Source organism: Rothia similimucilaginosa, assembly GCF_029850875.1.
GTDB lineage: Bacteria > Actinomycetota > Actinomycetes > Actinomycetales > Micrococcaceae > Rothia.
Genome location: NZ_JAOVAM010000006.1, coordinates 115344 through 173014 on the forward strand (window position 1 = coordinate 115344; position 57671 = coordinate 173014).

Annotated in this window: 51 protein-coding genes and 1 tRNA gene (2 of these 52 cut by a window edge); 33 read left to right on the forward strand and 19 right to left on the reverse strand. The window is 56.7% G+C overall.

The genetic code is table 11. From position 1 onward, the window contains the following. Together purE and QFX05_RS06025 are read right to left on the reverse strand one after the other, a co-directional pair. Nucleotides 1–600, reverse strand: the 5' portion of a protein-coding gene (gene purE / locus QFX05_RS06020; protein WP_279741784.1) for a 5-(carboxyamino)imidazole ribonucleotide mutase. It extends 39 nt beyond the left edge of the window; 600 of the gene's 639 nt are visible here — the first part of the coding sequence; its start codon is at nt 598–600; its stop codon lies beyond the left edge, outside the window. 99 nt (nt 601–699) lie between these two features. Next, complete coding sequence (locus QFX05_RS06025; protein ID WP_279741785.1) at nt 700–1890, reverse strand: 5-(carboxyamino)imidazole ribonucleotide synthase; 1191 nt, start codon at nt 1888–1890, stop codon at nt 700–702. 362 nt (nt 1891–2252) lie between these two features. On the opposite strand from QFX05_RS06025, the gene QFX05_RS06030 reads away from it, so the two are divergent. Continuing rightward, nucleotides 2253–2870, forward strand: coding sequence for a GtrA family protein (locus QFX05_RS06030; RefSeq protein WP_279741787.1), 618 nt, complete (start codon nt 2253–2255; stop codon nt 2868–2870). Between the two features lie 164 nt (nt 2871–3034). Here QFX05_RS06030 and QFX05_RS06035 read toward each other — a convergent pair whose 3' ends face one another. Further along, the gene (locus QFX05_RS06035; RefSeq protein ID WP_279741788.1) at nt 3035–3835 is read right to left on the reverse strand and encodes a TIGR03089 family protein; all 801 of its coding nucleotides are present in this window, start codon (nt 3833–3835) and stop codon (nt 3035–3037) included. Between the two features lie 680 nt (nt 3836–4515). Between QFX05_RS06035 and QFX05_RS06040 the strand changes: the two genes are divergently transcribed. From QFX05_RS06040 to QFX05_RS06050, 3 genes are all read left to right on the forward strand, one after another. Then, the gene (locus QFX05_RS06040; RefSeq protein WP_279741790.1) at nt 4516–4944 is read left to right on the forward strand and encodes a WhiB family transcriptional regulator; all 429 of its coding nucleotides are present in this window, start codon (nt 4516–4518) and stop codon (nt 4942–4944) included. 20 nt (nt 4945–4964) lie between these two features. Further along, the gene (locus tag QFX05_RS06045; RefSeq protein ID WP_049362309.1) at nt 4965–5186 is read left to right on the forward strand and encodes a DUF3499 family protein; all 222 of its coding nucleotides are present in this window, start codon (nt 4965–4967) and stop codon (nt 5184–5186) included. A gap of 146 nt (nt 5187–5332) precedes the next feature. Continuing rightward, nucleotides 5333–6649, forward strand: coding sequence for a DUF1461 domain-containing protein (locus tag QFX05_RS06050; protein ID WP_279741794.1), 1317 nt, complete (start codon nt 5333–5335; stop codon nt 6647–6649). 201 nt (nt 6650–6850) lie between these two features. Here the strand turns inward: QFX05_RS06050 and QFX05_RS06055 are convergent, their stop codons facing one another. Continuing rightward, complete coding sequence (locus QFX05_RS06055) at nt 6851–8488, reverse strand: dolichyl-phosphate-mannose--protein mannosyltransferase (RefSeq protein ID WP_279741795.1); 1638 nt, start codon at nt 8486–8488, stop codon at nt 6851–6853. Nucleotides 8489–8688: 200 nt separating this feature from the next. On the opposite strand from QFX05_RS06055, the gene rsmI reads away from it, so the two are divergent. From rsmI to QFX05_RS06090, 7 genes are all read left to right on the forward strand, one after another. Further along, entirely contained in the window at nt 8689–9636 is a 948-nt protein-coding gene (gene rsmI, locus QFX05_RS06060; RefSeq protein WP_279741797.1) for a 16S rRNA (cytidine(1402)-2'-O)-methyltransferase, read from the forward strand. A gap of 68 nt (nt 9637–9704) precedes the next feature. Continuing rightward, the gene (locus QFX05_RS06065; protein ID WP_279741799.1) at nt 9705–10778 is read left to right on the forward strand and encodes a TatD family hydrolase; all 1074 of its coding nucleotides are present in this window, start codon (nt 9705–9707) and stop codon (nt 10776–10778) included. 216 nt (nt 10779–10994) lie between these two features. Beyond that, nucleotides 10995–11822, forward strand: a complete 828-nt coding sequence (locus QFX05_RS06070; protein WP_279741801.1) for a glycosyltransferase family 25 protein — start codon at nt 10995–10997, stop codon at nt 11820–11822. Between the two features lie 357 nt (nt 11823–12179). Continuing rightward, nucleotides 12180–12971, forward strand: coding sequence for a glycosyltransferase family 25 protein (locus tag QFX05_RS06075; RefSeq protein WP_279741802.1), 792 nt, complete (start codon nt 12180–12182; stop codon nt 12969–12971). Between the two features lie 38 nt (nt 12972–13009). Beyond that, nucleotides 13010–13882 (forward strand): 16S rRNA (adenine(1518)-N(6)/adenine(1519)-N(6))-dimethyltransferase RsmA, encoded by an 873-nt coding sequence (rsmA, locus tag QFX05_RS06080; protein WP_070686282.1) that lies wholly within the window; start codon nt 13010–13012, stop codon nt 13880–13882. 68 nt (nt 13883–13950) lie between these two features. Beyond that, complete coding sequence (locus QFX05_RS06085) at nt 13951–14952, forward strand: 4-(cytidine 5'-diphospho)-2-C-methyl-D-erythritol kinase (RefSeq protein ID WP_279741806.1); 1002 nt, start codon at nt 13951–13953, stop codon at nt 14950–14952. A gap of 77 nt (nt 14953–15029) precedes the next feature. Continuing rightward, complete coding sequence (locus tag QFX05_RS06090; protein WP_105360760.1) at nt 15030–16223, forward strand: glycosyltransferase; 1194 nt, start codon at nt 15030–15032, stop codon at nt 16221–16223. Nucleotides 16224–16301: 78 nt separating this feature from the next. On the opposite strand, the gene QFX05_RS06095 is transcribed toward QFX05_RS06090, so the two are convergent. From QFX05_RS06095 to QFX05_RS06105, 3 genes are all read right to left on the reverse strand, one after another. Then, a complete protein-coding gene (locus QFX05_RS06095) occupies nt 16302–17243 on the reverse strand; it encodes a glycosyltransferase family 2 protein (protein WP_105360761.1) in 942 nt (313 codons plus the stop codon). A gap of 1 nt (nt 17244) precedes the next feature. Next, nucleotides 17245–17727 carry an acyltransferase gene (locus QFX05_RS06100; protein WP_158676576.1) on the reverse strand — a complete coding sequence of 161 codons (483 nt, stop codon included), beginning with the start codon at nt 17725–17727 and terminating at the stop codon, nt 17245–17247. A gap of 151 nt (nt 17728–17878) precedes the next feature. Then, complete coding sequence (locus QFX05_RS06105; RefSeq protein ID WP_279741812.1) at nt 17879–19708, reverse strand: ABC-F family ATP-binding cassette domain-containing protein; 1830 nt, start codon at nt 19706–19708, stop codon at nt 17879–17881. A gap of 234 nt (nt 19709–19942) precedes the next feature. On the opposite strand from QFX05_RS06105, the gene QFX05_RS06110 reads away from it, so the two are divergent. The 3 genes from QFX05_RS06110 to QFX05_RS06120 all read left to right on the forward strand — a co-directional run bounded on the left by QFX05_RS06110 (nt 19943) and on the right by QFX05_RS06120 (nt 22556). Further along, a tRNA-Gln gene (locus tag QFX05_RS06110) sits at nt 19943–20013 on the forward strand. Nucleotides 20014–20100: 87 nt separating this feature from the next. Beyond that, nucleotides 20101–21555 (forward strand): bifunctional UDP-N-acetylglucosamine diphosphorylase/glucosamine-1-phosphate N-acetyltransferase GlmU, encoded by a 1455-nt coding sequence (gene glmU / locus QFX05_RS06115; RefSeq protein WP_279741813.1) that lies wholly within the window; start codon nt 20101–20103, stop codon nt 21553–21555. 20 nt (nt 21556–21575) lie between these two features. Beyond that, on the forward strand, nt 21576–22556 hold the full coding sequence (locus QFX05_RS06120; RefSeq protein ID WP_279741815.1) for a ribose-phosphate diphosphokinase: 981 nt from the start codon (nt 21576–21578) through the stop codon (nt 22554–22556). 135 nt (nt 22557–22691) lie between these two features. Here QFX05_RS06120 and QFX05_RS06125 read toward each other — a convergent pair whose 3' ends face one another. Further along, nucleotides 22692–23822: an arsenate reductase/protein-tyrosine-phosphatase family protein gene (locus tag QFX05_RS06125; protein WP_279741816.1), complete on the reverse strand. Its 1131-nt coding sequence runs from the start codon at nt 23820–23822 to the stop codon at nt 22692–22694. Nucleotides 23823–24131: 309 nt separating this feature from the next. On the opposite strand from QFX05_RS06125, the gene QFX05_RS06130 reads away from it, so the two are divergent. The 12 genes from QFX05_RS06130 to QFX05_RS06185 all read left to right on the forward strand — a co-directional run bounded on the left by QFX05_RS06130 (nt 24132) and on the right by QFX05_RS06185 (nt 39078). Further along, a complete protein-coding gene (locus QFX05_RS06130) occupies nt 24132–25949 on the forward strand; it encodes an ABC transporter ATP-binding protein (RefSeq protein WP_279741818.1) in 1818 nt (605 codons plus the stop codon). A 107-nt stretch (nt 25950–26056) separates the two neighbouring features. After that, nucleotides 26057–26977, forward strand: a complete 921-nt coding sequence (locus QFX05_RS06135) for a glycosyltransferase family 2 protein (RefSeq protein WP_279741819.1) — start codon at nt 26057–26059, stop codon at nt 26975–26977. Nucleotides 26978–27235: 258 nt separating this feature from the next. Then, entirely contained in the window at nt 27236–28234 is a 999-nt protein-coding gene (locus tag QFX05_RS06140) for a CgeB family protein (protein WP_070686303.1), read from the forward strand. Continuing rightward, nucleotides 28225–29325, forward strand: a complete 1101-nt coding sequence (locus tag QFX05_RS06145) for an RNA-binding protein (RefSeq protein WP_279741820.1) — start codon at nt 28225–28227, stop codon at nt 29323–29325. Before QFX05_RS06140 ends, QFX05_RS06145 begins: the two co-directional genes overlap by 10 nt. Then, nucleotides 29325–30053, forward strand: coding sequence for an acylneuraminate cytidylyltransferase family protein (locus QFX05_RS06150; RefSeq protein WP_279741821.1), 729 nt, complete (start codon nt 29325–29327; stop codon nt 30051–30053). The genes QFX05_RS06145 and QFX05_RS06150 overlap by 1 nt, the downstream gene beginning before the upstream one ends. Nucleotides 30054–30143: 90 nt before the next feature. After that, nucleotides 30144–32387: an N-acetylneuraminate synthase family protein gene (locus QFX05_RS06155; protein ID WP_279741822.1), complete on the forward strand. Its 2244-nt coding sequence runs from the start codon at nt 30144–30146 to the stop codon at nt 32385–32387. Between the two features lie 17 nt (nt 32388–32404). Next, nucleotides 32405–33532 carry a glycosyltransferase family 4 protein gene (locus QFX05_RS06160; protein ID WP_279741823.1) on the forward strand — a complete coding sequence of 376 codons (1128 nt, stop codon included), beginning with the start codon at nt 32405–32407 and terminating at the stop codon, nt 33530–33532. Continuing rightward, the gene (locus QFX05_RS06165) at nt 33529–34857 is read left to right on the forward strand and encodes an O-antigen ligase family protein (RefSeq protein WP_279741824.1); all 1329 of its coding nucleotides are present in this window, start codon (nt 33529–33531) and stop codon (nt 34855–34857) included. The genes QFX05_RS06160 and QFX05_RS06165 overlap by 4 nt, the downstream gene beginning before the upstream one ends. After that, nucleotides 34850–35758 carry a glycosyltransferase family 2 protein gene (locus QFX05_RS06170; RefSeq protein WP_279741825.1) on the forward strand — a complete coding sequence of 303 codons (909 nt, stop codon included), beginning with the start codon at nt 34850–34852 and terminating at the stop codon, nt 35756–35758. Before QFX05_RS06165 ends, QFX05_RS06170 begins: the two co-directional genes overlap by 8 nt. Nucleotides 35759–35762: 4 nt before the next feature. Beyond that, nucleotides 35763–36806, forward strand: coding sequence for a glycosyltransferase family 4 protein (locus tag QFX05_RS06175; protein ID WP_279741826.1), 1044 nt, complete (start codon nt 35763–35765; stop codon nt 36804–36806). 64 nt (nt 36807–36870) lie between these two features. Beyond that, nucleotides 36871–37818, forward strand: coding sequence for a glycosyltransferase family 2 protein (locus QFX05_RS06180; protein WP_279741827.1), 948 nt, complete (start codon nt 36871–36873; stop codon nt 37816–37818). Nucleotides 37819–37830: 12 nt separating this feature from the next. Continuing rightward, on the forward strand, nt 37831–39078 hold the full coding sequence (locus QFX05_RS06185; protein ID WP_279741828.1) for a glycosyltransferase: 1248 nt from the start codon (nt 37831–37833) through the stop codon (nt 39076–39078). An 89-nt stretch (nt 39079–39167) separates the two neighbouring features. Here the strand turns inward: QFX05_RS06185 and QFX05_RS06190 are convergent, their stop codons facing one another. The 4 genes from QFX05_RS06190 to rfbA form a co-directional block, all read right to left on the reverse strand. Continuing rightward, nucleotides 39168–39476, reverse strand: coding sequence for a PqqD family protein (locus QFX05_RS06190; RefSeq protein WP_279741830.1), 309 nt, complete (start codon nt 39474–39476; stop codon nt 39168–39170). Then, on the reverse strand, nt 39473–40330 hold the full coding sequence (locus QFX05_RS06195) for a nucleotidyltransferase family protein (protein WP_279741832.1): 858 nt from the start codon (nt 40328–40330) through the stop codon (nt 39473–39475). The genes QFX05_RS06190 and QFX05_RS06195 overlap by 4 nt, the downstream gene beginning before the upstream one ends. 111 nt (nt 40331–40441) lie before the next feature. Further along, nucleotides 40442–41914: a tyrosine-protein kinase domain-containing protein gene (locus tag QFX05_RS06200; RefSeq protein ID WP_279741834.1), complete on the reverse strand. Its 1473-nt coding sequence runs from the start codon at nt 41912–41914 to the stop codon at nt 40442–40444. 96 nt (nt 41915–42010) lie between these two features. Beyond that, entirely contained in the window at nt 42011–42871 is an 861-nt protein-coding gene (gene rfbA, locus QFX05_RS06205) for a glucose-1-phosphate thymidylyltransferase RfbA (protein ID WP_279741836.1), read from the reverse strand. Nucleotides 42872–42945: 74 nt separating this feature from the next. Here rfbA and rfbB point away from each other — a divergent pair, with 74 nt between their 5' ends. The 7 genes from rfbB to QFX05_RS06240 all read left to right on the forward strand — a co-directional run bounded on the left by rfbB (nt 42946) and on the right by QFX05_RS06240 (nt 50129). Next, nucleotides 42946–43944: a dTDP-glucose 4,6-dehydratase gene (rfbB, locus tag QFX05_RS06210; RefSeq protein WP_279741838.1), complete on the forward strand. Its 999-nt coding sequence runs from the start codon at nt 42946–42948 to the stop codon at nt 43942–43944. Further along, on the forward strand, nt 43944–45368 hold the full coding sequence (rfbD, locus tag QFX05_RS06215) for a dTDP-4-dehydrorhamnose reductase (RefSeq protein WP_279741839.1): 1425 nt from the start codon (nt 43944–43946) through the stop codon (nt 45366–45368). Before rfbB ends, rfbD begins: the two co-directional genes overlap by 1 nt. Nucleotides 45369–45612: 244 nt before the next feature. Then, nucleotides 45613–46272, forward strand: a complete 660-nt coding sequence (locus tag QFX05_RS06220) for a 50S ribosomal protein L25/general stress protein Ctc (RefSeq protein ID WP_279741840.1) — start codon at nt 45613–45615, stop codon at nt 46270–46272. 147 nt (nt 46273–46419) lie between these two features. Beyond that, on the forward strand, nt 46420–47007 hold the full coding sequence (gene pth, locus QFX05_RS06225; RefSeq protein ID WP_279741842.1) for an aminoacyl-tRNA hydrolase: 588 nt from the start codon (nt 46420–46422) through the stop codon (nt 47005–47007). 188 nt (nt 47008–47195) lie between these two features. Then, the gene (locus tag QFX05_RS06230) at nt 47196–48494 is read left to right on the forward strand and encodes a cysteine desulfurase (RefSeq protein ID WP_279741844.1); all 1299 of its coding nucleotides are present in this window, start codon (nt 47196–47198) and stop codon (nt 48492–48494) included. A 65-nt stretch (nt 48495–48559) separates the two neighbouring features. Then, nucleotides 48560–49030 (forward strand): Fe-S cluster assembly sulfur transfer protein SufU, encoded by a 471-nt coding sequence (gene sufU, locus QFX05_RS06235; RefSeq protein WP_279741846.1) that lies wholly within the window; start codon nt 48560–48562, stop codon nt 49028–49030. Between the two features lie 526 nt (nt 49031–49556). Next, nucleotides 49557–50129: an adenylyltransferase/cytidyltransferase family protein gene (locus QFX05_RS06240; RefSeq protein WP_279741847.1), complete on the forward strand. Its 573-nt coding sequence runs from the start codon at nt 49557–49559 to the stop codon at nt 50127–50129. Nucleotides 50130–50202: 73 nt separating this feature from the next. Here QFX05_RS06240 and QFX05_RS06245 read toward each other — a convergent pair whose 3' ends face one another. The 7 genes from QFX05_RS06245 to QFX05_RS06275 all read right to left on the reverse strand — a co-directional run. Continuing rightward, on the reverse strand, nt 50203–50700 hold the full coding sequence (locus tag QFX05_RS06245; protein WP_279741848.1) for a DUF2505 domain-containing protein: 498 nt from the start codon (nt 50698–50700) through the stop codon (nt 50203–50205). A gap of 258 nt (nt 50701–50958) precedes the next feature. Then, complete coding sequence (locus tag QFX05_RS06250) at nt 50959–51669, reverse strand: glycosyltransferase (RefSeq protein WP_279741849.1); 711 nt, start codon at nt 51667–51669, stop codon at nt 50959–50961. 282 nt (nt 51670–51951) lie between these two features. Further along, entirely contained in the window at nt 51952–52434 is a 483-nt protein-coding gene (pssD, locus tag QFX05_RS06255; protein ID WP_279741851.1) for a PssD/Cps14F family polysaccharide biosynthesis glycosyltransferase, read from the reverse strand. Between the two features lie 219 nt (nt 52435–52653). Then, complete coding sequence (locus QFX05_RS06260; RefSeq protein ID WP_279741852.1) at nt 52654–53886, reverse strand: Wzz/FepE/Etk N-terminal domain-containing protein; 1233 nt, start codon at nt 53884–53886, stop codon at nt 52654–52656. 43 nt (nt 53887–53929) lie between these two features. Continuing rightward, complete coding sequence (locus QFX05_RS06265; RefSeq protein WP_279741854.1) at nt 53930–55924, reverse strand: lipopolysaccharide biosynthesis protein; 1995 nt, start codon at nt 55922–55924, stop codon at nt 53930–53932. Further along, complete coding sequence (locus QFX05_RS06270; RefSeq protein WP_279741855.1) at nt 55921–57291, reverse strand: O-antigen ligase family protein; 1371 nt, start codon at nt 57289–57291, stop codon at nt 55921–55923. The genes QFX05_RS06265 and QFX05_RS06270 overlap by 4 nt, the downstream gene beginning before the upstream one ends. A 17-nt stretch (nt 57292–57308) precedes the next feature. Beyond that, nucleotides 57309–57671 carry the 3' end of a glycosyltransferase family 2 protein gene (locus QFX05_RS06275; RefSeq protein WP_279741857.1) on the reverse strand. It continues 588 nt past the right edge of the window, so 363 of the gene's 951 nt are visible here — the last part of the coding sequence; the start codon falls outside the window, past its right edge; the stop codon is at nt 57309–57311.

Sequence of the window (57671 nt, forward strand, 5' to 3'; positions counted from 1 at the left end):
AGCGGGAGTGGGCCGGGGTGCAGAGGAGCTATCCTCCGCCTCGCGCTCAGCTACTGCCTTAGTCTTAGCCTCAGCAAGACGGGTGCGCAGAGCAGCGCCCTTATCCATAGCGGTCTGGCGCAGATCCTGAGAGAATTCACGCAGGTCAGTATGAACCTGCTGAGCGAATGCATCAGTACCCGAACCCAGAATACGCAGAGCCAGCAGACCTGCATTGCGAGCACCGTTAATGGAGACGGTAGCTACAGGAACACCGGCGGGCATCTGAACGATTGACAGCAGCGAGTCCATGCCCTCGAGGTTCTTCAGACGCACCGGAACACCAATCACGGGTAGTGCGGTGACGGAAGCGAGCATACCGGGCAGGTGAGCAGCACCTCCAGCACCAGCAATAATCACGCGGATACCGCGGCTGTGAGCCTTCTTGCCGTACTCAATCATGTCTTCGGGCATGCGGTGAGCAGAAACAACATCGGCCTCGTAAGGGATGCCGAACTCGTCAAGAACCGTGGCGGCAGCCTCCATAACTGACCAGTCCGAATCCGAACCCATCACAATGCCAACAATCGGCTGGGAAGAATCATAGGGAGACTGAGACATAATCCTCATATCCTTTCAGAATGCGGTGGCGAACCACCATTAATAGGGTGCGTCGGATACGCAGGATGTGCTCACCCCACGCACCGGCTAAAACAGGGACTACAGGGGGCGGCCGTCACGCAAAATGGAAGCGGCATTCGCGGCGCTATGGCGCAGCGCCTCAAGCTCAGCCACCGTACCGGAAATATTCACATGACCAATCTTGCGGCCTGGACGAGTTTCCTTGCCGTAGAAGTGGATCTTTGCGCGCGGTTCAGCCGAAAGCGCCAGCGGGTAGACACCGAAAATGTCTTCGTTCTCGCCGCCCAGATAGTTCTTCATCACGGCAACACCCTCCAACACGGAGGTATCACCCAGCGGCAGATCCAGCACAGCACGTAGATGCTGCTCAAACTGGCTGGTCACCGAGCCGTCCTGAGTCCAGTGGCCAGTATTGTGCGGGCGCATCGCCAGCTCATTGATGTAGAAGCCGGCGGGGGAGCCGGGCACCTCAAACATCTCAACAGCCATGACACCGGTCACGCCCAGCTCGGAGGCAATAGTGACTGCGGTGGCGGCAGCGGCTTCAGCAACCTCGGGGTCTAGATCCTGAGCGGGGGCAATGACCTCGTCACAGATGGAGTTCACCTGAATGGTCTCAACAACCGGCCAGGGGCGTACCTCGCCGCTTTCACGGCGAGCCACCAATGCGGAGAGTTCACGGGTGAAGGGTACCTTCTCCTCGGCAAGCAGAGCCGAGAAATCGGTGCGGGAAGGTAACTGCTCAAACCATGCAGCACTGCGCTCGCGAGCCTCCTCTGGGGAATCCAGAACGAGTACGCCCTTGCCGTCGTAGCCGCCGCGCGGGGTCTTCAGAACCACGGGCCAGCCAATCTCATCACCGAAAGCAAGCAGCTCATCCAAAGTGCTCACTTGAGCCCAGCGAGGGTTCGGCAAACCCAGACGCTCGACAGCCTGGCGCATGAGGAGTTTATCCTGTGCGTACTGCAGAGCCTCCGGGTGGGGTTGTACATTTACGCCCTCTGCCATGAGGGTATGCAGAAAATCGGTGGGCACATGCTCATGGTCGAAAGTGATGACATCCTTGCCGCGAGCAAATTCGCGGAGGGTGTCCAAATCCTTGTAGTCCCCGACGGGGGCGGTACGTACCGCTGCCACGGCGCCGACGGTGGGCGCCTCCGCGAGAATCTGCAGGTTAAGGCCAAGGTTAGTTGCTGCGGGAGCCATCATGCGGGCCAGCTGGCCACCGCCGATGACACCAATTACGGGTCCAGTCACAGGGTAAGTCACATCACCTAAGTGTACCTGGTTCGGAGTGCTTATGGGAGTAAGACCACATTAAGTCGCAGATTGGGGTCAACGGGGCTTCAGAGCCCAATATTTGGGCGTGAATACCGGAAGAAATCGTAAAAACCTGCCTTCTGCACGGTCAGGCAGAGACGAAACTATCAGCGCATGATGAAAAGAGTCATTCGGTGGCTGAGAGATCTATGGAAAAACTCCCCGAGGGACAAACAACGCACCGGAACTGTATTAACATGGAAGAGCTTGTAAAAGAGACCGAAGCACCATGCAGTGACAACGTAACCAACGCTCACCGTTGCAGCATCGGCACCTTTTTCTTTGATAAAATCCCGCTAGATAGGCCACGCATGAGTGCACAGACGAAACTGACCATTACCGAACGCTTGAAATCCCTCTGGGACAGCTACGGTATTGAGGTACTCAAATTCGGTACCGTGGGCGGTGCCGCCTTCATCGTCAACTCTGTGACGGTGTGGGTGCTGATGATGACCATCATGTCGGAGTCCCACACCAAGGCGAAAATTGTAGCGAGTGTTGTCGCAACCATCTTCTCCTGGCTCATGAACCGCCTGTGGACCTTCCGCGACTCCCGCTCCGAAAACTGGAAGCGCGAAGCACTCGAATTTGGTCTGGTGAACCTGCTCGGTATTCTCGTCGAAGCCGGCTGTGTGGCATTCAGTACCTACGTGCTGAACCTTCGTACCCCCGAGGCGTCCTTCATCTCCGGTACGATTATCGGTACCATACTGGGTACCATTCTTCGCTACTTCCTCTACCGATTCTGGGTGTACGGATCGCACCGCAAGCAGGTTGAAAAGGGCGAAGGCACCGATCACGAAGAGCTCGGCCGCATGTTTGATGAGGCTGCTGCCATTCTCGAAGGCGAAGAACCCACCAAGCAGAAGGCACGCCTTGAGACGTCTGCATCCGAGGCGCAGCCGAAGCCCGGCTTGCAGAACTACTAAGCTCCTCGGAATGTAGAAACAGCATAGTTAGAACGTTACATAACAATCCATCCCCCGATACGAACGGTATCGGGGGATGGATCATTTAAAGTCCTATGTGCATGTTGGTGATCCGGGCGGTCGTTAGCCATCCGTGCGATTTTTCGGGTAACAGTGGAGGAGTACTACGCGCGGGGAAGCTCGACCGCACGCTCGGCAACCATCAGAGACGCCAGCTGCCCATCCTGCCAGTTGACGCTCGGATCAGCCACAAACACCGCATGCCCCGAAACCAAAATAGCTAGCATCTCCAGCAGAGCGCTCAGAGCCGCCTCCGAAGCATCAAAACCGTAGTCGGGGCTCAACTCCAGTGCGAGCGCCCGCTGCCCCGAAGGTAGCATGTATCCCGCCGTGCGATAGGTCTGTGCCTGCGTAAGAACCTGCTCGTAGGCTTCCGCGTAGCTGAAACCCTCAATGATTTCTGCCGAATCATTGGGAAGCAGACCCGAGTACTGGTCGCCAAAGCTGCGCACCAGGGCGCAGTAATCGAGCACCTCCTCGGCGTGCGGAGCCAGTGCCTGCAGATTGTCGGTGTAGGAAAGAGCCAGCGGTGCACGGTCGACCGCCAGAAGGTACGCGGGGTCATTCGTGTAGCCCGCCTCCTGCTCGGTGCAGACCGCGGCAACCAGAGGCTCATCCTGATCAAGGATCGCGCCCACGCGTAGCGCCGCCAGACCCAGAACAATAGTGCGCCAGTGCAGGGGAGCCTGCAGGTCAAAACCTTCATCGGGCGCCAGTTCACATTCTTCAACCAGCAGGTTTGCGCTCTTGTCTACCCAGTTCATGAGGACCCTGCCGGAGAGCTCAATGCGCTCGCCTGCCGCCGAATACCAGATCAGGGCGGGGGTCTGCTGAGCACTGAGTTTCTCGAAGAAACGGTTCAGAGTCGTGGGTGCGGAAGCGCTGGTGGGGGAGAGAATAACCATGGGTTTCACTCTACCTCACGGTTCAGAGGGAGCGGAGGTAGAGGGGTGGTTCTGCGGGGAGGGGAGTACCCGTTACCGGGCTAGAAAAGTACAGAAGTAAAGTAAAAACTTCTAAGGGGTGCTTGAAAAACCTAATGATGAAAAACCTTTGCACCACCTAAGGTCCTATTTTGAAATATGGCATGCAGATAAATTGGAAATATAAATGTTTCGCAATAAGCCTGGAAAAAATATGCAGAGCATGGGTATCGAAAAGATAAACTTTTCTTTTTGAATGTCCTGAAAATTTCTGGGAGTGGGGTTTGGGGGATTCCTGCAGGGGTAACTTTCCTTATATTTGGAGTCAAGATACTGAATTTGCATGCAGTGGTAACTGGTCCTAAAAAGGGGAAACTTGAGGCTGACTCAAGATGTGACTGGGGGCAAGTGAAGGGGTGAAAAATATATAAAGGTCAAATTCACATTAAATATGAAGATTGTAACAAGTACATCTAAACATTGATTAAGTCTAGTTTGACGAAGCGGCGTGTCGCACGTCTAATAGATATATAAGCGTGTTTTGCTCCGGAAGGGACCGTAGAGGCCAGAGCAAACCATGCCACACCATACACATGAAGATTCCGTCTACGACGGATCCGCAGACTCATTATGCTCACAATGAGAACACGGAAGGAAAACCCATGGGCTCCTACATTGCATCCGACCGCTCCGTCGCGGCCGCGCGCGCATCAGGCGCTCAGCACCGTAGCATGAATCCCACTCCACCCCTCGAAAAAATCGCCGATGTCTTTCTCTCAGAAGCAGAACGAGCCAAGCAGCTCAACCCCCCTCCCTGCGCCGACGTGTGGACCGCCGCGGCAGGGCTCTACGGAACCGAAGGCGAAGACGGAGAACTCGCCTGGCAAGCTGAAGCGCTCTGCGCCCAAACTGACCCCGAGGCCTTCTTCCCTGAGAAAGGAGGCTCCACCCGAGACGCCAAAAGGGTATGCGGCGTATGCCCCGTGCGCGAAGAATGTCTACAATATGCAATGGACAATGACGAGCGCTTCGGAATCTGGGGCGGGCTGTCAGAACGTGAACGCCGCCGACTGCGCAAGCAGACGAGCTAAGCCAGGAAGGTACCACCTACATGCAGACTGCACGACTATGCTCCCGCCAGACCTGCCAACGAGAGGCGACTGTTACTCTCCACTACTCCTATGCAGACTCCACGGCACTTATCGATGCACTCTCTGAATTCCGCGAACCCCACGCCTATGACCTCTGCGACCATCACGCTGCACGGCTGACTGCACCCCAGGGTTGGCGAGTGGTCTACAAGGTACCCGTTCAAGACACCACCGAATCCTAGAATTCAAAACCAAGAATTAAACACCCGAATGTAAAGAACCTTCCGCGAATTCATGCGGAAGGTTCTTTGCATATGAGAAACTGGCAGATAGCATAGACACCCGCAACTCACCCAAACACCGACCACTCGAAAAGAACGCGAGATCCATGACCAAAGAAACACACCGAGGGATGTGGGGCGCACTGCGCCCGGCCATCCGTCGCACCAGTGCCGAAGAACTACTCCACGCCCGACGCGCTGAAATTAAAGCCAGTGAACCGACTCCGTACACCGGCGCCTTCGGACGCATTGCAGCAGACGTACCCACCGTCGCCGAAGAACCCGACCTGCCCACCGGGAGCGTACCCGTCGTCCCTGCACGCAGCAAACTACGCGAACAGGGCGTCGGCACCCGCGTGCGCACCCGCACGAACGTCTCCACCGGTTTCGTGCCCCTCGTACGAGACTCGAAGACCACCCCCAAAAACCCGACGCTCAGCGACCTCAATCGCGAAACCATGCAGAAGGCCGCTGAAGCAGAAGCCAAAAATGCGGTCGAAGCACAAACCATCGATACCGCGGAGGCGGCAAGCGCCTCCACCGCCGGACGTAAGTACCGCACCGAAACCACCCGTACAGGTCACACTCACACGGTCGCAGACCCCAACGCGCCGCTGTCCTCCCTGGCGGCCTCACCCGAAGCAGCAGAACGTGCCGCAGCCCGCGAAGATGCCGTGGAAGACACCCCGCGCTTCCTCAAGCTCCGCGCAACCCTCATCGCGCTCACAGTACCGCTGACCGTACTCATGATTGCGATCCGCACCGTAGCCTCCGCCCCCTTCCTCTGGTTTGAATACCACCGCCCCGGATTCCCCGAAGACAGCTACGGCTACTACCTCATCGAGAGGATGCGCCTGGGCTCCTACGGCGTGGACTACATCAACAACTTCGCGCCGCGAGAATACCTCGCCCGCGTCACCACCGGTGCCGACAATACCCTCGCCTTCACCGAAGCAGAAGTGAACCACATGCACGACGTGAAGTGGGTACTGCTTGTCGCCATCATAGCTGTTGCCGCGCTCTTCCTACTGACGCTCTTTAGTAGCATCTCCCTGCGCGAGCGCTCCCCCGGAACCATCCGCCGTAGCCTCTTCTCTGGTGCTTGGATTACCCTGGGACTCATCGCGGTGCTCGGCGTTATGGGCTCCTTCAATTGGGAATGGCTGTTCACCACCTTCCATCAGGTGTTCTTCCCGCAGGGCAACTGGGAGTTTTCCGTACGAAGCTCGCTCATCCGCCTCTACCCGCCGCAATTCTGGATCGATGCAGCAATCGCTGTAGCGGTCCTCATGGCAGCGCAGATTACCCTCCTGCTCGTGGCCACCTGGCCCACCAAATACCGCAAGCTCAAGGCAGAACGCCGCCGCCAGGAACGCCAGGAGCTGCGCGTCAAGCTTGCTTCCGCACGAGTCGGTGACAACTAGAAATCATCAGCCACTTCACCGTGCAAGCCAGCGCGGAAAGGGCATGACAGGGGGGGGCTGGGCTCTACCACACGGTAGAACCCAGCCTCCTTCGTTATACCTAAGCTCGCATCGCTCGCGCTGCGACCCAGGTCTAAAACCAGGACTAAAACCTCAGCCTAGATCCCCAGCCTAAAACCCAAGCCCAAAAGCCGAGCTATCCTAAATCCAGGACTTAAACCACATATGCGAATACCACTGCTCATACGGAATCACCTGAGCAGTCCACAACGGCATAAAGTACGCGCTCAACACCAGCACACCCACCAGGTAGATCGCCACCAGCGTCACGCCCAAACGAGCACGCAACACCGAACCGCGAGAACCCGACAGAGCCAGACCCAAAACACCCGCCAACAGTAGAATCAGGAACGGCTCAAAGGACAGCGCATAGAAATAGAACATCGTGCGAGTCGGGTACATAAACCACGGGAAATAGCCCGCACCGAATACAACCAGCAGCGCACCAAAACGCCAATCCCGCTTCAGCAGCAGAATCAGAAGCGCCACAATAATCGCCGGAATAAAAGCCCACCAAATCGCCGGGTTACCGATATTCAAAATAGCCTCGGAACACGACTTCACGGTACAACCCGAAGAACCCAACTGCGGCGACTCATAGTAGTACGAGGTTGGGCGACCCAAAACCAGCCACTGCCACGCCTGCGAAGAATATGTATGCGGGCTGCTCAAACCAGAATGGAACTTAAACGCCGAGACATGGTACTCCCACAGGGAACGCAAATCCTCAGGAAGCCACATGACACCCTTACCCGGGTTCTCAACCGCCCAGCGACGGAAATACGCATTCGACGACTGGAACCAGCCCGCCCAGGTACTCAGATACACCAGCAGACCCATACCAATCATCTGGAAGAACGCGGGGATGCCATCACGCACCAGCGCCGTCAAACCCCACTTGTTCAGACCCACAATACGGCGAGCATTAATATCCCAGAACACCGTCAGCAGACCCATCGCCGCAATAAAGAACAACGAATTCCACTTCACGCCCACCGCAGCGCCGGCACATACACCGGCAGCGAAACGCCACAGACGCAGACCCATACTCGGGCCCCATGGCGTTGGTGGAAGCACACCGCTATTTTGGCGTGCTGCTTCCGCAATATGGTGCGCCAACACACGCCGTGCCTGAATACGGTCAAGCACCAGACACACAAAAGTCGCCAAAATCCAGAACATCTGGAAAATATCCAGCAGAGCCAGACGAGACTCCACCAGCATCAGACCATCAACAGCAGCCAGTAGCGCCGCAATAGTCGCCACAGTCATCGAACGGAACAGCAACCAGCCAGAATAGGCAATCAACGCCACCGACAGGGTGCCAACCACCGCAGCAGAAACACGCCAACCAAAGGGATTATTATCACCAAAAATCGCCATGCCCGCAGCAATCATCCACTTACCCAACGGCGGATGCACCACATACTCCGGCGAATCCGTCAACAGACCCGACGGGTGACCGGCAGCGAAGGAAGCGTTAGCCTCCTTTGACCAGCTCAGCTCATAGCCGTAATGCACATACGAATAGGCATCCTTGGCGTAGTAGGTCTCATCAAAAACAATGGCATTCGGATGCGCCAAATTATAAAAACGCAGAATGCCGGCAACCAGCACAATCAATGCAGGCGCCAACCAACCCCAACGCGGGGCACGAATATAGGCAACAGCGAGCGCATCCAGCAGAGAATCGAGGCTGTAACGACCATGTTCAGACGAAGAACGGGTCGAATCAGCCGGAGCGGCAGATGCGGGAGAAAGTAGCTTAGGTATCTTCACCCCATCAATCCTAAAGGGTCAGAAGGTACGATGCACCATTTCAGCACGTGAACGGCATATATGACGCACTCGGACCCCCCCCACTCGCACTAGCTACTTCTATCCTCTACCTCGCCTAGTAAGCCCACCCGGCATCCGACAGAGCGCGGGCGTTACACTTAGTGGGTACACGAAGACCAGACACAGACACGAGGCCTGCCATGACTGCATCCGCAGAATACACTGAAGCAACCACCGACCCCTTAGAAACGGTCCAGGGACCCCAGCCTGACATCGCTGATACCGCTGACACCGCCGTCACTTCCGAAGAAGGCGGCGTGCTCATCCTCGGCGGTACCCCCATCGGCAACCTTGCCGATGCCTCCGACCGACTGCGCTCAGCCCTCGCCACCGCAGACCTCATCGCCGTTGAAGACACCCGTAAGCTACGAACCCTCGCCTCCGGGCTTGGCGTGCGCACGCGCGGCCGCATCATCGTCAACCACGACCACAACGAAGCCGAACGCAGCGAAACCATCGTGCAAGCGGTACAGGACGGCCAGCGCGTGCTACTGCTCTCGGATGCGGGCATGCCCACCATCTCCGACCCCGGTTACGTTGCCGCCGCAGCCGTCGCGGAAGCCGACCTGCCCGTCACCGTGGTGCCCGGTCCCTCCGCGGCGTTGACCGCGCTCGCGCTCTCCGGTCTGCCCACCGGACGATTCACCTTTGAAGGCTTCCTCGCCCGCAAGGGCTCCGAGCGCACCCGCCGTCTTGCATCGTTGGTGGGGGAGGAGCGTACCATGGTCTTCTACGAATCCCCGCACCGCACCGCCGCAACCCTGGCAGACTTCGTGCAGACCTTCGGCGCCGACCGCCGCGGAACGGTCAGCCGTGAGCTAACCAAGCTCCACGAAGAAGTCCGACGCGGTACCCTGGCTGAGCTTGCCGAATGGGCCGAACGAGAACGTGTCCGTGGCGAAATCGTTATTATTGTCGAGGGTGCACAAGCCCCCGAAACCCCCGAAGCGCAGGACGTAGTGCAACTGGTCCTCGACCGTGTGGCGGGCGGCGAGCGGCTCAAGAGCGCCTGCGCCGCGGTCGCCGCTGAGACCGGCACCTCCAAGCGTGACTTGTACGAGGCGGCACTGGCTGCTCGCTCTGAATAACATAGAATCACCGCGCAGCTTTACCCCCCCCCAGTTTTACCCTGCAGTTTTATCCCGAGGATTTATCAATGTGTCAGAGCCATCCCGGTCCTGAAATCACCCAGGAGTACCTGAACTCCCTCGCTGCCCTGGCGAACTACACCCTGCCTACCCCCGCGGCACTCCAGGCAACCGCCCTGCCTAACGGCTGGGCGCCTGTCCCCGGTGAAGTACCCGCACCCTATAAGGCGGAACTCTACACCGGCATCAGCGACGCCGAAGGAGGAGAAGGAACCCGCCGCCGCTCCACCACCGGCGAGAACGGCCGTAGCCGCAATCTGGTCTTCCCGCCTGCCCCCGAGCCGCTGCCGTACCCCATCGTGGATAACCACACCCACATGGACCTGCTCGACGGCGAAGTAGAAATCAGCGCCCGCGACGCACTCGACGCCGGTGAAAAGCTCGGCATTGCCGCCATCGTGCAGGTCGGATGCGATATCCCCTCCTCCCTATACGCGGTCGCCGCCGCGCAGTCTGATGAGCGTGTCCTCGCCGCTATTGCGATTCACCCCAACACCGCCCCCGAGCTGGCTGCAGCCGGTCAGCTGGATGCGGCGCTCGCCACCCTCGACGAGCTCGCCACCGCTGACCGTGTGCGCGCTATTGGTGAGACCGGCCTGGACTATTTCCGCACAGGTGAGGAAGGCATGGATGCGCAGCACTACAGCTTCCGTGAGCATATTCGCATTGCGAAGAAGCACAACCTGGCGCTGCAGATTCATGACCGTGACGCGCACGAGGACGTTGTAGGCATCCTGGATGAAGAGGGTGCGCCGGAACGTACCGTGTTCCACTGCTATTCGGGTGGCCCGGAGCTTGCGGCGATCTGCAATGAGCGCGGCTGGTATATGAGCTTTGCCGGCACGGTGACTTTCAAGAATTCGAAGGGTATTCAGGAGTCGTTGGCGATGGCTCGTCCGGAGCTGATGCTGGCTGAGACTGATGCCCCGTTCTTGACCCCGCATCCGTTCCGTGGTCGCCCGAATGCGTCCTACATGACGAACTATACGGTGCGTTTTATGGCGGCTCATCGCGGTGAGGATTTGGAGGCGCTCTGCCGCCGTATTCGTGAGAATTCGGAGCGGGTTTACGGTCAGTGGTAGGCGCGTACAGTCTGTAGCGGATAGATATTCTGGGTAGCCTCGCGGTGCGTGCCTGCGTGCTAGACTGTAGCGACTACAAACAACTCACTCAGATAGCTATACCATGATTTGGTTTGCAGTATTTAGGTGCGTATAGTGCCTCAATAATTGGTGCTGCGAACATCCCGACAAGAGTTTATGTGTAGCACCCCATGGCTGGTGTTTTAGGAGGATACTATGGCAAAGATTCTGAAGTATGTTCTGGGCCTGGATGGCGCGAATCGTTTTGAATCGTTCTATTCGGTTGGCGTACCCGCGAAGGATTTCGTGCCTTATTCTGCGGTGGATAACCGTGATAATCATGTGACCGATGAAGAATTTGATGTTGAACTTTTTCGCAGCCGCTGGCATCGTGACCCCACCCCGGCTGAGCGTGGCTGCATGCTTAGCCACGTGAAGATGTGGGAGGACTTCGTCGCATCAGATGCGGACTGGGCTCTGATTGCTGAGGACGACGTCCTTATTTCTCCGGATGCTGAGGTGGTGGTGAATGCAATCATCACCAAGTATCCGCAGGTTCAGCTGGTGAACCTGTGCGATGCGTGCTCGTTCAAGGCGGGCACCATGAACCCGCGTGTGGAGTATATTCGCTTGTCTCTGCTGTCTCCTTTTGTGCATGGTAAGTGCCGTATGGGCAAGCTGTACGGTTCGACTCGCCTGGGTTGCACCGGTCTGTACTTGATTTCCCGTTCGGGCGCTGAGCTGCTGCTCAAGCAGTTTGAGAATAAGGCCCCGGGTACCGTAGCTGATGATTACAAACTGTACCAGCAGTGGGGTGTGGATGTGCGTTTCGTGCAGCCCGGTCTGTGCGATTGGGAGGGTAGCAGCGTCATTCTGGATTCCGGTAAGAGCCACCTGGAGATGCTGGCTGAGAATCAGAAGGGTTCGAGCGCCCTGGATCGAGTGCGTATTGCGTTGGCTCCGAAGATGCGTTTGGTGAATGCAAAGAACGCCCTGGATGCTACTCTTGATGAGGTGAAGCAGCGCCTGGGTAAACCGAAGTAAGCAAGCTCTATATGAAGTCCCTCTTCGTCACATGTGTGGTGGAGAGAGATTTTTGACGGGTATTTTCAGATTTTGCGTGTGAGATTGTGCACAAAGTGTGAGACATAACAGGAAACTGTGTACCAGTTGCTGGGACTATCTTAGGCTGGGTGATAGACTATTTTATACATATCATTCACTCATTGACTAGGCATTATGCCATAATACGCGTGCGCTTTCGGCGTGCCCCGTATATGTTGTTGTCGAGTCAAGACTTTGGTAACTCATGCAGGGCTCATGTGGTTTCACGCTAAGGCTGTATGGGCGTGCCACAGAAAAGGGAACATCATGGCAAAAGTCCTAAAATACGTCCTTGGCATGGACAATAAGAATCGCTTTGAATCTTTCTATTCGGCGGGTGCGCCTGCCCAAGATTTTGTGCGCTACTCTGCCGTAGATAACCTTGACGGCCACGTCACTGATGAAGAATTTGATGTCGAATTTTTTCGATCCCGTTGGCATCGTGACCCGAAGAACGCCGAACGAGGATGTATGCTCAGCCACCTGAATATGTGGCGTGATTTTCTGGCAAGCGATGCTGACTGGGCCCTCATTGCTGAGGACGACATTATTATCTCCGCAGATGCTGAGCCCGTAGTGCAGAATATTATTGCTAAGTATCCGCATGTCCAGATGGTTGTCCTCTGTGATGCACTCGCGCTCGAAGCGGGTAAGATGAACCCGCGGGTGAAATATCCTCGTATCTCTTTGCTCTCCCCGTTCGTATACGGTAAATACCGTATGGGAGGGAAATACAGCCTGACCCGCTTGACCGGTACTGGTCTATACCTAATTTCGCGTTCCGGTGCTGAACTTCTTCTGAAGAATTTTGATAAGGGAATGCCGGGTACTGTGGCTGATGATTACCCCCTGTACGAGGAATGGGGCATGGACGTGCGCTACGTACAGCCCGGCCTATGCGATTGGGAAGGCTCTAGCCTCATCGAAGACCTTGGCATTCGCCACGTTGAAACGCTGTATAGGGGTCTGCAAGCTAATAACATTATTGGTCGCTTGCGTGTTTTGCTAGCGCCGAAGGCACGTTTGGCCAACGCTAAGAACGCCTTGCTGTCTACCGTTGAAGATGTGAAGCGTCGCCTGGCACGGTAACCTGGAGTGTAGAAACCTACACCTACCGAAGGAACACCGTGAACGATCTGCCCCTGCTCGGCCCCGCTGAGATTCGTGAGCTTGCCGAGATGCTGGGTATTCGCCCGACGAAGACTCTTGGGCAGAACTTTGTGATTGATCCGAATACGATTCGTCGTATTGTCAGCGCGGCAGAGATTTCACCGGAGGAGACGGTGCTGGAGGTTGGCCCGGGCCTGGGTTCGTTGACCCTCGGCATCCTGGATGCTGCGAAGGATATGGTTGCGGTTGAGATTGACCCGCCGCTGGCTCAGCAGCTTCCGCACACGATTGAGAAGTTCTGCCCCGAGAAAGCGGGCGATATTGATGTGGTGCTCATGGATGCTCTGAAGGTCACCGAGCTGCCCCGCACCCCGGACGCCCTGGTGGCGAACCTGCCCTATAACGTGGCGGTTCCGGTGCTTCTGCACCTATTTGCGCAGTTCTCGAGCATTCGTCACGCCATGGTGATGGTTCAGGACGAGGTCGCCGACCGTCTTTCGGCGACCCCGGGTTCGAAGATCTACGGTGTGCCCTCGGTGAAGGCTAATTGGTATGCCGAGGTGTATAAGGCGGGCGTGATTGGCAAGAACGTGTTCTGGCCTGCACCAAAGATTAACTCGGGCCTGGTGGGTTTCCGTATGCGCGAGGAGCCTCTCTCCACCGTTGACCGCGACCTGGTGTTCACGATTGTGGACGCCGCTTTCGCTCAGCGCCGTAAGACTCTGCGCGCTGCGTTGAGCTCCTGGGCGGGCTCGGGTGCGCGTGCGGAGCAGATTTTAATGGCTGCCGGTATCGCTCCGACGGAGCGCGGTGAGAAGCTGGATATTCACGGTTTTATCCGCATTGCGGAGGCTTCGCTGACTGTCCCGGCTGAGCCTGTAACGGAGTAGCTTCTTCCCGCTCTGAATTTTTCACTAACGTTCTCACGCGAGTTCCCGCGCGAAAGGTGTATACGCTGATGAGTACCGCCTCCCAGGTCGCTATTTCGGTTGATGCTCCAGGTAAGGTCAACCTGTATCTTGCCGTGGGGGATGTTCGTCCGGACGGCTACCACCCGTTGACTACGCTTTTTGCGGCGGTCTCTTTGATGGAGACCATCACGGTCTCTGAGAGGCAGATACCGGGGCTGAGCTTGAGCATGGATATTGTGCCCGGCTCCCTGGTGGATCAGCAGATGCAGGCGGGGCAGTTCGACTCTGCCGCTGTGCCGATGGATGAGCGGAATCTCGTGTATCGTGCCGCTGCGCTGATTCTTGCGGAGCACGGTATCGAATCTGCCCCGGCGCTGCACCTGCATATTGCGAAGGCTGTACCCGTGGCAGGCGGTATGGCAGGCGGCTCAGCGGATGCAGCTGCCGCCCTCATTGCTACAGACCGCTACCTGCACGCAACCGGCCGCACCGGGGCGCTCCTGACCCAGACAGATTATGAACGTCTTGCCGCGCAACTGGGCGCCGATATTCCCTTTAGCGTGCGTGCCGCGCTCGGGCAGACCCTCGCACTGGGGCAGGGGACCGGTACCGAGCTGCAGAACGTTGCGGCTCCTCGGAAACCCCTGCATCTGGTGATTGTTGCCGCGCAGTTTGGCCTCTCAACCCCCAGTGTCTTCAAACAGTTGGACGCCGGCCGCGCCTCGGCGCTGTACCCCGCCTCCGGTGAGCTGCTAGAACCCGCAGAGCTTCTCGAAGCACTGAACTCTTACGACGGTTCAGAGGCGGCGCTCGCCTCCTTGACACCGCTGCTACATAACGATCTGCAGGCTCCCGCACTTTCGTGCGCCCCGCAGCTGGAACAGACCCTGAACCTGTGTGATAGCGAGGGCGTGTACGCGTCCCTGGTGTCCGGTTCCGGTCCGACGGTGCTTCTGCTGGTTTCTTCGCAGGCTCGGGCGGAGGCTCTGGCTGCCTCTCTCCGCGCTGCGGGCAACCATGCTGTAGCTACCGAAGTAACTAGTGCATAGCTTTTTTATCTGTCACACTAGATAACGATTTATCACTCACTGACTTCTACCGTTCTCTGATTGAAAGGGAGGATACGATGAAGGTTAAAAATATTGTTGTCGCCCAGGACCGTTTTAGCCTTCTTGGCGGTATTACGACAGTTAACAGGATTTTGGGTAGGGCTTTCGAAGAAGCAGGGTACAACGTTAGCTACCTGGCTCTCTACGACAATATGGGAGATAACCCTGACGCAGTCACTCCTGATTTTATTGTTCGATCTGGTTCGCTTGTTTCGAAGACCACTCATAACAATCTGGTGTACAACAACCCCGGCCCCCTGGGCGCTGTGCTGACTGCCAAAAAGGGATTTACCGCGCTGTGGGACCGTTACAACGCGGTGCGTACCCGTCGTTACCTGCAGTCTTTGGGCGAGGAGACTGTCATTTTGACGACGATGACCAGTATCGCCACGTACCTGGTGGATTATGCGCGCTCTGCTCAGAAACAGGGGATTGGCTACCTATACGAGTTCCATAGTAGCTATGACAGCTCATACCGTCTGGACGCAGAGAAAGAGTTGCGTCAGATTTCCGATACCTTTGATTCTTTCGTTGCGCTTTCTGAAGGTGACGCGCAGCTTTTCGCCCAGTGGCTGAACCGCCCGGTGGATGCCGTATCGAACCTGAACGCATCGTTGGACCCTGCCGTTGAGCGGAAGGTTCTGGCGTTGGCTGAGCAGAAGAAACCGGTGGTGCAGTATATCGGCCGCTACTCTGAGGAGAAGGGCCTGATGCGTATCCTAGAGAGCTTTATCGCGTGTGCGACGGAGTTTCCCGAGTGGATTTTGAAGCTTAACGGTAGCGGTGGTGAAGCGATTGAGCGTCAGCTGAAGGAGCGTATTGCTTCTCTGGATTCTGTGCTGGCTGAGCGTATCGTGGTGGATGGGCCGTTGAACTCTGAGCAGGTACTTGAGGCGTATGCCGAAGCGTCGTTGACCATTGGTGCTTCAGACTTTGAGGGTGCACCGATGGCACTGCAGGAGGCGATGCGTGTGGGTACTCCTATGGTGTCGTACCCCTCATGCTGGGTTTTGCGTGATGTGCTTCCCCAGGTGGGTTACTTGGCTCAGGAGCGTAGCATAGAAGCGCTGACCGAACAGTTGCGTGTTGCGATGGGCGATGATGCGCAACGTAAGGAGAAGTCCGAGCGTTGCCTCCAGAAGGCTCAGGAATACACCCCGGAGCATATTGTTCGCCGTTGGGAAGAAGTTTTCGCCTCGATTCAGCGCTAGTCTAGGGCGCGAATATAAACCTGAATATAAGAGAATGCCGGTTCTAGATATCTAGAACCGGCATTCTTCTATGCGCGCTTAGGGGTTGTTCATGAGCTGACGTTCGTGAACCGCACGGAAACGGTACTGGAACATTCCTTCAAGAGCACCCAGGTTCGCACCGGCTTCTCGCGCACCCACCAGGCGAGTGGCGGGGGAGAGTAGAAGTGGCAGGGACTTCGCCAGGGCTATGACCGAGTACTTGATGCTGGGGCCGTTCATACCCTGATCTTTGAAACGCATCCACAGGAGTATGCGGTAGTGCTGGTAGTTGCGCTGCTGACGGAAGATTTTCTTCGGGGTGGAGCGGAGACGGTAGCGCACCAGCGAGGCGTAGGTCTTGTAGAAGGGGATACCAGTTTGGCTGACTCGCCAGGAGAAGTCGGTCTCTTCGGAACCCGCGATGTAGCTGCAGTCCATGCCGCCGATACGTAGGTATACATCGCGGGGAACGGAGAAGTTGCAGCCGGTAATTGAGGGCAGGAAACCCGCGAAGGGAGGGATCTCCGCTTCGGTCTCTACCAGGGAGGGATTCGCTAGGACCTTCTCGTCCGAGTCGAGCGGAACACCGTAGGCCTTGAGCACCTCGACGGGGTTGTCGTTGTGCAGGTTGGCGCCCGAAACAAGTGCCGGACCGTGCTCATCCTGGACCGCCAAGTGACCGTCCAGCCATCCGGTTTCTACATAGTCGTCGGAGTCGCAGAAGACGAGAATCTTGCCGCGTGCCTCACATGCGCCGACATTACGGGCGTTGGCGGGGCCCTTAATATTGCTGGAATCCACCCATCGGAGGGGATAGGGGGCGTCGAAGGCTTCGATCAGGGCGATGGTGTTATCGGTACTGCCGTTATCGCTGACGACCACCTCAAAAGAGCGGGTGGTGGTTTGCTTAGCTAGAGCCTCCAGCTGCGTTGTGATGAAGCGGGCTGCGTTGTATGCGGGGATGACGACGGATGCCTCGTACTCGTACTTTTCGCTCATATTATTCACCGAGTTTCTTGATACGGCGGGCAGGGACACCAGCATAAAGGCCATTCGGCTCGCAGTCGGAGACTACTACGGCACCCGCTGCAATCATGCATCCGGCGCCAATGGTCACGCCGGCAATGACAGATACATTCTGTCCAAGCCAGGAACCGTCACCAATCACGATGGGAGCCTCAATATTTTTGCCTGCACGCTGGCGTGAGGGGCCCATCTCGTGGCTTGCGGTGCACAGGGTAACGCGCGGTCCCAGGTAGACGCGGTCGCCGATCTGCGCGGCACGGTCGATAAAGATATCGCGGTTGACCCAGCAACCGGCGCCAATCTGGGCACCGGGAAGAATTTCGGAGCTGGGATGCACGTAGGTGCCGTCACCAATGGAGACGCCAGCAGCGCGGAGTTTTTCAATGCGTGCCGCGCGACGCTTGGTTTTCTGCTTCAGAAAATGCTGATGCTTGAGCTGTTTGAGAGTGTTGAGCAATAGATACCTTCATAAGGGCGAGCGGGAAAATTACTCCCTAAAAGTGTTAAAAGCTAATACCTATAGTAACGGGATATCGTCCCGAAACGAGGCGGTATCCTGCAGAAGCAGATGAGAAATCCGCTGTTACATATGGCATATGAAGTTGGCGTTAGCCCAGCAGTTCGGAGAGTTCGAGCCAGCGCATTTCTAGCTCGTCAATCTCATCCTGAAGTGCCTGTTGCTGCTCGCCGAGCGCCGCCAAACCGGCGTAGTCAGCGGCATTGTGCGCGCTCATCTGCTCGGATAGCTTCTCCTGCTCAGCAGTGAGCTTGGCGAGGCGACGCTCAATCGCACCGGACTCCTTCTGTGCCGCACGCAGCTCGGCACCGGAGACCTTCGGGGTATCCGGCTCAGCAGAAGCCTGCGCCGAGGAGACGGCACGTGCCTGCGCGCTACCGGCAGCAGAACCGCCAGTACCGGCTGCCGAGAGCGCCAAATACTCGTCCACACCACCGGGCAGGTGACGGAACGAACCGTCAATCACGGCGTACTGCTGATCGGTCACGCGTTCCATGAGGTAGCGGTCGTGGCTGACCACCAGCAGGGTACCCGGCCAGGTATCCAGCAGATCCTCCATGGCCGCGAGCATATCGGTGTCCAGGTCGTTGGACGGCTCGTCGAGAATCAGCACGTTCGGCTCATCCAGCAGAATCAGCATGAGCTGCAGGCGACGCTTCTGACCACCCGAAAGGTCCTTGACCGGAGTGGACAGCTGCGCACTCGTAAAGCCCAAACGCTCCAGCATCTGTGAGGTGGATAGCTCCTTACCATCGGCAATGTAGCTACGCTTCTTGCGCCCAATCACATCCGAGACACGGTCGTTAGCGACCTCGTTGAGCTCATCGAGCTGCTGGGTCAGGGTCGCAATCTTCACAGTCTTACCGTGCTTGACGCGACCCTCGGTCGGCTTCAGATCACCGGTTACCAGGGAGAGCATCGTGGACTTACCCGCGCCGTTCACGCCCAGGATTCCGGTGCGCTCGCCGGGGGCAATACGCCAGGTGACCTTCTTCAGCACGGGACGCTTGCCGCCGGGCATCGAGGGGTCGTCATAGACGACGGAAACATTCTCGAGGTCGACCACGTCCTTGCCGAGGCGGGAGACTGCCATCTTCTTCAGTTCCAGGGTGTCACGCACCGGCGGAACGTCCGCAATGAGGGCGTTGGCGGCATCAATGCGGAACTTCGGCTTGGAGGTACGCGCGGGCGCACCGCGGCGCAGCCAAGCGAGCTCCTTGCGCATCAGGTTCTGACGCTTCGCCTCCGCTGCGGCTGCCTGACGGTCACGTTCTACACGCTGCAGAATATACGCCGCGTAGCCGCCCTCGAAGGGTTCGACGATGCGGTCGTGCACCTCCCAGGTATCGGTACAGATTTCGTCAAGGAACCAGCGGTCATGGGTAACGACCATGAGGCCGCCCGCATTCTTTGCCCAGCGGGACTTCAGATGGTTGGCGAGCCAGGTGATGGCTTCAACATCCAGGTGGTTGGTGGGCTCGTCGAGCATGAGCACGTCCCACTCCTGCGCGAGCAGTGAGGCGATTGCTACACGTCGGCGCTGACCGCCGGAGAGTGAAGAGATGGGTGCATCCCAGGGAAGGTCAGAGACCAGACCGGAGATGACATCGCGGATGCGTGCCTGCGAGGCCCATTCGTATTCGGGGGTTTCACCCACAATTGCGTAGCCGACGGTGTGGTTGTCGTCGAGGATGTCTGACTGGTCGAGGTAACCGATGCGCGTGTCGCCGCGCACGGTAACCCGGCCGGAGTCCGGTTCGAGCCGGCCGGCAAGAATCTTCATGAGGGTGGACTTGCCGTCGCCGTTGCGACCGACAATGCCGATGCGGTCGCCTTCGTTCAGGCCGACTGTGATGCCTTCAAAGATGGTTCGGGTAGGGAATTCGAGGTGCAGCGATTCGCCGCCAAGTAGATGTGCCACGCCTTCTAGGGTACAGGGTGAGTCTTTACTTCAAGTAGCGCTCCAAATTTTGATGAGGGGGTACTTGATGGCGGTGAGACAAGCTGTGGGGATTGCGGGGTGTGCGGCTAAGTTGAGCACAGATATTTGATAAACTGAGGAAAGCATTTCCTGCATTGCGTTGTTCTGTGCCCAAAATTGCGGCCATGACGATGAGGACCCGTTAGCGGGGGCTTGTCGTGAATGTAAGGATAATCCGCCATGGTGTAATGGCAGCACAGCGGCCTTTGGAGCCGTTTGTCTAGGTTCGAGTCCTAGTGGCGGAGCGTAAGCACTCAACGGCACCGTTGATAGAGAGTTATCGGTCCGCGCTCACTCCTCACTCTTGCAACCTCGTCTAAGGAGTCTTCCCAGTGAACACTGAACTGGCACCCTCTGCAGTGATCGTTCTCGCTGCAGGCGCTGGTACGCGCATGAAGTCCGCTACCCCCAAGGTCATGCACGGCATTGGTGGTCGATCCATGGTTGAGCATGCTGTCGCTGCTGCACGAGATTTGAACCCCGAGCGCCTCGCTGTTGTGGTACGCCACCAGCGCGATAAGGTCGCTGAGCATGTGCTTACATTTGACCCTGAGGTAACCATCGTTGATCAGGACGAGACTCCGGGTACTGGTCGCGCGGTTGAGGTCGGTCTGAATGCCCTGGATGCGCAGGCACCCGTCTCCGGCACCGTCCTGGTGACCTACGGCGATGTTCCTCTGCTGCGCCCCGAAACCCTGCGCGAACTGATTGCCTTCCACGAAGAAGACAAGAACTCCGTAACCGTCCTGACCACCCATATTGATGAGCCCGGCGCCTACGGTCGTATTGTCCGTAACCAGGCTGGCGAAGTGACCGCCATTGTTGAGGCGAAGGACGCTTCCCCAGAAGAACTCGAAATTACCGAAATTAACTCCGGTATTTACGCTTTTGATGCCGCTGTTCTGCGCGAGGCACTGCTCGAGGTGACCACCAACAACGCACAGGGCGAGAAGTACATTACCGACGTTCTGTCCATCGCTCGTTCTAAGGGCTACCGCACCTCCGCTCTGGCTATTGAGGACCGTTGGGAGGTCGAGGGCGCTAACGACCGCGTGCAGCTGGCTCAGCTGGGTCGTATGCTCAACAACCGCATCCTTGAGGCTCACATGCGTAACGGCGTGACCATCGTTGATCCTGAGAACACTTGGGTTGACGTCACCGTCAGCATTGAGAACGACGTAACCCTGTTGCCCGGTGTGCAGCTGCACGGTTCTACCACCGTCGCTACCGGTGCCACTATTGGTCCGGACACCACCCTGACCGATATGACCGTTGAGGCTGACGCTACCGTCATCCGCGCGCACGGTCACGGCGCTGTCATTGGTGAAGGCGCAAATGTTGGTCCCTTCGCATACCTGCGCCCCGGTACCACCCTGGGCAAGGACGCTAAGCTTGGCACCTTCTGCGAGGCTAAGAATTCGCAGATCGGCGATGGCGCAAAGATTCCGCATCTGTCCTACGTTGGCGACGCCACCATCGGTGAGGGTGCCAACATTGGCGCTGGCTCGATTTTCGCGAACTACAACGGCCTGGTGAAGAGCCGCTCCGTTATTGGCGCGCACGCCCGTATGGGTGCTGCAGGCATTTACGTTGCACCTGTTACCGTCGGTGATGGTGCCTACTCCGGCGCGGGCGCGCTGATCCGTAAGGATGTTCCTGCGGGCGCCCTCGCCTACTCTGAGACCTCCCAGCGTACTATCGATGGCTGGGTTCTGAAGAACCGTGCTGGTACCGAACCCGCCGAGGCTGCTAAGGCTGCTGGCGCTCAGGATCCGGCAGAATTCTAATTCGAGGAAAGAACAACACCATGAGTAGCGAGATTACCAATCCCGGTGAGCGTAAGCTTGTAGTGGTCTCCGGTCGAGCACACCCTAAGCTTGCCGAGGAGATTGCACAGGCGCTTGATCACGACCTGCTGCCCACCTCCGCATACACCTTCGCCAACGGCGAGACCTACGTTCGCTTTGAGGAGTCGGTGCGCGGTGCAGACGCTTTCGTGATTCAGTCTCACCCGGCACCCATCAACGAATGGCTCATGGAGCAGATCATTATGATTGATGCGCTCAAGCGTGCATCCGCTCGTTCCATTACCGTGGTGTCTCCCTTCTACCCCTACGCTCGTCAGGACAAGAAGCACAAGGGTCGCGAGCCCATCTCGGCACGTCTAATTTCGGACCTGTATAAGACCGCGGGTGCTGACCGCCTGATGTGCGTGGATCTGCACACTTCGCAGATTCAGGGCTTCTTCGATGGCCCGGTTGACCACCTCTTCGCGATTCCGGTGCTGGCTAAGCACATCCGTGAGCGCGTTGCAGATCTGTCGAACGTGACCGTCGTATCCCCGGACACTGGTCGTGTGCGTGTAGCGGAGCACTGGGCTGATCTGCTGGACGGCGCACCACTGGCATTCGTGCACAAGACCCGCGATATCAACGTCCCTAACCAGGCTGTTTCTAAGACTGTTGTGGGTGACATTGAAGGCCGTACCTGCGTGCTGATTGACGACATGATTGACACTGGCGGCACCATTGCTGGCGCTGTGAAGGTCCTCATGGACAAGGGCGCAAAGGAAGTTATCATCGCAGCAACCCACCCGGTTCTGTCCGATCCGGCTGCTGAGCGCCTGTCTCAGTGCGGTGCTGTGGAGGTCGTCGTGACCAATACCCTGCCCGTGCCGGAAGAGAAGCAGTTCGATAACCTGACTATTCTCTCCATTGCTCCATTGATTGCTCGTGCTATTCGCGAGGTCTTCGATGAGGGTTCTGTAACCGAGATTTTCGATCACTAAGCTTTCTCAGAGCATGTAGAAAGTCCCCCGCTGACCGTGGTCGGTGGGGGACTTTCTTGTGCGGAGACTAAAGCTAACCCGGCTGGAACAGAGATCTGTTTCAGTCGGGTTAGTGCTGTATTTAGAGTCGTACGCTTAGCGGTGTGCCTGTGCGAGCCAGGGCAGAATCACACGCAAGGACTGCTCCACTTCGTCCACTGCGACCTTCGCTGCTGCGGGGCCGCGGCGGTAGGGGTCTTCCAGCTTGTCGCTATCAAGTGGGCGGGCGCCGTAGGCGTAGAGGTAAGAGAGCGGCTCGGCGCGGCGTGCATCCTCGCGAATACGAGCAGCCTGCTTGAGTAGCTTGATCTTGGCGTGGTGCTGGGGCCACTCGCGAACGATCCAGTCGGCGTGTACCTTCTCAGCGACCAGGATGACGGTGGCGTTCTCGATAATCTGACCGTTGAGCTGTCGGGAGGCGAAACTTTCGGGGTTGTAGCCGCGCTCAATAAGTTCGTTGGCTACATGCTCGTAGACGCCGTGACCGACGAGTGCGCCGGTGCCCGCGCTGGTGAAAATCCATTTGTCTTCCAGGCCGTATTCTGCGGCGAGGTGCTTGGAAATCACTTCACCGGATGCGCTACGGGCAATGTTGCCGGTGCACACGAAGAGTGCTTCGAAGAGACCGTCTTTGCCGGTGCTGTCTGTACGGTTGAGAGTCTTGGGGGAGAACTTGAAGAGCGGGGTGCGTTCGCCGCGGGAGTTAGTAGCGGGGGAGGACTGTGCGTTTCCTGCGCTCTGGCTGTTGGCTTCTTCAGGGTTGGCGAGTTCTTCGGCATCAACGGTGGGCGCGTTGTGCTGGGCCACGCGGATGATACCGGAGCTTGCGGGCTTGCAGTCTACGTCGAGAATGTCATCGGGGGTAGCCTTGATATCGGTGTGTGTGAGGGGCTGTGCGGAGACGGTTGCAGTGCCGTCGGCACTGAGCTCTTCTTCGGGAGTGACTCCCTGAGCGGCTACCTCGGAGGGGGAATAGACTTCGTAATCTCCGATAGCTTCGCGGAGTGAGTCGTCGGGGGTGATGGTGCGACTGGCTATCCCGTGGCGGTTCTTGCCTGCCAGCTCGGGGCTACTCTTAATGAGAGATCGGACTCCATCAGCAATATTTTCGGTGAGAGAGGCGGCGGTTGCCTGCTGCTCCTCAGCAGTTTCTGCGGAGCTGGTTTTGTCCTCGGAGGAGCCCCACGTGTACTTGTCCTTGAGGGACTTAATGTTGAAGATGCCCATCAAAAAGCCTTTTCTAATTGACGTACCCAACAGTGAACAGGGAAGCCGGAAGTGTCGGGTTGGTTGAATGAATAGTATCTATCATACCGAGTTACTTGCACCTTCAAGGGTTCCTTTTCCTGTGGGTGGCGAATACCCATAAATGTCTTGTGTTTTAGCTACGAATTAGAGGTACTTCTTTCCGCTAAAGATGACCAAAAGTACAAGCTTGATGCTGAAAATGTTTAGAGGGTGCGTGCTAGAATTGGCGTGAAATGCTGGTCTTCTTCTCGCTCAGGGGCCAGCGAGTACACTCACCAACGAGGACCAATGAAGAGCATTTATACTAAGCTTCGCCTGTTTTTTCCCGGACGGAGCTTTACGCTACTTGTCTTTAACCTGATCGGCCTGTTCGTTCTGTCTTTGATGGAGATGGTCGGTGTTGCTGCTGTTCTTCCCATCGTGAATATTGCGATGGGCGCGGAAATTACCGGCTATCTGGCTGTTCTCTCGGATGCTTTTGGTAATCCTCAGCGATCTGAGCTGGCGCTCTATCTGGGCAGTGTTCTGGTGCTCGTCTTTGTCATTAAAGGCATTGCATCGCTCATCTTTAAGCGCTGGAGCCTGAAATTCACCGGTTACCAGCAGTTGGCAACTTCTTCGACTATCCTTAACCACTACATGAAGGATAGCTACTTCAATCATAGGAAGTCCCAACCTGAAGATACTGTGTATCTGATTGGTACTTATGTGGTTTTTGCCTACCGCGGTTACGTCGGCTCAATTATTAACTTCATCGGTGACCTACTGTCGGTTCTTGTGTTGCTGGTGATGATTCTCTGCGTTATGCCGATTCCGGCTTTGATTGCCTTTGCTTATTTCGGTATCACTATCTCTGTGATGCAGTTCTTCCTGCGTCAAGGAAACGCTAAGTACGGTGAGATTTCTGCTCGTGCCGGTCGTGACGCTCTCCTCTCGCTTTTCGACAACATCAAGGGTTTTCGCGAGATTCGTATTTCTAATTCGCGTGAATTGACCGTTGAAGAGTACCGCCAGTACGCGCTGCGTAGCGTGAATAGCGATGTGAATATTTCCTTCTTCGCTGATTTCCCCAAGTACGCTCTAGAAATTATCTTCATTGTCGGTATTGCAGGTCTTTTGGGTCTGATGACATCGACCCAGGGAGCCGATAGTCTGCCAGCTCTGATGCTTTTCGCAACCGCATGCATCCGTATTCTGCCGAATGCCACCCGTATGGTTGCTTCTCTGGGCAGCATTCGTGCGAACGAGTTCGCTAGTGAAGAGGTTGCTAAGGTTATCCGCTCAATGAGCCCCGAAGAGCAGCGTCTGCAGATGGTTAAAGCCAAGAGTGAAGTTGACCCGGCAACCATTATCAACTCGGGTATTGAACTCGTGGATGTTCAGATCGATAACTTGGTCTACCGTTACCCGGATGGTGATAAGGATGTTCTCAAGGACATTCAGCTGGATGTTCCGGCTGGTACCTCGGTTGCTTTCGTGGGTGGTTCCGGCTCGGGTAAGACTACTCTGGTTGACTTGATTCTTGGTCTGCTGATCCCGGCGAGCGGTACGATTTCTAGCCAGGGTAAGGATATCCATACTGATTTGCCTTCCTGGTACCAGAAGATTGGTTATGTCCCTCAGGATCCCTACCTGGGTAATGGCACCCTGCGTGAGGCAGTTGCCTTCGGTATCCCCGACAAACACATTGACGATGACCGTGTGCTCTACTGCCTTGAGCTGGCGGAGCTGATGCCCGTTGTCGGGACTCTGGAAGAAGGCATTAACACTCCGATTGGCGAAAACGGTAACCGTCTTTCCGGTGGTCAGCGTCAGCGTGTGGGTATTGCGCGTGCGATGTACCGTAACCCGAGTGTGTTGATTCTGGATGAAGCAACCAGCGCATTGGACAACGAGACCGAGCACAAGATCACGAAGACAATCGAGCGTATTTCTAAGGACATTACGGTCATTATCGTGGCTCACCGTCTTTCCACGGTGCGTAACGTTAACCAGCTGGTGTACCTCTCCCAGGGCCGCATCGCAAATAAGGGAACTTTCAAGGAAGTTCAGGCTGCCAACGAAGAATTTGCGAACCTCGTTCGCCTGGGCCAGCTGCCCGACTAATTGAAACTATGGGGGGTGATCGTATGCAGAAGTAAGTACGGTCGCCCCCCATAATTTAGCCTTCTATCGATTGTGATTTTTAGGCACCTCACTCAAAGGACATTATTGTGATTCATACCCTCCGTGTTTCTGCGGTTATTCCTTTCTACGGCGAGCCGGAGCCGGTTCTTGCCATTATTGACACTCTGCGTGCTCAGCAGGGTATTGACCCCGCCGATATTGAAATCGTTGTCTCGGATGACGTTTCGCCCACTCCCTTCCCCGACGTTGAGGGCGTGACCGTGGTTCGCCGCCCTGTGAATGGTGGTTTCGGTAAGGCTGTGAACTCTGGTGTTGCTGCCGCTACCGGTGAGTGGGTTTTCATCCTCAACAGCGACCTGGAGCTGGATAAAACCTTCGTCTCGCGCATGCTCGCAGCCGTGGAACGCCACGGCGAGGTGCTGGCTAGCCCGCAGATTATTGGCCACGATGGTAAGCAGCAGTGGGTGGCACGTAAGTTCCCCACCGCAGCGCATGTGGCGTGGGAATGGTTCACTCCGCTGGCTCGTTTTAAGCCGACCAACTGGTGGCACCGCGGCGTTGGCCACGATGTTGAAGCATGCACCGGCACCTCGGACGCGAAGGTCGACTGGGTTATGGGTGCGTGCATGGTCGTTCCTCGCGCGACCTTCAACCGCATTGGTGGTATGGATGAGCGTTTCTACATGAACAGCGAAGAGGTGGATTTCCAGTACCGCCTCTCGAACGCTGGTGTGGACCGTTACCTGATTCCTTCTGTGACTGTCACCCACGAGGGAGGCGGATCTTCGCCCTCCGAGCGCCGTGTACAGTGGCTGACCACCGCTCGCTTCATTTATGCGGATAAGTGGGGCTGGGAGAAGAAGCTTGCTGTTGCTCTGCGCGCTACCAGCTACGCGAACTTCTTGGTGAACTCGGTGCGCGGCCTGCGCAATAAGGACGTGGACGCTCGTGGATTCCTCGCCACCGAGCTGGAGCGTATCGCCAAGGCAGAGCGCCACGAGAACTAGGGGCGAAACTACCGAAATTTACCGTGATGGTTCCGCATAATTTGTTGCCTTCTTCATAAGAAGGCTCACATAGAACGTAGGAGGCGACACAGTGCACTCGAGTGTGTCGTCTCCTGCTTTCATTGTAAAATTTCAATAGATATGTTTTGCCTCAAGTTGCAGGTGAAACTTTACGTTCCTCTTCACTCCAACACATAGCACCGCACGGTTCTACCCTGCGGGTTCTTATAGCAAATGCCGACAGGATTCAATCCTCATATGACTCAGCCTAAACTTCTACTGCTCTCACCTGCATTCCACGGGTACTGGAAGGCAATTCAGGCATCCCTGGAAGTGCACGGATACGAAGTGCGCACCCACATTTACGATGCGCCGGGGACTCTGCCCGAGCGTATCCTCAACAAGCTTGCCCATGAGCTGCCCGAGAAGTACCGCCCTGAAAGCTTCGCTGCTCAGGCTACTCGTAAGGCGATTGATGCTTTCAACGAATTCCGCCCCGATATTGTGCTGGTCATTAAGGGCGATATGCTCTCCCGCGAATGGTGGGACCTGCTGGAGACTTCCGGTGTTCGCTACGGTACCTGGCTCTACGATGAAATGCGCCGCATGAGCTACACCGAAGAGGACCTGCACCACCTGGGCGCGCTGGCAAGTTACAGTCCACTGGACGCGCAGCACCTGCGTGAGCAGGGCTTCGAGGTGTTCGACATGCCCAACGCCTACGACACCCATTGCCCTGTTGTCCCCATGCGCGAGGACTCCATCAACTTTGTGGGCGCTAAGTACCCCAACCGTGAGGAGACCCTGCAGGCGCTGGTTGCAGCTGGCCTGCCGGTGCGTGCCTACGGTCGTGCTTGGTCGCGTCACCCCTACGACATTCTGCGCACTAAGCAGTTCAAGGATTCCGGTGTGCCCGCAGGCCGCGATATTGACCGCGCTGAGGCGTACGGTATTATGGCGTCCTCCCCGGCAACGCTGAACATCCACAATAACCAGGATGGTTTCACCATGCGCACCTTTGAGGCTCCCGGCGTGGGCGCTCTGCAGGTGATTGACCGTGCCGATGTGGATCGCTACTACATTCCTGGTGAAGAGGTTCTGGTCTACGAGAGCATTGATGAGCTCATCGAGATTTGTACCCGTATTTTCCGTGAGCCGAAATGGGCTCGTCAGATTCGTGAAGCCGGACAGAAGCGTACTCTGGCCGACCACACCTTCGATCAGCGTGTAAAGATCTTGGAGCAACTATGGGCCTAACCTATCCCGTTGATATTGACGCATGGGCTACCTGGCAAAAGCGCCAAAACACCCTGCGATGGGCTAAGAGCGAGGCTCGCGTTCTTGTGGGACGTCTGCGCGGAGGCGCGGATGAACAGGAAGGCCCCGTCGGCGGCGTGCTGTACACCCGCGGTGCCGTACCCCGCGTGCTCATCGTGCTCGATTCGTTCTCGCCGACGAGCCGTAACTCCCTATTGGAGCCGCTCAAGTACCTCGAAAACGTGGGTGTGGCCCTGTGGGTCCCTGAGGACGCTTCGGAGTACCTCAACGGCCAGTACGCCACTGAACGTTACGACCGCGATGCCTGGAGCGAGCAGGAAGCGACAGGAGACCAGCTGCAGGAGCTTCTGCCCGGTGTGCGCGTAGTTCTCTCCCTGGGCCACTACCTCGCACGCGGTGCGGCAGCGTACGAGTTCTCTCGTGCAATTGGCGCTGAGTACTGGGTGGTTCAGCACGGCCTGCTGGTGCCTCAGGCGCCGCCGCTACCGGTCGGATGCACCCTGCTGGCTTTCAGCGAGGCAGACGCCGAGTTCTGGGCATCGGGTCGCCGCGACGTGACCACTCACGCGGTGGGTTCGCAGCTGCTCTACCTCGCGTCGCAGAAGGCAACCGGTGCTGAGGCACAGAAGCAGAACGACCTGGAACCGATCTTCCTAGGCCAGATGCACGGTGCGGAACTGCCGCGCGCATCCTTCGCGTACGCTTCGCGCTCCTTCTTGAAGAAGTTCGGCGGAAGCTACCGTCCGCACCCGAGCGAGAAGGACAAGCTGTCGGTGCTGACCCACCAGCTGTGGGAGAAGGAAGGTATCCGCATTGACCGCTCCGGTACCCCGCTGAACGAGGTACCGAACCCGGTGGTGTCCATCTTCTCTACCGGTGTTCTGGAGGCTGCAATCCGCGGTATCCCGGCGTGGGTTTACCACCCGGCACCGCCGGCATGGCTGGTGGAATTTTGGGACCGTTACGGCATGAACCAGTGGGGTCAGGAACCGACCCCGGCGCCGGTTCAGCCGAAGAAGGAACCGGCACAGCGTATCGCTGAACTCATGATTGAAACTTTGGAGGCATAATGCGTATTCTCTGCGTCATCCCCGTGCGCGGTGGCTCAAAGGGTATTCCGCGTAAGAATCTGCGCCCCATCGCGGGTAAGCCGCTGGTCGCATGGACTATCGAGCAGGCACTGGCTACTAAGGAAGAAGTAGCCGGCGAGCACGAACTGCGTGTTGTCGTCTCCACCGACGATGCTGAGCTGGCTGATATCGCCCGCGAGTACGGTGCTGAAATGCCGTTCATGCGCCCTGCACACCTGGCTGAAGACACCACCGCAACCGAACCGGTCATCGAGCACGCCATCGAGTTCTACACCGAAAACGGTTGGGAACCCGAGGCTGTCATGCTGTTGCAGGCAACCAGCCCGGTGCGTCTGCCCGGTACCCTGGCTCGTGCGGTCCGCCAGTTCGCGGAGAACGGTAAGGACTCCATGGTCGGTGTGATTCCGATTGGTCCGTTCATCTGGACTTGGCACGCTGACGGTGAGCCCACTGCGGCGTTCGAGATTATGGCTCGCCCGCGCCGCCAGGAGCTGACCAAGGAAACCTTCCGCTACCGTGAGAACGGCTCGATGTACATCACCAAGACCCACGTGTACATGGACCACCACAACCGCCTGGCGGGCTACCCCGGCGGTACCATTGATTTGTTCATGCTGGACGAGGTCGAGGGCGTCGACATTGACGCACCGATTGACTTCTCCGTGGCAGAGCACCAGCTCACTCAGATCCTGGCCGAAGGAAAGTAACCTTCACCCGCGGCAGTACCTTGTCTGCCGCTCCCGGCTTGACCGGCACTCAGGCATTCAACTAAACATTCAAATAAAAAGGTCAAAATCGTGATTATTGAACGCAATATTGCCCCATACGTGGTCTTCGCTGAAGACCCGATTCTCAACGCACTGCAGAAGATTTCTGCTAACGGCCAGCGCATCATCTTCCTGGTGAACGAGTCCGGTATCCTGCGCGGTTCGCTCTCTGACGGCGACTTCCGTCGTTGGCTGATTGCTAACCCGACCGCATCCCTGGAGACCAGCGCGCTGGAGGCAGCGAACACCAACCCGCAGACCGCACCGGTTAACGCTGATTCCGAGACCCTGCGCGCATACTTCGCGAAGGGTATCAACCACGTGCCGCTGACCGACGAGCGCGGTCACCTCGTGGCACTGGCAATCGATGAGCAGGATGTCCTGCGCATCGGTAAGCACACCATCAGCGAGGATTCTCCCTCCTTCATCATCGCTGAGATTGGTAACAACCACCAGGGTAGCGTTGACTTCGCTAAGGAACTGGTTGACCTGGCTGTTGAGTCCGGCGCGGACGCTGTGAAGTTCCAGCTGCGCGACATGGATGCTCTGTACCGCCAGCGCGGCGCAGCAACCGCAGGTGAGGACCTGGGCGTTCAGTACACTCTGGACCTGCTGTCCCGATTCTCCCTGACCGTTGACCAGATGTACGAGGTCTTCGACCACGTCAAGCAGCACGACATGGACATCATGTGCACCCCCTGGGACGCACCCTCCGTTCAGGCGCTGGTTGACTACGGTATCCAGGGCATGAAGATTGCTTCTGCCGACCTCACCAACCACGAGCTGCTGCGTGACGTTGCTTCCCGCGGCCTGCCCATGCTGGTTTCCACCGGTATGAGCCGTGAAGAGGAAATCCGCGAGTCCGTGGCTTTGCTGCGTAACGCTGGCGCATCCTACGCTCTGCTGCAGTGCCAGTCCGCGTACCCGGCACCCTTCAAGGACGTCAACCTGGCATACATGGACCGCCTGGCTGAGATTGGTCAGTGCCTGGTCGGTTACTCCGGCCACGAGCGTGGATACCACGTGCCGATTGCTGCTGTTGCTCGCGGCGCGAAGATTATTGAGAAGCACTTCACCACCGACAAGACCCTCGAGGGTAACGACCATACCGTCTCCCTGCTGCCTGAGGAATTCAAGGCAATGGTTCAGCAGATCCGTGAGGTTGAGGCCGCTATTGGTTCTGCTGCTCCTCGCGAGGTGTCCACCGGTGAGCTGATGAACCGCGTGAACCTGGCTAAGTCCCTGGTGGCGACCCGCCACATTGCTAAGGGCGAGGTTGTGACCGAGGCTGATGTTGCTGTGAAGTCCCCCGGCCGCGGCCTGCAGCCGAACTACCTGCCGCAGCTGCTGGGCCGCACCATGCAGCGCGACGTTGAAGAAGGCTCGTTCTTCTTCGAGGGCGACCTGAAGGACGATCTGGTGACCCGCCGCGACTTCAAGTTCGACCGCCCCTGGGGTCTGCCGGTTCGTTACCACGACTACAAGCCGCTGATCGAAGAGGCAAAGCCGGACTTCCTGGAGTTCCACTTCTCCTATAAGGACCTCGAGATCAACATCGACGACGTCTTTGACTCTAAGCTGGACATGGGCTTCACCACCCACCTGCCCGACCTGTTCGCAGGCGACTTCCTGGTGGACCTCGCGTCCAAGGACCCCGAGGTGTGGGAGCGCTCCATCGCTGAGGTTCAGCGCACTATTGACATCACCCGTGACCTGACCCGCTACTTCACCGTAGAGGAGGACCCGGTCATGGTCGTGACCATGGGTGGCTTCACCAAGGACAACCACATCCCCGCTGCTGCACGTGCTGAGAAGTACGAGCGTATCGGTGAGGCGCTGAAGCGTCTGGACGCATCCGGCGTTCGCCTGGCTGCCCAGACTTTGCCCCCGTACCCCTGGCTGATGGGTGGTCAACAGTACCACAACCTGTTCCTGGATCCGAAGGACACCGCAGAGTTCTCGCGTGCATTCGACACCGCGCTCTGCCTGGACATCTCCCACACCATGCTGGCCTGCAACTTCCTGAACATTCCGCTGTCGGAGGCTGTTGAGCAGCTGGCACCGCTGTCCATCCACCTGCACCTGGTGGACGGCACCGGCGTTGACGGTGAGGGCGTTCAGGTCGGCGAAGGCGATGTCGACTGGGCTTCCCTGGGCAAGCAGCTGCGTGAGCTGGCACCGAAGGCATCCTTCATTCCCGAAATCTGGCAGGGCCACATCAACAACGGTGAGGGCTTCTTCACTGCACTGGACCGCCTCGAGAAGTGGCTGTAGAAAGTAGACACTCACTCATGAATTCAAACGGATTTCCCACTGCCCTGTGGGTCGTTCCGGTTCCCGAGTTTGGTGGAGTAGCTCGGCACGTTGTCGATATGGCACGTGCCGGGCTCCCCGGCTTTAACCTGGTGGTTCTCGCACCCGAAGGTAAGCTCACAAGCCGCCTTGAGGAACTGGGCGTCACCGTCATCAAGGCTGAATTTGGCCCCGACTACGGTTTTAAGACTTCCTTTACCTCTCTGCAGAAGGCTATTGAGCAGCTCCGCCCGGATATTGTGCACAGCCACCTGGCGTATGCGGACGTTGTAGCGACCGCCGTGGTGAATGCTCTGCGTATCCGTAGCGTTATCAAGCGTGGCACCTGCGTGCCGAAGCTTCTGACCACTGAACACGGTATCGCCGGTAATGACTCGGTATACCACGGTAGCTCCTGGCGTTCTAAGCTCATGGAGACCGTACACCGTGTGCGCCTGTGGGGTACCGACCAAGCGATTGCTGTTTCTCGTTCCACCGCTGATCAGATGCGTGCCAAGTGGGGCGCTCGTGGCGTGGAGCTGGTGTACAACGGCGTGGATATCCCCGAGGTGCACGCGGCTGTTGAGCAGCAGTGTGCACCCGCTGAGGGCGGCCCTCGTATTCTTTCGCTGTCTCGTCTGTCCCCTGAGAAGGGTATTGACGTGCTGCTGGACGCTTTTGCACAGCTTCGTGTTGATTACCCGCAGGCTCATCTTGAGATTGCGGGCTCTGGCGATTTGGCGTCCGAGTTGCAGGCTCAGGCTCAGCGTCTGAACCTGGGTGATTCGGTGACCTTCAGCGGCTTTGTTAACCCGATTGAGGCGATGGGCCGTAGCGACATGATTGTTCAGCTGTCGGTGTGGGAGAACTGTTCCTACACTCTGCTGGATGCTAAGGCAGCCGGTCTGAAGACGGTCGCTACCGCTGTGGGCGGCAACCCGGAGATTTTGGGTGCCGACGAGCTGGTGGACCGCCAGAGCACAACCCTAACTCAGGATGTTCTGCAGGCTATGCGCCAGCAGATGCAGAAGGGTGAGGCTGAGCCTTTCACCTGGATTTCGAATGAGCAGATGGCCGCTCAGACGGTTGACGTATACGCACGTGTACTTCGAGGAGGCAGCTCATGAGCCAGACTTCGCAGGTTTACGCGCACTTGAACGAGCCCGCTGAGAAGCCGGAAGCTTCACGTTTCTCTGAAGCGGTGTCTCGCAGTAGCGCTTATGTCCGCCATCAGACTAGCCAGATTCGTATGCCTGAGTTCATTATGGCGTTCCTTCTGCTTTTTGGTGATGCTGTGCCTGGCCTCGGTTTGCCCTTTAACCAGGTAGTTATTATCGTTTTGGCGGTATACGGATTGACCCGTAAGCCAACATTTGACGTGAGCCGCTACGCCACCCTGCGGACCATCATGTTTATCGCGATGGGGTACCTTGCAATTGTCTCGTTCTACGGTGTACATTCCGAGGATGCATCGGATTGGACGCGTCGTTTGCTCCGTCTTGTGGCGGCGACAGTCCTCATCTGGGTCATCGCGGATGGGCGTCTACATATCCGCTCCATCGTGTTGGGATATTCCACCGCAATTATCTTCAACGCGGTTGCCTACTTCGTCGGCTTTGCGCCGGTGACCGGTTACTACGGCTACCTGACCGGTTGGCTGGGCGATAAGAACTTCTCGGGTCTGGTGTATTGCCTCTTTGGTTTGCTGATTCTGAGCTTCGCCCGTAACAAGATTGAAGTCATTCTTGCCATTGTGGTTTTTTCTGCTTTGTTGTGGGCTACTGGTTCTCGTACCTCGATTGCTGCCTATGTGGCGGGTCTGATTTGGATTGTTATTGCGAACCGTATGAAGACCTTTGGTCGTATTACGTTGGGTGTAGCGCTGTACTGGTTAATTGATATCTTGACTAGCGACTACTCGCAGTCCGGCGTCTTTGCGGACCGTACCGGTACGGATGCGCTTCGTTCACTGATCGACCAGGCTTCTGAGATTAAGGTTCAGGCTTCTGGCTTCTTCGGGCAGGGCTTGGGCGAAGCATATGTCTATCTGGCACATACTGGTTCGAAGACCTGGTTCTTCCACAATTCATACTGGTCTGCGCTTGTTGAGGGCGGTTGGCCATGGATGATTCTGGTCGTTGCCATTACCTTGCTCTTTATCGTGAATGTGTTTAGCGGCAAAAAGACTCTGCCGACTAAATTCTATGTCGTGCAGGGTGCAGGCGTTGCCATCATGATTTGTGCATCCCGTCTGGGCGAGGTGTTCTACACCTGGCCGTGGGCTATTGCATGCGGTTTTGCTCTACGTGTGTTGCTGCTTGAACGTGAACAGCGTTTGGGTACCGGCCACGATGAGGCAAGTATCGAAGGCTTTGACGAGCGAATTGAAATTCGTGAGGCGGAAGAGAAGTCGCAGCACGCTGCGCCGATGTGGAAGGAAGAAAATGTCTAAGACTAATCGAACTCCTGAAGTTAGCGTCATTATTTGTGCGCTGAACGCTGCATTGACTCTTCCTCGCCAGCTTAAGGCCCTGGAGAACCAGGAAACTATGCTTCCGTACGAAGTAATTTTGGTAGACAACGGTTCAGAGGACAACACCCGCGCCGTTATGGAAGCGTGGGCTCAGGAACCCCGAGAGGATAAATTCATGGTCAAGGTCGTGGACGCCTGCGCAACTCCGGGTATTCCCGCGGCCCGTAACGCCGGTGCATGTGCCGCATCGGGTAGAGTCTTGGCATTCTGCGATGCTGATGATGAAGTATCTCCTCAGTGGGTTCAGGCATTTTCAGAGGTGCAGGATAAGGAACTAGCAGGTGGCTGGATTCGCGCTTTTGACGTTAATGGCAGCCCTCGCCCCGATGCCTTTGGCAAAGGTCTGATTGCGACTCCTTATCTGCCGCACGTGGGCAACTGCAATTGCGCTATGACCCGTGCACGCTTTTTTGAAATTGGCGGTTACGATGAGTCTCTTCCTCGCTACGGCTATGAGGATGTGGATATTTCGTGGCGTCATCAGGAAGCCGACGGCGTGATGCGCTTTATCCCTGAAACAGAGATTCGTTTTACTCTCTCGGAGGGGAAGAGCTCTATCCGTAAGAAGTATGAGCTGGGTGTAGGACGTGTGCTGATGGCCCGTCGTTTTCCCAAGTATGATTCTGCAACGTATTTGTTGAAGTCTACTGTGACCGGCAGTGTTCAGCAGCTGTTGAATATCCTGCGTCAGGCTATGACCCACCGTAAAGTTGCTCGTCGAGATGTTGCCAACTGGGTTGCATCCCTGGGACGTATCCGCGGAAGTATCAAATACTCCGGTAAGAATTATGCACCCGCCCGCAAGCTGGTGAAGGAGTAGAAGGATGGAGAAAGAACTCTACATCGCCACCAATAATGGTGATATTGGTGGCGGTGAGGTCATGCTCCTGAATATTGCTCGAGCAGCCCGTAGCCTTGGCTACAAGGTCACTATTGTGGGTCCTTCCGAGCCGAAGCAGCTTGTAGAAGCTGCTGCGGATGAGGGGTTCCCCCGCATTGTCTTGCCGGCTAAGAACCGCGCACAGTATATGGTGGCTCTGCGTAGCTGGCATGCTCGCCATAAGGACGTTCTATTGTGGTGTAACGGTCTGGTTCCCGCAACAGCAACGGGCGGTCGTAAGAACCGCATCGTGCACCTGCACCAGCTTCCTGCCGGTGTGAACGCGAAGCTCGTACCCTTTGCCCGCCATAAGGCGTCTGTCACCCTGGTTCCGAGCCGCTATGTGGCTCGTGCCTGTCCCGGCAGCCAGCTGTTTGCGAACTGGGTCAGAGGTGTATCCACCGAGCTGGACCACCGTGTGGGGGAGTACCGGCTCCGTGTCGGTTACCTGGGGCGTTTGACTCCGTCTAAGGGCATCGCAACCCTGTGCCAGGCGATGAGTTCCTTGAACTCTAACGGTATCGAATACGACCTGGTGATTGGCGGCGAGCCTGTCTTCGCATCTGACGAAGAACGCGCTGAGGTCGAGGACGCGCTAGCCCGTGTTGCCACGTTCAGCACTCGGTTGGGCTGGACTACCCCGGATCGTCTTTTCGGTGATATCGACATGCTCGTTGTACCTTCGATTGCCCCCGAGTCCTTTGGCTTGGTGGTCGCTGAAGCGATGAGTGCACGCGTCCCTGTGATTGTCAGTGATGCTGGTGCGCTATCGGAGGTGCTGGGTGGCGCATCGTACCCGTATGTTGTGCCTGCTGACCAGCCGGTAGCTCTTGCACAGGCTATTAAGAGCCTGGGTACTGAGCTTCGAGAAGACACAGAAGCACTGGCGGAGCGAACCTCCGAGCTGTTCTGGCGGTGGCAGGAGAACTACTCGCCTGAAGCAGGTAAGGTCCGTGTTGGTGAGATTCTGGAACGTTTTATCCGCTAAGGTGCTTCTAAATCTATAGATCATTCCCAACGGATATCCTCTCACTCAAAACGGAAGGAAAATTATGAAGACTACCCCCCGCTACAAGGCTGCGGTTATTATTCCCTCTCGCGGTGGTGCAGACATTCTGCATTACCCGCTGGATGCGCTTGCCGCCCAGACCGAGAAGGACTTCCAGGTTATCGTGGTCCTCGACGGCGATATTGATAACAGTGAAGCTGTGCTTGACCGCTACATTGCAGAAGGCAAGCTGAACCTGACCAAGATCGTTTTTGAGGAGAACCGCGGTCGTGTGGCAGCGCTGAATGCTGGCCACCGTGCGGCTGATGCGGATATCCTCATCCGTTGCGATGACGATCTTGAGCCTGCTGCTGACTATGTCGAGGCGCAGATTCACCTGCACCGTGATTATGACGGCGTGATTGGCACCTTGAAGAACGTGTACCCGGACACGCCCTATTCTCGTGTGTACGGTAACTTCCGCGATGCACGATTCAAAGAAGGCGCCCTCAGCGTAGCTGAAGAAGGCCGTTGGCTGTACTGGAACGGTAACTCTTCTATCTCTGCGGAGTACTTTGACCGTACCGGCGGATACGACCCTGCGTACCGTCTCTACGGGTGGGAAGACGTAGACATGGGCAAAATGGTCCATGACGCTGGTGGCCGCATCATCATCTCTGATGAAGTTGAGGTCAAGCACTATGCAGAGGCTACCACCACTGCTGTGCGTGCTCTGCGTGCCCTGCACTCGGGCTCTGCCCGTACCATCTTCGTGCGTAAGCACGGCGAGGAAGCACACCCCGCCCCGAACCCGATGGGTCCTTGGGGTTTGCTGGTCAAGATCCTCGCTTATTTCACCACCGAGAAGACCATTAAGGCTCTCGGCGATGCGAGCGATAAGATTCTGCTGAAGCTACCCACTAAGGCAGCTGAGAAGCTTGTGGCGTTGCAGGTTGAGGCTGCATCCTACGCCGGTATTCACTATCCTGAGCGAGCTCAGACAGTTTTCTAGGAGGAAAAGAAAATGTCACTCACTCAGCTCTTGACCTCCGCTCCGGTTACCGGACCGAAGAACCCCGACGCGGTGCTTGCGGATATACCGAAGAGCCTCAAGAAGCTTGGTCGCCTGGCGCGCCGTTACGTGCCGCTGGTCAAGCCTGAGGCTACTGAAGAGATTGCAATTGCCCACGACTATCTGACTCAGCGCGGCGGCGCGGAGCGTGTTGTTCTGGCGATGCACCGTGCGTTCCCGGATGCACCGATTTACACTACTCTGTACGACCCGGAGGGTACCTTCCCCGAGTTCAAGGACGCGAAGATTATCACGAGTCCTTTGAACAAGATTGGTTATCTGCGTCGTAACCACCGCATGGCTCTGCCGATTTTGCCGTTTGCTTCTTCTTTCTTGAAGGTGCCGGCTGAGCGTGCTGTGGTATCGACGACCGGTTGGGCGCACGGCTTCAACTTCGCCGGCCGTAAGTTCATTTACTGCCATTCACCGGCGCGTTGGCTATACCTGAGCGATCAGTACCTGGGCGAGAAAAGCACCGGCCCCGTGCCGCTGCTATTGAAGACCCTGCGTCCTGCGCTGATGCTCTGGGATCACTGGGCGGCTCACCGCTCGGCGGTGTACGTGGCGAACGCGAGCGTGATTAAGAAGCGCATCGAGAACGTGTACGGCAAGAAGGACGTTCCGATTTTCTTCCCGCCGCACTCGGTAGAAACCACCGCACCGGTTGAGCCTATTCCGGGTCTGGAAGAGTTCACCGAATCGGACGATTATTTCCTGATCGTTTCTCGCCTGCTACCCTACAAGAATGTTGATAAGGCTATTGAAGCCTGCAATGAGTTGGGCAAGAAGCTGCTGGTGATTGGTCGCGGTCCGGAGAAGGAGCACTTGGAAGCGCTTGCGGGCCCGACCGTTCGTATCGTTTCGGGCGTTTCGGACGCGCAGCTACGTTACGCGTACCGTCACTGCCTGTCACTGCTGGCTATCTCTTATGAGGACTTCGGCATTACCCCGCTGGAGGCAGGTGCTAGCGGTAAGGCTGTGATTGCCTACCGTGCGGGCGGCTTCCTGGATACCATTCAGGAAGGCAAGACCGGTATGTTCATTAACCAGCCGACCGTGGAGCAGCTGGTGGAAGCTCTCAAGGCTTTCAACCCGGATGACTGGGATGCTGACTACATCCGTGAGCACGTTGACGGTTTCTCGGAGGCTCGTTTCATCACCCGTCTGAAGATGTACGTGCAGGCTCTGCCCGAAGACTAAAAGAGCTAGACGGCTCATAGAAGAAGGCGGGGCGGTAGAACTATAAAAAGTTCTACCGCCCTGCCTTCTTTTTATATTCTCTGAGAGCCTTAGCGGGCTTCTAGGAGCCCCTTGGAGAGCAACTCCGGAATAAAACCCTCAATCTGCGGTCCCATAATCTCTACGGGCTGTTCATACATTTCGCAGAGCGCATCGATAGCATCCTGCAGAGACATCGGATCTTCAAAAATACTCCAAATAATGGAGGCTGAATCCTGTAGAACAGACAGCTCACCGTTGGCAAGATTCGCGAGATAAGTTGCCGTGGGGGAGTACTTAGCGAACTCTTCAGAATGAACGTACGCGATGTTCTCGGGGATACCGTATACGGTCTGACGGAAATCTACTGGATTGCTCATTTATTCACCTTGATTCCGAAACGTTCAAAGAACTTTGCACGTATTTCTGCCTTAGTGGGGGTGCGTCCCAGCTGCATCGCCAGGTGGTCCTTATTTACGAGGAAAATGTTCTTGAGGGTGCGTAGCTTATCGTGCAGGGTGGTCGCTGACTGCAGGCGCCCAATCCACTGAATATAGTGGGGCACATCCTGGGAGACTGAGAGCCACAGCAGATAGTCGCGGTCGTCACGGTACTGCTCCAGACCACCCATAGCCGCGCTATATGCGAGGGATGAGTCAAGCTCCTCGGCACGGGCTCGCAGGCGCTGCCAATCGCTATAGGAGAGTAGAGAAACCAGATAGTTAATATCCGCGCTGTAGCGTGATGCCGCACGGGCGCGGTGAAGCACCACGAGAAGACGTGCGTCCAGATCGCTGGGAACAGCGCAGGGATGGTGAGCAATCATACGGGTCTTACGTGCCGCCCAGACACGGTCAAACGCCTTCTCATAATCGCCGTGGCGTCCAAGACCGGGGAAGAAACGATGAATATCGGTTAGGCCCCATGAAGCGTGGTAGAGCGTCATTGCGTGCTCGAACACTGAGCCTGTCTCGAAGTGCGCTTGAATACGCCATCCATCTGCCAGAAGAATCTCTACAAAACGGTCCACATGAGAGGGACGGATCAGCAGGTCGGCGTCGGAGCTGTACCTACCCTTGCGGTAAATTTCCTGAGAGAAAGCGTAGCCTTTGACATGCAGAATATCGATTGAGTGCATGTCAGCCATTCGTTGGAAGTAGGCGTGCGCAAGCCGAATCCGTGCCGCCAGAGGAGTAGTCTGCGGCTCCGGGGTATTGGGTGAGTGAGTGGTCACAATAGCCTTTCGGTGCACATGTATACCAGATAAGTATAAGGCGGGACGGGCAGAAAAACTGCCCATCCCGCCCTAAGTCGCTCCCTAAGATTTAGGGTGCTTATTACGTTATTACTTCTTGGTCAAGGACTTCTTAGATGACTTCTTATCGTCTTCCTTGCTGTAACCGTAGTAGGTTGCATAACCAACGTAAGCGCTTGAGTAACCGAAGCCGTAGTAGGAGTTACCGAGGCCCTTACGGGGTGCACGGTTCAGAACCATACCGATGAGGTTTGCGTTGACCTTCTTTAGAATGTTGGAAGCTTCAGCCATCTGCTCACGGTGGCTTCGGCCGATAGAAGCAACGAGAATCACGCCATCCACGGAGTGGGAGAGCAATGAAGCGTCGGTCACGGGTAGCAGCGGCGGAACGTCAACGACTACGATGAACTCTTCGGAAAGCTCATTGATCAGCTGGCGCATCTTATCGGAGCCCAGAAGTTCGGAGGGGTTCGGGGGGATACGACCTGCAGGAAGGACGAAGAGGTTTGATTCACCGAGTTGGTGCACAGCGTTAGCGATCTCAACCTGGCCAGCCAGAACCTGGGTCAGGCCAACCTTAGCGTCCAGCTTCAGCTTCTTAGCTACGGTGGGGCGGCGGAGGTCGGCGTCAATGAGGATGACGGGCGAACCCGCATCAGCCATTGCGCGAGCCAGAGACAGCGACACGGTCGACTTACCTTCACCGGGCACTGCGGAGGTGACGATGAACGAACGCGGGGGGGTATCAACATTCACGAAGCGTAGGTTGGTGCGCAGCTGACGGATGGATTCCTGTGCAATGTGGTCGTCAGTGTTGCCGTTAACGATGTTTTCTTCGTTCAGGTCGTCACTAACAGGCAGAACGCCCAGGACGCTTGCACCGGTTGCCTTGGTAGCGTCGTCACGGGTACGGATGCGCTGATCCAGTGCACGGCGCAGGAAGATTGCCGCGTAGACCAGAACCAAACCGGCACCAGCACCCATGAGCACGTTCTGCTGGTAGTTCGGAGCTATCAGCGGAGGGTTTACGCTTGCGTTATTCAACGGAATCACGCGAATGGTGTTGCCTCCAGCAGGTGAAGCAGCAGTATCGTCGCCATTTACCAGAGCCTCAGCGTTACCGGGGTTCTGCTCAATTTGCTTGATATAGTCCGCAGTAGCCTGCAAAGCACTGTTAGCGAGCAACTGTGCGTTTTTTGGCGAAGAAGCTTGCGCGTTCACGGTAATCAGTGCAGTATTTTCACCTGCAGCTGCAGTGAGGCTTGCGCGAATCTGGCCGGTAGTCAGGGACAGCTCAGGGGTGTTCTGCTTAATCTTCTGTGCCACAGCCTCAGAGGAGACGATAGCTGCGTAGGCGCGAGCGCGATCCTTAGCGGCCGAAGAGCCTGAGAGAACATCCACCGTACCGGATTCACCCACGGTCACGTAGCCCGAGGCCGATGCGGCGTAGACCTTCGGCTGGAGAGAGGCATAGCCGAAGCCCGCTGTGGCACCGACAACGATGCCAATGATCAGCAACCAGAGGTTAGCCCTCGTGGTGCGGAAAAATTCCAAAATGGTCATGGTAGTGAGAATACTCCAGAAAGTTTGAGTTAGTGTACCTGCGACGTGGAGTGTTGTTGCAGACGGTGAAGGGATACGAAAATCCCCTGGTGTTTATTAGCGGAGCAATCCGAGCAGGTAGCTACCGTAACCGCTCTTGACGAGGGGGGTAGCAATGTCGCGCAACTGCTCATCGGAAAGCCAACCGTGGCGCCACGCAATTTCCTCCGGGCAACCAACTGACAGGCCCTGACGGCTCTGAACAGTGCGGATGAAGTTACTGGCGTCAGCTAGTGAATCAAAGGTTCCGGTGTCCAGCCACGCGGTACCGCGAGGTAGAACCTCTACCTTCAGTTTACCCTGTTCCAGGTAGATGCGGTTGAGGTCAGTGATTTCCAACTCACCGCGCGGGGAAGGCTTGATCTGACGTGCATACTCTACAACCTTTGAGTCGTAGAAGTACAGACCCGGAATAGCGTAGTCGCTCTTGGGGTTTTCAGGTTTCTCCTCAATGGATAGCGCGTTGAAGTCCTCATCGAACTCCACCACACCGTAGGCGCGAGGGTCAGCAACCTGGTAAGCGAAGACAGTCGCGCCGTCCTTCTGCTCGTAGGTGGCAAGCTGAGTGCCCAGACCGGGACCATAGAAGATATTGTCACCGAGCACGAGCGCTACAGGGTCATTGCCAATAAAGTCGGCACCCAGAATGAATGCCTGTGCCAGGCCATCCGGAGAAGGCTGCACCTTATATTCGAGATTAATACCGAAACGGGAACCGTCACCGAGCAGTCGCTGGAACTGCTCCTGGTCGGCAGGAGTGGTAATAATCAAAATATCGCGGATACCCGCCAACATGAGAGTGGACAGCGGGTAGTAAATCATCGGCTTGTCATAGACCGGAGTGAGCTGCTTGCTAATACCCTGAGTGATAGGGTGCAAACGGCTTCCGGTACCGCCGGCAAGAATAATTCCCTTCATAACTTCTTATTGTGTCATGTTTATCTCTTTGTTGAGGCATAAAAATCACTGTTTAGCCAGGTAAAATCTACCGTATGACTCACATTCTTGTTACCGGCGGTGCCGGTTTTATCGGTTCGAACTTTGTTCACCACCTCATCGATAACACTGATCACACTATTACTGTGCTAGATAAGATGACCTACGCCGCAAACGCCGCGTCTTTGGAAGGTCTTCCTGAATCCCGCTTCAAGCTCGTTGTAGGCGATATTGCCGACCGCGGGCTGGCTGACGAACTGGTCGGTAAGGCAGACGCTGTTGTCCACTACGCTGCGGAATCACACAACGACAATTCTCTGTCTAACCCCGAACCGTTCATCCACACTAACCTCATCGGTACTTTCACCCTGCTGGAAGCAGTCCGTAAGCACGGCACTCGCTACCACCACATCTCCACCGACGAGGTCTTCGGTGACCTTGAGTTGGACGATCCGGCAAAGTTCACCGAAACCACCCCCTATAACCCCTCTTCCCCTTACTCCTCCACTAAGGCAGGCTCCGACCTGCTCGTGCGTGCATGGGTCCGCTCCTTCGGTATTGAAGCAACCATCTCTAACTGCTCCAATAACTACGGCCCCTACCAGCACATCGAGAAGTTTATCCCCCGCCAGATCACTAACATCCTCTCGGGTCTGACCCCGAAGCTGTACGGCGAGGGCCTGAACGTTCGTGACTGGATTCACGCATCCGATCACTCTTCTGCTGTGCTGCGCATCCTGGAGCAGGGAAAGATTGGCGAAACCTACCTCATCGGTGCAGACGGTGAAGAGAATAACATCACCGTTCTGCGCACCATCCTGCGCCTGATGGGCAAGGATGAGAACGATTTCGAGCACGTGGTTGACCGCCCCGGTCACGACCTGCGCTACGCAATCGACGGTAGCCGCCTGCGTGCAGAGCTCGGTTGGGAGCCGAAGTTCACCGACTTCGAGTCCGGTCTTGCCGACACCATTAAGTGGTACACCGAGAACCGTGGCTGGTGGGAGCCCCTGAAGGCTGAAGTCGAGGCTAAGTACGCAAAGGCAGGTCAGTAATGACCAAGGAACTGAAGGTTACTGAAACCGAGATTCCGGGTCTGCTCATTATTGACCTGCCGGTTCACGGCGATAACCGCGGCTGGTTCAAGGAAAACTGGCAGCGCGAGAAGATGCTCGCAGCTGGTCTGCCCGACTTCAACCCCGTCCAGAACAACATCTCGTTCAACGCTTCGGTAGGTACCACTCGCGGTATCCACGCCGAGCCGTGGGATAAGTACGTTTCTGTTGCGACCGGCCGTATCTTTGGCGCGTGGGTTGACCTGCGTGCCGGCGAGTCCTTCGGCAAGCTCGTCACCGTGGAGCTGGGCCCGGACACCGCAATCTTCGTGCCCCGCGGCGTGGGTAACTCCTTCCAGACCCTGGAAGAGAACACTGCCTACACCTACCTGGTGAACGACCACTGGTCGGCGGACGCAGTATCCGGCTATAGCTTTCTGAACCTTGCCGATGAGACCGTTGCAATCGACTGGCCCATCGACCTGACGAAGGCAGAGCTCTCCGAGAAGGACCGTAACCACCCACGTCTGAACGAGATCGAGCCCCTGGAGGCCGATCCGATCCTGATCATTGGCGCGGGCGGTCAGCTCGGTACCGAGCTGGTTCGCCAGCTCACCGAGCAGAACGTACCCTTCCTGACTGTGGATCGCGACCGCCTCGACCTGGGCAAGCCCGAGCAGTGGCGCGATGCATTCCGTTGGCGCTCCTTCCGTGCGGTCATCAATGCTGCAGCGTACACCGCAGTGGATCAGGCTGAAACCCCCGAGGGTCGCCGCGACGCCTGGGCAGCTAACGCCCTGGGCGTGAGCGCTCTTGCCTCCATCTGTGAAGAAGCTAACCTGCCGCTGGTTCACGTATCCACCGACTACGTCTTTGACGGCTCCCTGCCCCTGGGTGAGGAATACCCGGAGAATTATCCCCTGGCGCCGCTGAGCGTCTACGGCGCGTCCAAGGCTGCTGGTGAGGTTGCCGCTGCCGCATGGCGTAAACACTACATCCTGCGCACCAGCTGGGTTGTTGGTGCCGGCAAGAACTTCGTTGGCACCATGGCGTCCCTGGCTGAGCGCGGTATCGACCCGTCCGTGGTTGCCGACCAGTGGGGTCGTCCGACCTTCACACAGGATCTGGCAGCAGCTGCCCTGTACCTGCTCTTCTCCGGCGCTGAATACGGCACCTACAACGTGTCGAACACCGGTGAAGTCATCAACTGGGCACAGTTCGCTCGTGCAGTGTACGAAGGCACCGGCCACGACCCGGCACGAGTCAGCGACACCACCACCGAGGAATACTTTGCCAACGCTGAGCTCTTCGCTCACCGTCCGGCGAACTCGGCAATGGACCTGTCCAAGCTGATTGCTGCAGGCTTCACCCCGCGCGATCACCGCGAGGCGCTCGCCGCTTACCTTGCGGAAATGGGTTCCTAATCCTCGAGGATTTGGTCCTATATCTGCTGATAACAGCATAAAAGGCGTGAAAAGCGCCATATCACAGGTTCCCGGCCCTTGAAGATAGAGCCGGGCACCTGTACAATACTGTCTTGGCCAAGGCGGTGGAATACACGAAACGTGTAGGTCCGTAACTGACGGTGGCTGGTTGGAAAGAGATTTCTGGCGCCAGTCCCTATTCCACTTGGCGCATCACTTCTAACCAAGAAAGGGTGGACAACTCATGTCAGATACCATCAAAATTTCAGCTACCGTACGTAGCGACTTCGGCAAGGGCTACGCGCGCCGCATCCGCATGGCAGGCGACATCCCCGCCGTCATCTACGGCCACGGCGAAGAGCCCAAGCACGTAGTACTCCCCGGCCACGCAACCACCCTGGCTGCCCGCGTCCCCAACGCTATCCTCGACCTCGACATCGAAGGTGAATCACACCTCGCAATGATCAAGGACATCCAGCGTCATGCAATCCGCCCTGAACTGCAGCACATCGACCTGCTGACCGTTAAGCGCGGCGAGCGCGTTGAGATTGAGGTTCCTGTACACGTTGAAGGCGAGCCCGCTGTTGGCGCCGTTGCTAACCAGGAAGAAACCGTTCTTCTGGTTGAAGCTGACGCACTGAAGGCACCCGAAGCTTTGATCGTGAGCATCGAAGGCCGCGAAGCTGGCGCTCACGTTCTGGCATCAGACGTTGAACTGCCCTCAGGCGTAACCCTGGTTGCAGACGCTGAACTGCTGATTGTTAACGTTTCTGAGCCCGAGGAACTCGACGTTCCCGAGCCCGGTGAAGAAGGCGAAAACGCACCCGAGGGTGACATCGTTGAAGCTTCCGAGGAATCAGATCAGGCTGGCGAAGCTCACGACTCAGATAACTCAAAGCACTAGACCGCGCCCTGCACCTAGCGCAACAGTGATTTGTGGATGGCCCGCCACTACCTCTCTTCTGAGGTGGTAGCGGGCCATACTCATAGAATGGTGTAAGTCCATGAATTTTCTAAAAACCTTTTACAGCGCCGTGGAAAGGGCGAAGATATGTCTGATGCGTGGCTCATTGTTGGTCTGGGGAACCCGGGCCCGGAGTACGAGAAAACCCGCCATAACATCGGCCAGATGGTGGTTGATGAACTGGCGCGTGAAGTAGGCGGTGGCTTCAAGAAGCACGGACGCGCGCGCGCCCAGGTGCTGGAAGGACGTTTGGGTATAGGCGGGCTCAAGGTAGTGCTGGCCAAGCCCCTGACCTATATGAACACCTCGGGCGGCCCGGTATCGGCTCTAGCCCAGTTCTACGATATTAACCCCGACCGTATCATCGCGGTGCACGATGAACTGGATATCCCCTTCGACACCATTAAGCTCAAGATTGGTGGGGGAGAGGGCGGTCATAACGGTCTGCGCGATATCACCAAGGCGCTGGGTACCAAGGACTACTACCGTGTTCGCACCGGCATCGGTCGTCCTCCCGGACGCATGGACACCGCAGACTTCGTGCTCAAGCCTTTCAGCAGCACCGAAGCGAAGGACCTGCCCTTCCTCATCTCAAACGCAGCGGATGCAACCATGATGCTCGTGAAGGAAGGCTTGCTGGCAACCCAGCAGCGCTACCACGGAGCAGGCTCCTAGCCGTCTGACCCGTACCGAGTAAATGCTGAACTGAGGTAACGCATGATGCGGGCTGATGCGTGAACTAGGCTCTACCTAACTATGCAAGAGCCAGATGAGGGAATAAGCTAGAAAAGAATGACGTTATACGCTCCACGACGGGAAAATACCCGACCCGTGGAGCGTATGAGCGAGAGAAGAAGGTACCCGTGGCTGAATACTCCACCCCCGCCAATACCCCCCTGAGCGACGACATCGTACGCCAGCTTCGCCAGGACTTCCCGATCCTCAACACTGAGGTTAACGGGCACCCTTTGATTTATCTGGATTCGGGGGCGACCAGTCAGAAACCCCTTCAGGTTCTCGACGCAGAACGCGACTTCTACCTGCACGCCAACTCTGCCGTACACCGCGGCGCCCACACTCTCGCGGTCGAAGCAACCGACCTGTTTGAGGATGCGCGCATCACCGTCGCGAACTTCGTCGGTGCCACTGAGGAAGAAATCGTGTGGACCTCCAACGCAACCGAGGCGCTAAACCTGGTTGCCTACTCCATCGGCAATGCCTCCCAGGGCATCGGCGGTTCCGCCGCTGAGCGCTTCGTGCTGAAGCCCGGCGATGAAATCGTCACCACGGAGATTGAGCACCACGCGAACCTCATCCCCTGGCAGATTCTTGCACAGCGTACCGGCGCGACTCTGCGCCACATCCCCTCCACCGAGGACGGCCAGCTCGACTACGAGGCAGCCGAGAGCATCATCAACGAGAAGACCCGCATCGTGGCCTTCACCCACGTCTCGAACGTGACCGGCGCGATTACCGATGTGCCCCGCATGGTCGCCATGGCACGCAAGTATGGCGCGCTCGTCGTACTGGACGCCTGCCAATCCGTACCGCATATGCCCGTAGACTTCCACGCCCTGGATGTTGACTTCGCGGCGTTCTCCGGCCACAAGATGCTGGCACCCACCGGTATCGGTGCCCTCTACGGCCGTGCTGAACTGCTCGAAGCTCTGCCGCCCTTCCTGACCGGTGGCTCCATGATTACCCGCGTGGGTCTGCAGGATGCCGAGTACATGCCCGCCCCCATCAAGTTTGAGGCAGGTACCCAGCGTGTCTCGCAGGCAGTCGCTTTTGCTGCTGCTGTGTGCTACCTGCAGCACCTGGGCATGGAGAATGTTGAGGCGTGGGAACACGAACTGGGTGCCCGCCTGGTTGAGGGAGTTCAGAAGATTGAGGGTGTGCGCCTGCTCGGGCCCACCGACCCCACCAAACGTGCCGGCCTGGTATCCCTCGCTATTGAGGGTGTGCACCCGCATGATGTGGGTCAGCTGCTCGACACCCAGGGCATCGCCGTGCGCGTGGGTCACCACTGCGCCCAGCCGCTGCACCGCTGCGCAGGCGTGACCGCCTCGACCCGCGCCTCCACCTACATCTACAACACCACTGAAGATGTGGATGCTTTTCTGAAAGCACTTGCCAAGGTGCGCCCCTACTTCGGCTTTTGAAGCAGATGCGTTAGAAGCTAACGTCCCAATTTTTCAGACAGACCAACTGACGGAAGAAGATCACCGTGTCTCTTGAATCCCTGTACCAGGAAATTATTTTGGAGCATTCTAAGCAGCGCAGCGGCGAGCACCTCGTAGAGGTACCCGCCCGCCATGCAAGCGCCGATAACCACCAGTACAACCCCACCTGCGGCGACGAAATCAACCTGCGTGTGGTGCTCTCTGACGAGCTGAAGGACGGCGAGAAGACCATTGAGTCGATCTCCTGGGAAGGTGATGGTTGCTCCATCTCCATGGCTGCCGCCTCTGTGCTTTCTGAAATGGCTCCCGGTATGACCACCTCTGAGCTGCAGAGTCACGTGGATGCGTTCCGCGAGATGCTGCGCTCGCGCGGTAAGGTGACCCTGGACGAAGAGGAGTACGGCGATATGGCGGCTTTCTCCGGCGTTTCGAAGTTCATGGCACGTGTGAAGTGCGCGATGCTTTCGTGGGTTGCGGTTGAGGAAGCTACTAAGGAAGCAGCCGCAAAGAGCTAATTCTTTGCCGAGAGGGTAGGCTGGATTTTTCGGTAAGTAACCAATATTTGAACACCAATCGAAAATATCGAATGGAGCCATCGACAATATATTGCGTGGATATGTAATGCTTTTCGATGAACTTTTAGCGGTGAGCGCTGAACAAGACTCGAGTCGAGAATCTATACCCTACTCTTTCTTGATATAAGATTTCTTCGATATAAATCAATATGATGAAAATATGAGGTGGATACTACTCTGTATCCGCCTCATATTTATATCTTTTCCTTTTTCCTTCAAAAAGGTGACTGGTAAAATAAAAGGACGAGGGGCACCCAACCAGCACCCTCGAGAAACTCTTTTCGGACCCGCATATTCTCATGTGATAGCGAGAAGAAAAACAGCTTAGAGAGAGTATTTTCTCAGTGGTAAACAATCTTCGCTAATTCTCGTGTTTTCACTACAAATATCGGTTATACTTCTCACCCCTCCGATACTTCAACCACACCGGAATAACTATCGCCGCTACCAACCACAAGGAAGCCCCATGATTATTGGCTACGCCGCTGGCGCCTACGACCTTTTCCACTACGGCCACCTCGAGATTCTCCGCAAGGCTAAGGAAAACTGCGACTACCTCATTGCAGGCGTCGTGCACGATGACGTTCTGGAAATGACCAAGGGCCGTCGCCCCGTCATCCCCATCGAAGAGCGTGCCGCCATCGTCAGCCACATCGACTACGTGGACGAAGTGCACATTGAAACCACCCCCGACAAGCTCAAAACCTGGAAGCAGAAGCCCTTCAATATCTTCTTCAAGGGCGACGACTGGAAGGGTACCGAAAAAGGCAACGCCCTGGAAGCACGCTTCGCAGAGGTAGGTGTGGAAGTACACTATTTCCCCTACACCGAGCACACCTCCAGTACCAAGCTGTGCAAGGTCGTTGATTTGCTCGAAGCAGAACACGATCTGCGCGTAGAGATGCGCCGCTTCGCTGAGCTGCTTGGCGAGCGCGAATACTCCGAAGCGATTGTCGCCCCCCTAACACCCCTACCCCTTCATCGGTGCGTTAGAGCTCATAAGACTCATGAAGAGACACAAAGAAGATCCCCGCCGTAAGTACTTACAGCGGAGATCCTCTGCATATTCGCGGTATATCAGCTACACCTCAAAGGTGAGCGTCTCATAAGCTTTAGCGCTGTGCCAGCCACTTCTCAGCGGAGGACCCCAGAACCTTCAGCACACGGCCAACCTGCGGCTCAGCAGCGACTGCAATCTTCTTGCCCACCAGCGGGATGGAGCAGGAAACTTCACCGTTGACGTCCAGGCGGGTCTGCTCACCCTCGGGGGTCAGCTTCTGAGTAGCCTGAGCGGACACGGGCATGCCGTTGACCTTGACCTCGGTAGAAACAGTGCGGGAGCCGTCAGCAGCCGGTGCGCTTACGGTGTCCACCTGGGTCATAGCAACGCCGTTGCCGACGAACTTACGAGCGATGTCCGGCACGCGCTCGGCGGGCACGGTACGCTCGGTGGTTGCGGTGAACTCAGCGGAGGTGTCACCGGAAACGGAGAAGCTACCGAATTCCACGCCAACCTCGGAGCATACGAAGCGTGCGAAATCCTCGTTAGAGAATGCCTCGATAACCTGCTCAACGCTTGCGTTGATAATGGTTGATTCCTGAACTGCCATAATTATTCCTTTCGTAGTGCGCGAAAAGCCCGCGCATTATTCCTTCTAAGGATACGGTGCGCGGGGTTTCGCAACCAATGTAAAGACGCGAATCCACCTGAGAATATGCCGTGAACAAGGGAAAATGTCCGCAGCCTCTCCCAGAGTGGTTGGAGGATTTTCATGCCGGCCTAAAAATGTGGGAAACACCTCCGAGTAGCTCCCACCTCGTATCACTAAGGATGCTGGGTTTAGAAAGCTAAAGCTTTTAGACGCTGGTTAGGTGCTGGGAGCCATCGCGTCAATGCGAGCCATCTCAGCCTTACCCGCACGGTGTGCGTGAACAGCCTGCTTCAAGCGAGCCCAGAAGGAATCCTTACGGTGGGTCTTGCCAGCGAGCAGATTCTGCAGTTCCTTGCCCAGTTGCGCTGCAGAAATCTCCGGGGTGGAGATGTAGGGCTCAGCGGTGCGGAACAGGGAAGGGTTTGCCAGAGCAAGATCCAGCTTGCCGAAGAGGTCTTCGCGGCTTTTAACAACAACAGCGTGACCGCGCTTCTCCATCAGAGTGGTGAAGGGGACCTGGTGGTTGTCAACGACTTCGTCGAACTCTGCGCGGCGCGGAACAGCCAGGGGCAGAGCGCCGGTACGGCGTGCATCATGGATGGAGCCGGGTCCGCCCTGAACCAGTACTACGCGTGCTGTTGCGTAGTAGTCCAGCAGTTCGGAGGCGGGAAGAAGCTTAAGGTTGTCTGCGTGCTTAATGGGAGCAGTGTGGCCATGCTGCACGAGGCAGGTGACCTCGGGGTGAGCCTCAAGATAAGCCTCAACCCAACACAGGAGACGATCAAAAGTGTGAACGTCGGTGCCGAGGGACACCACCAAATCGTATGTCTTAGTAGGAATATGAACGGGCGCGACGGCAGGGGTAAATACGGGCAGGTCGAACTTGGAAGTATCAACGCTGACGTGGGGGAAGTTCTGAATAGACATAGCCTATTCCTCTCTACGTATTTATCGGTAGTAACCCCGTATACTTGACGCAAAAATCCGGAGGGCATCATTGGTATATGCGGCGGTGTCGTGCCGGAGAAAATGGTGAGTAATCTCCGCATACGCTTCTCTGGCGAGTGAGTGGTTAGTTCGCTTGGATGGTGAGTCCATAGCGGAGTGTACGACTTATGCGTATCTGTATGTATTAATTAAATACCATACCCTGAAAATAAGGCCCTCAGTACACGCGAGGACGCTATTTTCAGGATAAATTCATCACTCTTAGAAAATGGGATGAATTACACGAGAATCAGGGAAATTCTCCTGCTGTTCCTCGCTCTGAACAATCATTCGATCAGCAAAGGTGTATAATATCTTGCCAGTCATCGCCGGTAGAGTCGGGCGGTCAAAACACTCAATATAAAGAGTCTTTACGCCAAAGAGTTTAGCCGCCACAAAGAAAGGAACGGCAACACCGGCGCCGGCAGAAACAACCGCATCCGGATGTTCCTTCGGAAAAATATGAAATGCCAAGAACAGATTACGAATAGCGTTCTTAATATTTCGAGTGGTTGGGTAATAAGCCCAATAGGTCTTCTCATCAGCCAGAGAAGATTCAACATCGGTCTGCTTAAAGCTAACCCACACGCGGTCATAATCCTGCCACGCAGCAGAAGTAGCCGTCAGATGCTTCAAGTGTCCGCCACTGCTAGAAACCAGCAGAAGCTTCTTCTTCGGTGCCTGAGAGGAAGCTGCCTCAGTCATAGTGTTCTCCTAAAGCCCGAATACAAGAGAAAAATAAGAAGAGAAGATAAAGGTGAGCTGACGGGTTTGGCAACGCCTGGATCAACAGACCTGCTACAACAGATTCGCCTCAACAGGCGTTACCGACCCCACGCTTAAGGAAGAAGGATGAACCCGCACAGAGGCGAGGCATCCATCAACAGACCCCGATTACGCGCGGTCCAGTTATTCCCGGCCTAGTTATTCGCGGTCCAGGAAAACAGCCAGAGCGTTCACGCCCTCAAGCTGATCCAGCTGAGTGAAAAGCTCACGAACCTGCTGCAGAGAAGTAGCAACAGTCACCGGAACCAGAGCCACGCCGGCAGCCTGAACGAAACGCAGCTGGGTCGACAGGGGAGTAACGGTGCTCAGGCTAATCACCAGAGGAGTCTCGCTCTTCTCAACCAGCGACTCGGGAGTGTGACGGGTCAAAATGTTACGAACCGAAGCGTAATCGGTGAAACGGGCGTACTCGGTGGGCATAACGCGCTGCAGCATCTGGTACAGGTGCTCAACGCCGCGGTCAGTACCGGGTAGAATGACAATGCCGGATGCGCCAGCACTCTTCAGATCGCCATCAGGAGCGCCAATAGTGCGCAGCAGCATGAATGGGTCATTCGATTCAGAAGAGGAGCCCAGCTCGTGAACCGGGATACCAGCATCTTCCAGACGGTCAGCGTAACCAACGTGACGCATGGTGCGGTCACGACCGTAAGCCAGTACAGCACCAATCAGCAGACCGGCAACAGCACCAACAATAGCCATCTTTACCGGGCCAAGAGCCGAGGAAGAAACCGGAATCTGAGCCTCGCTCATCACGCGGCCACCGGTGGTGGAAGTCAGCTGGATCTGGACGCGACGCTCCTGTAGCTGAGAAAGCAGACCTACACGGCCGTTATCACCCTCGAGAGCAGAAATCTGCTCATCAATCTGGTGCACAGCAGAATCAACGCTGCTCTTTAGAGACTCGGAACGAACCTGCAGGTACGCGTTAGCCATAGCGTTAGCGTAACGTGCAGCATCCGTGCCGTTGGGGCGGGTTACCTCAATATCCAGCACGGCAGTCTGGGAGGTACCGGTCACCTTGACGGAGCTCATCAGGCGGCTGGTCAGCTGAGCCTCAGAGAGGGTATCGCCGTTAGCAATCAGAGACTTCGCGGCGTTCTGCGCAACCTCACGAGAGGAAGCAACGCGAGACTCAGTAGCAATATCCACCTTCGTAGAGTTAGCACTACCGGTACCGGCGGGATCAACCACCAGCGGGTAAACAACCAACGAAGCCTTAGAAGTGTACTTGCTATTGGTCATGTAGCCGTAAGCGGCACCCGCTACAGCGAAAACCACGACCGACAGCAGAATTAGCAGACGGTGTCGAAAAATGCGACGTACCTGGCTGCCAAGGGTAACTGAGGAGGTATGAGAGGTGTTATCCATAAGGACATCCTAGAGGAAGAGAAATGTAGAAGAAGTCGAAGGCTTAAGACTTCGCGCGGCGGGCGGAGAAGAAGCGCTCAATACCGAGAGCCTTGCGGAAACGGTATAGCACCGCACCGTATACCGGAACAAGCAGCACCAGGTACACGATGATGCCCTGAACGCTCTGACCCAAGAAGGCCAAAGACACCAGAGCATACGCTGTCGGGACAGCCGCACCCACGAAGAGTGAAGGAGCCATCTCACGGAGCGAAGCACGAATACCTACGAGGCGGAACACCTGGTAGCTCGCCAGGAAGGTGTCAACCAGCAGAGCAGAAGCCCAAGCCGTCACCGCACCGTAGAGGCCCCAGACCGGCACCAAGGTGAAGTTCAAGGTCACAGCCACCACCAGCGAGGAGAGCTTGTTCAACAGCTGCCAGCGACTCTTACCGCTCATCAGCAGAACAGACTGCACCCCACCGGTACTTATCGACAGCATCGCCGCCGGGCAAATCACCCAGAGAATACCGGCGCCAGCCTCAAAGCCCTTACCGAAGAAGCCCAGAAGAACCGGACCAAAGAACGCCAGAGAGAGGTAGAACGGCCAAGACAACGCAGTCAACACGCGAGTGGTCGAAATGAACATCTCTCGAGCACGATCCAGCTGACGAGTAGCCAACGCCGCACTAATCGATGGGCCGGTCACCACGCGGCCGGTGTGCTCAATCATGGCACCCACACGAACACAACGGTTCACAGCACCATAGACACCACCGGCAACGGCACCTGAGAATGCCGTCACCACCAGCACGTCAATCCATTCCAAGATAGTCTCCATAACGGTAGCGACACCCCGTGCAGAGCTGAAACCCCAGAACGAACGGAATGTCTCGGTCGGAGAATCTTCAGAAGGAAGAACCTCCACATGCTCCTCAGAAGGGAACGCACGCTCCAAAAGCCACAGGGCAACCACCGCAGTAATCGCAACCGGAATAGTCCAGGCGTACACCAAATCCATGAGCTGACCCGAGAAAAGAACCACCAAACCCACTGCCGCAAGACGCAGAGTAGGAAGCAGAACATTCTGTAGGAGCGTAAAAGTCACCACACGCTGCAGACCGCGTAGCGCGCCGAAGAACACCGTCATCAACGCCGCTAGCAGCACAAAAGCTGAGCTGACGCGCATTGCCGCCTGATACGCAGGAGCCATCGGCACAAGCTTGGTGTACATGTACACACCCGCCACCAGAAGTACCGAAGTCACCAGTGAAGGAATCAGACCGTAACGGATCAGCTGCGGAAGCACACCGTAACGACCCAGCGCACGCTGAGCACTCATCGTACGAACCAAGCCAGTATCCGCGCCGAAGGTCACCAGCGAAATCGAAATCGCGAATAACGCCATCAGACGGAAAAACTCGCCCGAGCCCTCAGCACCGATACCGTTCGACACCACCATCGTGGTCACAAAGGCGATACCCGCACCGTACATCACACATAGAGAAGCAAGAGAGCCGCTCTTTGTGAGGCTGGGCTGCTTATCCCTTCCGGGAGTTTTCTTAACCGGCGCGCTCTTCACGGACGCGGTATCGGCCTGAGTACCTGATACGGAAGGCTTAACCTTCTCATTCAGAGTCTTTTCTTCCTGCGCCTTTTCTACAGCCCCAGCAGTAGCCGGGACAACCCGCCGGGAACCGGACAGATGAGCACCCGCTACAGCGGTAGCTTTCGCTGCTGAGGAACCTACAGCTGAAGTACCTGACTCCGAAGAATCCGCCTCCAAAGAATCGGGCAACGATCCTTCGGAAGCAAAGCCTCGAGCCGGAGGCACAATTGACAGTGCCATAGTCGCAGGAAAACGACCGGAACGGATATCATCCACCGTCAGAGCGAACTCATCGGCAGAAGACTCTGCCAGCGAGTCAGCCTGCTCCACATACTCGCCGCTCTCATGCAGGTGTGCACAGCGGCTAGGATGGCCACCCGTCGAGTAGGCATCATCGAAAGGTGAAACCGCGGTGGTCTCTAAACCACGGGGGGACTGGTTCTTCGTCATAACCGCTCACCATCCCGGATGGAACGGATGCAGACCATCGACGCCAGCATCAGAATGGTTAGCTGAGCAATATCGAAACTGTAGAAGATGAAAACAACACAGCACGTGACCGGCACGCTATGTAGCCAGTACCCGGAGGTGGTCTTCACTCGCGCGCCGCTTGCCACAGTGCACGCCATGAAGAGCACGAATAGCGCCAGACCCACGAAGCCGAAGCAGAACATCAGAGTCCACAGGTACCCCTGGGTACCCATTGACACACCAATGCTTGGTTCCATACGCGGAGCGCCGTAACCAATAATCGGGGACTCCAAGGTTGCCTTCCAGGTGGCGCGGTAGAGCGCCGCACGACCACCGGTGGAGTCCGAGTAGTCCTGACGACCCAGAATATTGTCCACAGTGCCCGACGCAAAGAGTGTCACAACCATAGCTACGATTGCCGCAACACCCATACCCACCGCACGCCAATGAGCCGCCAGGAACTGACGCAACAGTACGTATGCTGCGCTGATGCCAAGACCAATGAACATACCGCGGTTACTGGTCGCAATTGCTGGCACGGTAGAAAGTGCCATACCGATCAGCAACGCAATACGCAGCCAGATGGAACGCAGACGAAGTAAACACGCCAGCATCACCGGGGTGAGCAGGGTGTACGCCAGACCCCAACTATTTGTATAAGGGAACGGTGCGGAGGGTCGAATATACGCCTTGGGTGCACCCCAAGGATGCTGAACCTCAGCCAGGGGAGGAAGCATGTAATCGCGAACCAGCGGGTTCTGCATAAAACCAGCAGGCATGATGAAGCTCATTGGAGTATGCAGACGGAACTCGGGGAAGAAAACACCACCGTAACCCAGAACAATCAGGGTCACCCACAGAGTCGCTAGACCACTCAGCAGCCTATTGATGCTAATAGAGGATCGTGCGTTGTAGTAGTACAGGGCGTAAATGCCGGCACTGAGAATATTTATAAAGCGCAGACCCCAACCAATAATGTCGGTGGAGCGGGTCAGTGCAAGGGCTGCAACAATAACCCACACGCAGAATACGCCCCACACCCACAGGGAACCGGGCACATGCACATTACCTCGAATAATGAGGTAAAAAAGCATGATCGCTGCCAGTACCAGCGGTGCAACCTGAAGCACACCCAAAGCCCACAGCGCCGGGAAGCTGTACAGCAACCCCAACAGAGGCCAGGCGGGGAGCTTCTTCTGCGCCGTAGATACCGGGTGGTTGCGCGCGCGGACACGCAGAATACCGCTGGGCGGTGTGGCCACCGACCCGGTGGAAACCGACCCGGTGGAATCCTTGAGGGTCACAGGCGAAGTACCCGGAGGGGAAAGAACGGAAGAAGAAACCATATCTGTGCGATACCTGGTTAGAGACCTCGACCGGTCTTCTGGACGAGATCAAGAAGAGTAGCGGGCTTAATAATGCCGGTGGACACAATATATGCCGCCCAAGCACGAAGCTGCTTGGGGTCGCGGCGCAGAGCAGCGCGAGCGTAGGCACGCGCCTGCTTGTTGTTACCCAGGGACGCCTGAGCGTATGCAATCTGACCGGCGATACGTGCCAAGCCTTTGGGATCCTGCTCGAATTCGGGGAACTTACGCAGAATGTAGCTGAGGCCGTCAACCATGGATTGCCACTTGCCGGAGAAGAAGGAAGGGCGGTCCCAGAGCACCAGAATCAGCGGCTCGGGTACGCTCAGTACATCGCCGTGGCGGGTTGCGCGTAGCAA

Excerpts from the sequence above, each read along its gene's own strand:
- QFX05_RS06030 (WP_279741787.1), top strand. The coding sequence starts at position 2,253 with ATGAGTGCACAGACGAAACTGACCATTACCGAACGCTTGAAATCCCTC.
- QFX05_RS06035 (WP_279741788.1), bottom strand. The coding sequence starts at position 3,835 with ATGGTTATTCTCTCCCCCACCAGCGCTTCCGCACCCACGACTCTGAAC.
- QFX05_RS06040 (WP_279741790.1), top strand. The coding sequence starts at position 4,516 with ATGGGCTCCTACATTGCATCCGACCGCTCCGTCGCGGCCGCGCGCGCA.
- QFX05_RS06045 (WP_049362309.1), top strand. The coding sequence starts at position 4,965 with ATGCAGACTGCACGACTATGCTCCCGCCAGACCTGCCAACGAGAGGCG.
- QFX05_RS06050 (WP_279741794.1), top strand. The coding sequence starts at position 5,333 with ATGACCAAAGAAACACACCGAGGGATGTGGGGCGCACTGCGCCCGGCC.
- rsmI (WP_279741797.1), top strand. The coding sequence starts at position 8,689 with ATGACTGCATCCGCAGAATACACTGAAGCAACCACCGACCCCTTAGAA.
- QFX05_RS06065 (WP_279741799.1), top strand. The coding sequence starts at position 9,705 with ATGTGTCAGAGCCATCCCGGTCCTGAAATCACCCAGGAGTACCTGAAC.
- QFX05_RS06070 (WP_279741801.1), top strand. The coding sequence starts at position 10,995 with ATGGCAAAGATTCTGAAGTATGTTCTGGGCCTGGATGGCGCGAATCGT.
- QFX05_RS06075 (WP_279741802.1), top strand. The coding sequence starts at position 12,180 with ATGGACAATAAGAATCGCTTTGAATCTTTCTATTCGGCGGGTGCGCCT.
- QFX05_RS06085 (WP_279741806.1), top strand. The coding sequence starts at position 13,951 with ATGAGTACCGCCTCCCAGGTCGCTATTTCGGTTGATGCTCCAGGTAAG.
- QFX05_RS06090 (WP_105360760.1), top strand. The coding sequence starts at position 15,030 with ATGAAGGTTAAAAATATTGTTGTCGCCCAGGACCGTTTTAGCCTTCTT.
- QFX05_RS06095 (WP_105360761.1), bottom strand. The coding sequence starts at position 17,243 with ATGAGCGAAAAGTACGAGTACGAGGCATCCGTCGTCATCCCCGCATAC.
- QFX05_RS06120 (WP_279741815.1), top strand. The coding sequence starts at position 21,576 with ATGAGTAGCGAGATTACCAATCCCGGTGAGCGTAAGCTTGTAGTGGTC.
- QFX05_RS06125 (WP_279741816.1), bottom strand. The coding sequence starts at position 23,822 with ATGGGCATCTTCAACATTAAGTCCCTCAAGGACAAGTACACGTGGGGC.
- QFX05_RS06130 (WP_279741818.1), top strand. The coding sequence starts at position 24,132 with ATGAAGAGCATTTATACTAAGCTTCGCCTGTTTTTTCCCGGACGGAGC.
- QFX05_RS06140 (WP_070686303.1), top strand. The coding sequence starts at position 27,236 with ATGACTCAGCCTAAACTTCTACTGCTCTCACCTGCATTCCACGGGTAC.
- QFX05_RS06145 (WP_279741820.1), top strand. The coding sequence starts at position 28,225 with ATGGGCCTAACCTATCCCGTTGATATTGACGCATGGGCTACCTGGCAA.
- QFX05_RS06150 (WP_279741821.1), top strand. The coding sequence starts at position 29,325 with ATGCGTATTCTCTGCGTCATCCCCGTGCGCGGTGGCTCAAAGGGTATT.
- QFX05_RS06160 (WP_279741823.1), top strand. The coding sequence starts at position 32,405 with ATGAATTCAAACGGATTTCCCACTGCCCTGTGGGTCGTTCCGGTTCCC.
- QFX05_RS06165 (WP_279741824.1), top strand. The coding sequence starts at position 33,529 with ATGAGCCAGACTTCGCAGGTTTACGCGCACTTGAACGAGCCCGCTGAG.
- QFX05_RS06170 (WP_279741825.1), top strand. The coding sequence starts at position 34,850 with ATGTCTAAGACTAATCGAACTCCTGAAGTTAGCGTCATTATTTGTGCG.
- QFX05_RS06175 (WP_279741826.1), top strand. The coding sequence starts at position 35,763 with ATGGAGAAAGAACTCTACATCGCCACCAATAATGGTGATATTGGTGGC.
- QFX05_RS06180 (WP_279741827.1), top strand. The coding sequence starts at position 36,871 with ATGAAGACTACCCCCCGCTACAAGGCTGCGGTTATTATTCCCTCTCGC.
- QFX05_RS06185 (WP_279741828.1), top strand. The coding sequence starts at position 37,831 with ATGTCACTCACTCAGCTCTTGACCTCCGCTCCGGTTACCGGACCGAAG.
- QFX05_RS06190 (WP_279741830.1), bottom strand. The coding sequence starts at position 39,476 with ATGAGCAATCCAGTAGATTTCCGTCAGACCGTATACGGTATCCCCGAG.
- QFX05_RS06200 (WP_279741834.1), bottom strand. The coding sequence starts at position 41,914 with ATGACCATTTTGGAATTTTTCCGCACCACGAGGGCTAACCTCTGGTTG.
- rfbA (WP_279741836.1), bottom strand. The coding sequence starts at position 42,871 with ATGAAGGGAATTATTCTTGCCGGCGGTACCGGAAGCCGTTTGCACCCT.
- rfbB (WP_279741838.1), top strand. The coding sequence starts at position 42,946 with ATGACTCACATTCTTGTTACCGGCGGTGCCGGTTTTATCGGTTCGAAC.
- rfbD (WP_279741839.1), top strand. The coding sequence starts at position 43,944 with ATGACCAAGGAACTGAAGGTTACTGAAACCGAGATTCCGGGTCTGCTC.
- QFX05_RS06220 (WP_279741840.1), top strand. The coding sequence starts at position 45,613 with ATGTCAGATACCATCAAAATTTCAGCTACCGTACGTAGCGACTTCGGC.
- pth (WP_279741842.1), top strand. The coding sequence starts at position 46,420 with ATGTCTGATGCGTGGCTCATTGTTGGTCTGGGGAACCCGGGCCCGGAG.
- QFX05_RS06240 (WP_279741847.1), top strand. The coding sequence starts at position 49,557 with ATGATTATTGGCTACGCCGCTGGCGCCTACGACCTTTTCCACTACGGC.
- QFX05_RS06245 (WP_279741848.1), bottom strand. The coding sequence starts at position 50,700 with ATGGCAGTTCAGGAATCAACCATTATCAACGCAAGCGTTGAGCAGGTT.
- QFX05_RS06250 (WP_279741849.1), bottom strand. The coding sequence starts at position 51,669 with ATGTCTATTCAGAACTTCCCCCACGTCAGCGTTGATACTTCCAAGTTC.
- pssD (WP_279741851.1), bottom strand. The coding sequence starts at position 52,434 with ATGACTGAGGCAGCTTCCTCTCAGGCACCGAAGAAGAAGCTTCTGCTG.
- QFX05_RS06260 (WP_279741852.1), bottom strand. The coding sequence starts at position 53,886 with ATGGATAACACCTCTCATACCTCCTCAGTTACCCTTGGCAGCCAGGTA.
- QFX05_RS06265 (WP_279741854.1), bottom strand. The coding sequence starts at position 55,924 with ATGACGAAGAACCAGTCCCCCCGTGGTTTAGAGACCACCGCGGTTTCA.
- QFX05_RS06270 (WP_279741855.1), bottom strand. The coding sequence starts at position 57,291 with ATGGTTTCTTCTTCCGTTCTTTCCCCTCCGGGTACTTCGCCTGTGACC.